We start from the raw sequence: 54,451 nt of genomic DNA, 5'->3' as shown, positions 1-54,451 counted from the left end.
TAATAAGTTGGCTTACGCTTCCCTTCGTACAAATACATGCGCGGCGGCAAATGTAGATTTGTTTTTCGTCTGGCTATCATAAACTTGAGAAATCTGGCTCAGTCTTGTTGAACTGCTTATCATCTACCGGCATACCAAAACGCATTTTTACATAATCGCGTAACACAAGCACTTTACCGCCAGCGGTAACATCGTATTTATAACCACGGTTAATTAACCACTCTATTTGCTTAGATGGTATCTGACGTTCAGTCATTTCGAAAAGCTCTTCTTTTGTCAGAAATATGCTCATAATCAATTAAGCGTTTGTTTACAATACTACGATAGGTATATTCTAAAATGGGATATCATCATCCATATCATCAAACCCGCCAGCATTCCCCGCGCCTGCGCGAGCTGCTGATGGGGTGGTTTTGTTCTGCTGCTCTGATTCATCAGTATTTCCGGACTGTCTGTTGCCCAGCATCTTCATATCATTTGCAATGATGTCTGTGGTGTAGCGTTCCACGCCATCTTTATCAGTCCATTTCCTAGTTTCAAGTCTCCCCTCAATATATACCGGTCTGCCTTTCTTTAGGTATTCACCGGCAATTTCCGCTAGCTTGCGATAAAAAGTTACGCGATGCCATTCTGTCTTTTCCTGTTTCTCGCCATTCTTGTCTTTCCAGGTGTCCGTTGTAGCCAAAGTGATGTTGGTTACAGCATCGCCGTTTGACATGTAACGGGTTTCCGGGTCTTTCCCCAAGTTGCCTATGAGTATTACTTTATTAACTGATGCCATTATTTGCCATCCTCGTCACAAAAGACATGATGTTCATGCGGATATCCTGTTGTGTAAGAAACATCGCATTCTGGGTTATTAAACATGGATAGTGCAAATGGTGCTGCCAATGCGAACAAATCTAGCCTTGTATACTCCCCGCTCTTTGCTCCGGCAGAAATTAATCCGTCCTCAATTGTCGATGCGAGGCAAAGGAGTACATCGTCAAGGCATTTTTGATCTGTACTCATATACGGTGTTATTAATTTCTTTGTCATCGTCTTGTTATTTCAATGACTCAATGATTTTCCCGAGCTTCCCGGTGTCGTTCAGCTCTGACAGCTTGTTTAAAGCGATACTTGCTCGTTCCAAAAGAGCGACATACCGTTCCAGTTTTTCGAAATCAGCTTGCTTCTGCAGTTTAATTATTGCCTCATTCAATTTGTTCGCTGAGTCTCTAGTGTTCGAGGATGCTTTTTTTGCTGTTAGTGACAACAAATCGGCTTTTTCGCACATTCTGGCAATGGAATGATCTAGCATATCGACTGACTCGTTAACTGATTGTCTGGCTTCGTCTATATCTTTTTTGTGCATCGAAAGTTTCCTCCTGAAGTATGTTCCTGCTTGTATGTCGGCTGCGATTGAGAGTGCGACGTCATGTGATGAAAACATCGGCGCGCCACACTTGTATGAATGCACCTCGACGCCAGCAATAATTACTTTTCCCATTCTTTTCCCTTCTTTAAAGCTGCCCGGGAAGACGTCCGGGCAGCTACTCATTTAATGTGTGCTAGATTGATTCTGGTTTGCGTTTACATGATGGCCTCCGTTTGGTTTGGTTGATCAACAGTGAGAGATTCAGTTACCCGCCGTGCTGGCCGGTTGTGCGGTTGCTTTGAGTACGATGTGCAGGATTTCATCCATGGCGCGGTTGGCTTTGATGATTGCTTCACGCATGGCCATGTATTCGTCGTAGGGTGCGTGGACGTTGTGGCCGTCCATTTTCAGTTCAAGCAGCAGGTTTAGCAGCGTTGATGAGAATTCTTTCTCATTGCCGAGCATGGATATGCTGAGCTTGGCTGACCGGGTTGGTGAGGTGAAATATTCTTGTTCGAGCAGGTGGCGCGGGTAGTGGTAGCGTTTCTTTTCCAGGTTGGGTAGTGCTTTGGCTTGCTGCTTTTCTTTCAGTTGCTTTTCGCATTCGATGAAATAGCGGCGGGCTTCGCGTCCTTTCTCGGTACGTTCGACCATCGCCAGTTCTTTGGCCATGTCGAGAGTTACATAATATTTGTTGCGAGGTTTCCCGGCTTTGCCGTCAGACCTATCGCTCAAATTTGAGCAATAGCTTTCTCCTTCCACAAAACCGTATTCAGAGACGCGCCGATTGAACCAAGTATCGAACCTGGTAGTTATACTCAAAAATGAGTATAAGTTTTCTGCGTCTACTGCTGGGGTTGGTTTGCCTTGGAAAATGCGGGATACAACGGGGATGATGTTCGTCATGATGTGCTCGCTTTCGTTTAGTTGGTTTAACCGAACACCTGCTGTCAAACAGGTGGGCGGAACTAGACGGGTTGACAGACCGGGAAAGCGAACCGGCGAACCTTGCGGTTCCCCGTCCAGACCACCCATAAAGGGCGACACTAGACGTAAAAAAACCGCATTGCTTGAAACATTGCGGCTATTCGCCGCTTTCTCTGGGCTGTCAAACCCGGCCACTGATTTTGCAGTGACGGGGAAAGAATAATCCCGAACAAGCTGAAATGTCAATACATTATTTGAATTAGGGTGGGCAGTACTAGTCTGGTTGTTAGGCCGGTCAAGTGAATCGGCTAGCCTTTCGGCTCCCAAAATGTACCGCCCAAAAATAAAAAAACCAGTGCGCGAAGAAAGGGGAAGGAAACGCGCACTGGTGAGAGAGAATCTTCCAGCCCTCCGGCTAGATGAGGTGAGGCATCCGGGCTGGTGCGGGCTATTCCTAACAAGCGAAAAGGGAATGTTATGAATAGACTTTGGAATAATTATCGGTACATTTCCTATTCTTTTCCGTGCGGTATCGAACATAGCTGGAAACATTATTGCGCCTCAATTCCGGTAGTTTTCTGCATGATTGGTTGTGTTGAGTTCAATGTTTTTCCACTTACTCTTTGAATGTGTTTACCAGCATTCTTAATGTGTCTGCACACTCTCTCTTTGTCTCTCTCGCACCTTTGTCACGAGCGTTTCTTAATTTCGCGTCTTCGCTACCATCTTGTATTTCAGGTGTTTCGGCCTGAGATGTCCAGATTTTTGCAAGCTCTATTAATATTGCGTTTTTCATATTTTGATCCTCTATATTTACATTTGAGTTGGCGGTGAGAGATGTGTTTGCCCCACTTGCCGGTTGTGAGCTTCTACGCTCCACCTTGCCGCCGCACTTACGTGCGAGCGCATCATCACTGCGCTATTCACCAACAAGAAAGAGCGATCCACAACCGTGCTAATGCTATGTCCGGCTTTCATATAACCCGCATTATGGGAAGTGCTTTTTTACTGGCAGCGCTCTTTCTTGTTGGTGCTCCATATAGTTGGAGTACCAACAGATGCCGCCTAAGCCTTGGCAAACTTCTTTCTGTTGCCGGAAATATGCACATAGCTTTCTCGTTCCGGGTTCGGCTGTGCCAGCAGCTCCTTCAGCTCCTCATCGATGAGTGGATCTTTGCTGGCTTTTTGCTTTATATTTTCCGGCGGCGTTTCATTAATCTGCGGTTTCGTCTCTGACTCGGCGATTTTTATTTTCAACACATCCAGGACTAATCTGCTTGCAGAATCGAGATCCTCTTGTTTTATATTGGATTTATCGCAGTCTTTTTGTTTTACATCAAAAACCCGCAATCCTCTGGCGATGGTGTCTTTCCTGCTGTTCTTTGCATTAGCCTTGCCATCGTCCACTTGTTTTACAAGTGACATTGATGCCGTCGACATGAGTTTGAAATTGAGTGTGCATAATGCTTTGTATTGCTGCATCACGTAGTCCGCATCACCGCCGCCCATGATTGTCGCGCACGCTGCCAATTTGATCGGAGCTGAGGAATAGAACGATCGTGCTGTGCCACAGAAATTAATAAGCGATTTTGCTGTGTCGTATAAACCTGAGTCAATAATTGGGCGCATCTGGTCAACTGATACCGTTCTTCTCGCATCAAAAACAATGGCTGCAGCAACATTCAGTATGTCTGTGACACGCTTATTCTCGTTCAGGAGATCTGATAAATTCCTTTTAATGCCGGTATCTATTACCTCGTATGAATTTAATGGTAAACCCATAACAACTACGCTCTTGATCGTCACTCCGGATTTGATTACTGCCATTAATCTATGATGCGCATCTCTCAGGCGGCCGTTTCTATCTATACCAATGCCTTGGCTGGTTACTCTCCATTCTCCCCTGGCCATTGAGTCGGCCAGGATGTCAACATGCCAGCGTCGTGTTTTTCTATTCCCAGGGCTTGTGCCCAGAAGCTGCTTGGCAACCTCTGGGTTGATGTCCATGATTACTGATTCCTCTTTCTCTCTCATGAAATCAAACATTTCAGATGACTCCTTATTAATTGGCTGCGCACTGACTGGATGCCACTTCCTGCACGCGCTTCACATGTGCTTCCCGGTCTCTTTCTCCCATATAGGCCAGCAGTATCACCAGCAGTACGATTGCGATCACTGAGTATCCCGATGTGCTGAATAGGTTGTGGCTGTGTGCACGGTAGTTTTTAGTATCGAAGGGGATCATGCTGCCTCCTTGCTTGGTTGCATCAACATAAGTACATCGTCAAACAGCTTATCGATATCGCCGTCATTGATGATGAATGAATCGCCTTCTTCCGGGATCAGCGGTATTTCGCTCTCGTGCCCGGCTTTGGTGGCGTTCGGGTTATTCGGCCGGCGGATGTGCCAGATGGATCCACCTTGTTCGCGCAGCCATTTGGCTTCACCGGGGAAGCGGATATCGCTAATCACTATTCCGCTGATGTAGGCGTTGCCGGTTTCTGCTAATCGTCTGATGTATTCCATCTTGCGCTCGGCAACTTTAAGCCAGATGTGTGGATCGATGCAGTTCCTGCCCCATTCTGTGCCAAGCGTTTGCATGGCCTGGCGTGGGGATTTGCCGCAGAGTTCAGCCATGGGGAGTTCTTTCAGTTCATGGTCAATCATATGGTCCCATGGGATTTCTAACATAGTTGAAATCCCTTGGCGGATTGGGTCTACCAGTGAGATGCGGCGGAATTCCTGCGTGTCGCACAGTATCTGCGCGACGGGGTCCTTGCCGCAGCCTGCCGGGCCTGCCAGGCCGATTAGTTTGAGTGGTTGGGTCATGGTTATATTCCGGTTAGTTAAGGGAAATGGGTTTTCGTTTCCTTATGGTCTGCCGAAGAAAAGTGGAACGCCTGTATCTGCCTTAATCTTGTCGATCATGGTCTTGGTGGCGTCTTCCATGACTTTGTCTTCACGTATTAGCTCGTACCAGAACTTCAAACCGCCATCCTTGGCGCGGTAACGCAGCCGAGCATCAATACGATAGGCTGCTCCACCCCAGAAAACAGGTATGCCGATTGATATTTTTTCAAACAGTTTCATGGTCTCGACGGTTTGCGCGTCATCGTCGTTAACAAACGTAAGGTTCATGCCGCCGCTTTGCGTGCGGATATTTGATTTGTAGCGCATGTCCATGGTCGCCTGGAACTTTGTTGCCATTTCAAGCAATTGCTGGGCGGTTGGCATGCCTTCGACTGCGGCGATGTCTTGGAGGTTGTCTTCCAAGAAGAGGGCGAATTCAAACTGGGAGAATGGTTCTTTGTTCTTTACATTCCAGCGGTCCCATTCGACGGATTTTCTTGGTTCATAAAATGCGACAAAGTCTTTCCAGTCTTGGGTTGGTGAGGTTCCTAAATATGCTTCATGATCGTTAATGATGCATTTAAAATGGACGGCGCCACTGACATAATTAGCAATTACATAAATAACCGTAGATTCAAGTGATTTGTGGCGATTAATGTATCCGATGTAACTATCAACATCGTCCAGATTGACGGTGCCTTTTTTGCGCATTGGTTGCGGCAGAAGTTTTTCGTCGTCTTTCTCTTCCAGTTTCCAGCCTGGTGGCAGCGCCACGCGCTTCATGTGGTCTTGACCTGCTATCTCAATAGGTGTGATCGATGATGCCAGATCAATAATCGCCTGCGTTTCGCTGGCTTTGGTTTCTAAACTTTCCATGATTAATTTGTTCCTTCAACGGTTTTAAGTGGTTGGGTGTCTTGCTTGACCACTTTCAGATCCAAGTCGTGCTGGTAGGGATTGTTCGGTGTCAGGCTGCCGTCTTCAGTGGCGAACAGCAGCGTTTCCATTGGTTCTTCCGCTGGCATGGTGGCCTTTACTTTGCCGGTGATGTGCATGGCGCCGCTTTTGGTTTGTTTCTTGACAGATATGGTCAGCTCGATTTTTCCGGCTTTGCCGGATTCGTTAACTTTCTGCACCAGTTCGGCCATTTTGTCGCTGGCGGTTGAGATAAAGAATCCGCCGCCGATGTGGTGCATCGTGTCTGTGATGGGTTTGGTCATGATTACTTCCTCTTGTGCCCAAAGAATGCCGGGCGAACCCGGCGCATTGGTTGGTTGACTGCTATTCAGATTGCTTGATGCAGGCTCCGGCTACCACAACAATCGATGTGGCTGCGTCCTGCTCAGGTCTTTGTGTCCCGTTGTCAGTGCTTACGTAAATAGCTTTTGATTTGGCTATTTCTTCAATTGCCTTGTCGCAATCATCCTTGTCAGCAAACTTCAGGCGATTATCCAGCGGCGCGGAATATGGCTCATTGACGATGCCTGGATAAACCGCCATTACACCGGTTGGAACATAAAATTCAGCAGCTTGAACAGATGCGGCGGCAAGCAGTAATACGGCTAGAAATAATTTTTTCATTTTGCGTCCTTTAAAGTGGTTTTTAAGATCAACTTTCCCTGCGCTTACGACTTATGGTTTTTGTTGATAGGTAAATATTAGGCATTACTTATCACCATGTCAATAGGCATTACTAATATTTGTGATATTATTTTCCTGTGGGTGGAATTCTTGTTGCTGCGTGTGTGGAGTTTGGGCAATAAAAAACCCGCCTGAGCGGGTTATTTAAATGTTAATTAAAGGAGATGGTTATGAATAAGCGTGAAGTGAAGGAATGGTTGTCTGGATTAAAATGGGATGGAGTGGAGAGGCTTAGTGCTTATGTTGGCCGCCACCATCCTCGTCGCGCCGATTGTTCCGGCATTGCGCCTCTAGGTATACGACTGCGTAGCTGGCTATTTCGATTGCGTTCTCAGGTATCTTGGGCCTGGTGCGCGCTTGATCTAGATTTGCGCGTAAGGAAATCAAAAGTTTCTCGGGCCCAATTTCTCTGGCGATACCTCCAACTATTAGTGCGAGTGCTACGCCTAAGTTTTCGGTGATCTCTTTGGTAATTTCTTGTTTGATGCGGTCTTTATCGTTCATTATTGATCCTATGGATTTGGTGGTTTTTGAATGATTTTATCAGTTTTAATTGGAGGGATAGTTTTATGGAAAGTAATATTTTGACGAAAGACCAGATCGGTAAACTAACCGGATTGAATACCGAAGCGATCAAGTTCTATTTGGTTCTGGCCAATCAACGACTGGAAGATACGCTGAGCATCAAGCGGGAGTTGGAGCAGAAGGCATTCATTTTGTTCGCCGGTTATATTGCTGCTGCATTCGCGTTATTTGGCTTGGCTGAGCGGTCAGATGGTCTTTCTTATTGGCTGATCGGGTCAGCTTTATTTTTTTGTGCTGGTGTTGTGATGTTGTTTGTGGTTATTAATATAGAAAAATATGGTGTTTTAGGCAGGAATCCTGAAGATTGGCTGGATAGGCAGGATTACCTGACTATTAAAGATAAACACATCGGGCATATGTATGCTTACGTGTTATATGATCTCATTGACGATATTGAAATGAGTAAGCGGAGTAATAGTAGCAAGGTTTTTTATCTAAGCGTGGCGATTGCGTTAGGCTTGTTATCGTTGTCTCCGTTAGTTATATGGGCTGTTTTTGCCTAGCTACTTGTGCTTCTTTTCCTCCCACTGATCTTTCTTCTTCGGTGGCGGTGGAGGAGGATCTGCTCTTGTGTGTTGGTTCATGTTATTCCTTAGGTATTCAGTTGCTGCGGTTTCTGTGTATTTGTTTGCGATCGCCGGGATGCTTGCCAATTTCTGCTTGCAGGCTCAAGATATGTATCCTCCGGCAAACGAGCCATTGAACCTATACAACGCGAAGAAGGCTGGGTTTCGATTTGTTTCCGCTTATATTTTTATCACAAAAACTTCATAAGTAGACTGATATAGTTATACAAGACTGATGCCACCACGTCTTGCCGCAGCAGTCTCCCAGTTATCGATCCCCTCTAAGTTTTGATAACTGGGTCATTATATTTCATCATTTCTAAAGCGCGTTTTCTTTCCTGTCTGAAAACGCGCTTCTTTATATCACCACTTGTATGCGCCCCACAAACCCACAAACCCAACAACCCCAGCACGGCCAGCAGCATGGCTTAGGTGGTGGGCTTTGATGCTGGTATATAATTTTCCTAATTCCCCGTCACTTCTCTAAAAACCAATAGTGGTGTTATGCCGAAATAATCAGAGGATCTTCCAAATGTTGGTCTAATCAAATTAGAGAAATTTGCGAGGGATAATTGGAATGGTGGCAAGAACGAAAAATCAGCGATGGTATCGTTGTCTGGTAGTGCATCTAAAATACCTAACACATTCCAGCTCCCCGCAATATTTGGGCCGTGTTTTAAATGAAGATCATCTGTTGATAGTGATAAACCCTCGGCTCTAAGTGTTGACCAGACAGAAAAACCATCTCCTATAATACGTGCTTGAATAGACCCTGGGAGTGATGCAAGAACTTCTAATACAGTTTCAACTTCGGCTTTGCTATTTTTATTGTTCTTATTTACTTCTGCTCCAGTGTAGCCACTTACAAACGCTTTCTTAAGCATCGTTCCTTGTGTTAATTTCTGCATAAATCCCATATCGAACATGAATAATTTGCCAGATACAAGAACAAATTGTCCTATATGTGATTGCATAATGTCCCTGCCTATCAAGTTTCTCTGCTCTAAGTAATCAAGCAATGCTATGGAGTTTTGCCATAAGGGATCGTAGGTCCTTGAGGAACCGTTATTGTTAACTTCGGCATTACCATGGCCAGTTGTTGTTTTTCCTTCAGCTATGGCAGGCAATTTCGCCGTAATGGATTTTTCTGATGAGGCACTTCTGCTTTGTGACAGGTAACTTGAGTTGATCGAACTTTGCAAATGTCCGTTAGGATCGAATTGCGAAAGAAATGAACCTATACGTTGAATGTCATGATAAAGAAAATCATAAACGGAATTTTTTTCCGGGAGGTCTGACCCCTCGTTCGATCTCTGCTCGTGTTCGTTCTGCATTTTTTTTAAACTCTTCTTGTTCTTTGATTATTTGAGCTTCATCTTTCTCAATAGAATCCTTCATCTTCTGAATATCAAGATAAGGTTTAGCTGTTTTTTTTGAGAATAGAAATTCGAACATTTTCATAACAAGTAGAGAGATATTTTTTATTATCGGCTAAATATTAAGATTGTTCAATTCATTCTCAGTTCATTAATTAATACCTGTTCCCATTTTCACATTTGCATGTGACGGTTTCGCACCAATTGGTAGTGATAGTTAACCTCACACTAAATCCGCTGATATGTAAGAAATATTCTAAAGCTTTCAGAATGCCTGCAGAAATATTTGCAGTATTACCTCCGTAATGCTTGTTCATCCAGGGGTGGTCATAGCACGGTCTCCTAGGCTTTTATTTGACCGAGCAGCCAATTAATTAGTTGATTGCTTTTCTCCATTCCCAAGGCGGTGTCGGTGAAGAGTGTTTCCATAGGCCTTTATGCTTCGACTGGGCAGAATTCTGTAGGCTGTACAAGCTTATATCAGTCACATACTTATCAAAAACCCACGCCATGCCGCGTCTAATCTGTTCGCTATTTGCATCGACTCCGGCGCAATTCACATAGGCTACCATGCGTCCGAATCGATCCTTTGTTCTTGGAGTAATCTCAGCGTTCTTATAGAGACACAGTTCCACCAGCGATTGCTTTGATTGAATGCCGAAATCCTGTCTTTTCTCCGGCGCGTCAATTGCCGCCAGTCTGACAATGATTTGATGATGATCACAATTAGCAACTACGGTATCGCCGTTAGTGACGAACAAAATGAAGCAAAGCAAGGTTTCTGATAACATTTAAGATTCATCCTATCCTGCATTTGCAGGGATCTTTCTCGCACCAATCGCTTAACTCTAAGATGTTATTAATCATCATGGTTTTGTGCTTTTTGTGTGGCGCTTGGATCATCAATAATCTTAATAATGCTTTTTACTCTTGCTTTGTTAGCTGGGTCTAGATTTTTGTAGATCGCCGCTATTTCCGCGAGGTCAAGATCATCTTGCGTGACCAATTTTGTTGGGTCGCTTGGGCGCATTTCGCCTTTCCCGGTAGCTAGCCAATCAGGATTCACTCGCAGAAATTTTGCGGCTGCCAAGAGGTTCGCGCCTTCCATGTTCTTTGTCCGGCCTGATAACCACTCGCTGACAGAGGGTGGCTGTATACCGCAGGCATCAGCCAGCGCTTTCTGTGTGACCTCAGGCGGCCCCTTCAACGCAATCTTTAATCTTTCGGCTAGTGTTTGCATATTAGTTAATCCTAACATTAATTAAATAAGTAATGCCTATTGACATAGTAATAAGTAATGCCTAACATATGATTTAAGTTATTACTGGATGATGCATATGAAAACAGCTATTGGTATTGGTCAAATTACAGCGGGTCAGATTATTGACATTCTCGGCGGCACATTCGCTGTTGCCAAGATTCTCAATATCAAACCTCCCTCTGTGAGTGATTGGCGATCAGCTGGCAATATTCCTGACGACAAGCTTGTCAGGCTTGCGGTGAAGATTGAAGAGGTGACTAATTCAGCCATAACACGCCAGATTTTATTTCCTGATGACTGGGAAACAATATGGCCTGAGCTGTCGGTTGACAGTCAAGTTACAGCCGAATGCGCATGCCAATCTTAACCAGACATTCTTAACCTTCTACTGCGCCGCGCCCATTCGGTTAAAAGTGGGATATCTGGGAGAACCCAGTGTACTGCTCCTTTACCTGCCGCCGTTCGCTCCTAACTCGGGCTGTGGCAGGGTTTCAAAGATTTTCATGAGGGAAATTCTATGAGATGCACTGTTAAAGATTTGCCACCATTAGACCCAAATTTAAGCCCTGATGAGCTACGCATGGAGTGGGACAGAATAGCCAAAGAAAACATGGAGTCTGTTGATCGGTTAATGGCAAGTAAGAGTCTTGTTGAGATTTGTAATGACCCAGTCCCAACTGACGGACTTATAGAAGGCATGCCAGTTAGGTGGGGCGATGAACATCATGTTGTTCCCATCTTTCCACACGGGGACAACGACACCTTTGAGTTTGGCATCATTGGCGCAGGCTTGAAGTGAGTTCTTTATTTTTATCTGATCATCCTGAGTTTTTTTCGCGAAATTACTATTTAGGGGAATGATGATCATGTGTTGGCCTTGTTCGTGGATATGTGCAACTTCGTATGTGCTCATTGTTTCTCCTTTGTTGATTTTAGGTGGGTGGAACTTCCTAGTTTATCAACATTGGGGAAACTCCCAGTTAAATTGAGAGATGATTTTTTGATGCATGCATAGTAAATGGCTGTGGCTTTGAATACCACGGCCAAAACAAGAGGAATTGACCAAATGAGCATTAATAACTTGATATTCAGGATAGCCAAGGAATACGGGATAACCTCTCTGGGTGAGGATCTTGGCATAAATCAAAACACATTCAAGAACAAGGTCAATCCGAACTTGGACACGCATCATGTTTACGCGCATGAGCTTGATCTGATTGCAACCATTGCGGATACGGATGAGATTGCAAAGTACTTTGCCGATCAGCGCGGTTTGATGTGCATAAAGAAGCCTGATTTTGAAGCGCTATCGGATAAGGAAATACTTGATTTGTTCTTGGATCTCCAGGCGCAGCAGGGCGAATGGGCAAGAGAGATCAGCAAGTCGATGGAAAGCGGTGATATCGACTGGGATGAGCTGGTTCGGATACGCGGAAAATATAACGAGTTTATTGCGGCATCGGCGGAGGTGATGAGCCGGTTGGAGTGCTTTATGGCCGTGAGTGAAGAAACAAAATCGAACAGGAAAAACAAATGAATAAGATTCGTCATGATGTCTCCTTTGATGAGCCCGCCGCAGCAGCCAGCGCACAATTCAGCGTGCGTAGCCGGATGGTTGCATTAATTGGGAGGATTTGAGATGAGAGCTATTGATGTGCTTGAAAATGATGCGGTTGATGAGATTGGTGGTATTCATAAGGCCAATCTGATCATGAAACTGTTTATCCGCCAGGCGGATGTTGAGCTGGCAGAGCAAAGACTTTGGATGGCGGTTTTGTGCAATGCGGTTATGGATTTGATGGTTGGTGAGCGTAAATCGTACCAAGATTCCATGCGCGTGAAACGTGCCCGGCATGCTGCGCAGAGTTTTTTCCAGCGGCGCCATCATGTGATTTTTTGTGATTGGCTTGGGCTGGATCCGGATTGGGTGCTTGAGGTGTTGCGGGATCATGCTGGGTTGGAGGTGTGATGGATGCTAATTTTATTGTTTTGCTGTCGACTGCTTTCTTGTTTCCTGGATGTATTTTTATTGGTTTGTCAGCCTTTTTGTTTATAAAAACCTTCTGTTCTCCAGAGGATGCGTCGTGCTCTCAGGTAGTCAATTCTGTAAGAGAACTAGATCTTAAGTGCGGTGATGTTGTTGTTTTTGAGACTGCGTCAAGTCTTACTGATAGGCAGCGGACGGATGTTCTTTGCAGTCTTGATTTGTGTCTGAACCCGAAATACAAATACGTATTGCTTGAGGGTGGCATTACTCTGAAGGGGATTGTGTCTCAGGTGCCTCCTGATTCAGAAGATAACACTCTTAATTTGGAGAAATGTGAGTCATCTGAGGTTAAGGAGGGATAAGCGATGAGTCCCCGCCGCCAGCCAATCGACTTTCAGTTAATCGCAGCGACTGCTTTGGCGAGTGCGCGCCATTTGCTGGCCGATTGGGTGCCGGGTGGCGAATGGTCCGGGGATGAATACAAGCCGCGCAATCCGACGCGCGATGATAAACACCCGGGATCATTCGTCATTAATGCCAAAACGGGCAAGTGGATCGATAACGCGACCGGTGATGCTGGTGGTGATTTGGTCAGTTTGTATGCGTACGTTCATTTCATTGATCAGGTGGAGGCGGCTAAGATTGTTGCTGATCTGGTTGGCGTGCATTTGTCTAAAGGAGAACGTAAACCAGAGCCGGGAGTAGTTAACAATCCGCCGCCTCAAGTATCTGACCATAGGAAGTCTCCGTGGGTTCCCATTATGCCGGCGCCTGATGATGCGCCTGTGCCGCCGGTTGCGCATTTTACGCGTGGCAAGCCGGATGTTGTTTATACCTATTATCAGGACTGTGCTGATGAGCGGGTAAATGGATATGTTTACCGGTTCACGACTTCGGATGGCGGCAAGGAGACGCTGCCGGTTTGTTTTTGCCGCAATCGTGATGATGGCAAGCAGGAATGGCGATGGATTGGATTTCCTGAGCCGCGGCCGTTGTATCCGGTACAGGCATTCTATCCTGATGATGATACGCCAATTCTTCTGGTTGAGGGCGAGAAGTGTGCAGATGCGGCAATTAGATATCTCAGCTTAGAGTTTGATGTTGTTACATGGCCTGGTGGAACCAAGGCGGTCAGAAAAGTTGATTGGTCTCCCCTGGTCGGAAGAAAAATTTACGCCTGGGCTGATTGTGATGCGCAGCGCCGCAAGCTGACCAAAGAAGAGCGTGAGGCCGGTGTTGATCCTAATTCCGTGCCTTTATTGCCAGAATCCGATCAGCCGGGCATGCGTGCAATGCGCGAGATTCATAAAATTCTACTTGAACTCAATCCGGACGTTTATTTTCAATTCGTGGATATTCCTAAGCCTGGTGATAAGCCTGGTGGTTGGGATATTGCGGATGCGATCACGGAAGGGATGGATGCTGAGGCGTTGGTTAAGTTCATCAAGAATGTTCGTAAGGCACCCTCAAAGATCAAAGAACGCGGCACGGTTAATCGGAATGATGGCGGCTTGTTGTTGAATAAAGACTACAAGATTGTTCCGTGTTTGGCGAATATCTACGACATTCTGCGCAGTGATAAACGATGGAATGGTGTGCTGGCGTTCAATGAGTTTGCCTACACCATCAATAAGCTTAAGGCACCGCCATTTGATCATGGTGCGGTTGGTGAGTGGGAGGCGAATGACGATGTGCAGGCTTCCATGTGGCTTACTCGTGAATATGGTTTTGCACCTACTCCCGCGCAAGTGGGGGAGGCCGTCGAAGCGCTGGCGCGGGCACATGGTTTCCATCCGGTGCGCAATTATTTGAAATCTCTTAAGTGGGATGGTGTGCAGCGCGGTGATTATTGGATTTCGGATTTTATTGGAGCGCCTCGGTCGCCTTATGTAATGCGTGTTTCCCGCTGGTTTCTGATGGGCATGGTGGCGCGAGTGATGGAGCCTGGCGTTAAGTTTGATTGCTGCCTGGTTCTGGAAGGCACTCAGGGTAGGCGTAAGTCGGCGATGTTGCGCGTCTTGGCTGGGGAGTGGTTCGGCGATACTGATCTTGATCTGAATAATAAAGATTCTATGGGTTCGATTCGCGGTAAGTGGTTGTATGAGTTCGCCGAGCTGGATTCGATAGCGCGCGCTGAGGCAACCAGGCAAAAGTCATTCCTATCACGCCAGATCGACGAATACCGCCCGCCGTATGGTCGCAGGGACATTCGCAGCCCGCGCCAGCTTGTCTTTGGGGGAAGCACCAATGTGAATTGGGGCTGGAACAAAGATGAGACTGGCGGGCGGCGTTTTTGGCCGATTGAGTGCGCTTATGACATCGATTGCGATGGATTGGCCGCTGTCAGGGATCAGTTGTTTGCCGAAGCCTACGAGCTGTACAAGCAGGGTAAACGCTTCTGGCCTACGTCTGAAGAGCAGAAGCGCATATTCGATCCTGAGCAGTTGAAGCGGCATCAATCGGATAGTTATGTCGAGCTTTTGGCTGGCTTCGTTAAGCAGCAGGTAAGCGATTTCCGGATGATCGACGCGGTTGATTTTATGAAGATCGATGCGGCAAGGTTGACGCGGGATATACAGACGCGCGTTGGGAAGTCGCTGATAATTTTAGGTTGTAAACGTATCGAAAAAAGGTCAAATCTGATTAGGTTCTGGTATCAGCCACCGGGCACTCCCGGCGGAACTGGGGACAGGGATGGTCAGATTGAAGGGGATAGCGATGGCATTTCCTTCTGAAAAGTTCCATACCTCGCTTGAGGTATGGAACAAGTATGGAACCCGGAAAGGCGCATGGATAGGACTTATTCCATACCTTCCATACCTTCCATACCTACCCCTTCCCGCGCACATACGTGCGGGTGTGCGTGCGTGCGCGCGCACGTGTATGCGTAGTGTGTTTATGGTATGGAAGGTATGGAAGGTATGGAAGAGTAGCATGAATAAAGGCTCTCCAACTTCCACACCTGATCCATACCTCAATGCAGGTATGGAACCCTGGCAATTTATCGGAGGTTTGAATGGATAATAGCGAGGTCAGACGGTTGTTTCCTTCGGTGATTGCTTTTGCTGATCATTGTCGGGCTGTGTTTGGCGATGGCGTGAAGCTGGTTTATGCCAAGGAGAATGGGCGGGAGATTGGCAAGGCTTCTGTGATTGATCCTGAGCGCCTGGTTAAGGCTAGCGAGATGTGCATTGATTCTGCTGCGTTCTGTGTTGATGATAAGGATAAGCGCCGTGCAAAGTAGCGCGCTGAGAAGTTTTATGTACGGCGACCCGGCTGATGTGGTAGAGCGCTTGGAGATGGATCAGCTTGGGTGCCGTGCTTGCAAGGCGCATAAGGTGGTGTTTGATCGGGTGTTGTGTGGTGATGTCAGGAATGAAACTCAGCAGGCTGGTGTGCCTAGGATTGGTCATCGGTGCAAATGGTTCGACGATAAATAACGGAGGGTGTGCGATGGATAGCTTGTATACGTTTGATAAGGGCACGGTTGTTTCAAGGTTGAATCGTTGGGGACGGTGGAAGATGGCTAGTGGTGTGGCAAATGGTTTTCCATCTCAATCAGCATTCATGAGGCTTGGCGGTGTTCCTCCTGGTGATGGATGGGAGGGCGCGGCGTTGGATTCGGAGTGTGTGCAAACAAATAAGGCTGTTAGTGATTTGCCTGGTGATGTTCACAAGTTGGTTTTGCGTATTGAGTACGTCGACTCGTACAAGGATTCTTCTGTCAAGGCTTATAGATTCGGGTGTTCGAAGCGTCAGTATTACAATTTCTTGGAGACAGCGCATAAGTTGGTTGCAAATAATTTGAATCTAAACTTGCAATCCGTGCACAGAAATGATATTAATATGTTAAGTTGTTTAGAAGTACGTACAGCATAACCACACACACAGAGTAAACAAGAAGCCAGCCATTGCGTGCTGGCTTTTTTTATGCCCATTTGAATTGGAGTATTCATTTACCAAAGCCAGATCAGTAAGGTTCTGGCTTTTTGTTTTTATATTTTGCTTATATCAGCTAAGAAACCATGCGCGCACCCAGGCTGCGATGTTCTTGTTCGTGGTGTTTCTAGGTGTGATAAGCACAGGTCGTGTGATAAGAAGCTGCAAGATCAGAACAGGGAGTCATCTTCTGGGCGTGGATACGGGCATAAATGGCGTCAAGCTCGGGAAGGATATTTAAAAAAACACCCGTTATGCGTTAGGTGTGATCTTGGAGGATTTGTAGAAATCGCTTCTATTGTTGATCATATAGTTCCGCACAGGCTTGGCGAAGCGATAGAGAGCGGAGATCATATTAAGATTGATATTGCATCTAAATTATTCTGGGATAGGAATAATTGGCAGTCTTTATGCAAGACCTGTCATGACAGAAAGACAGCTATAGAAGATGGTGGTTTCGGTAGGCGGGGGCGGGTTGAAAGTCTGTGACTTTTTGTTTATAGACCGTTCGCTTAATCAGATTTTTATGCGCGGGAGTTTTGGAGGGGGGGTATATCTTACCTCTCATATTTGGGGGTGAATTATGGGGCAAAGAGGACCGAAACCGCTCCCGGACAACGTTCATGCGTTACGGGGAAATCCGAGTAAGAAACCATTAGGTGAATTTCTTGGCGGTGTTAATCCTGTCGTTGAAATTCCTAGTTGCCCAGCGCATTTAAACGATGAGGCAAGAAAAGAATATAAGCGGATCACTGCAGAGTTAAAGATTCTAGGTTTAATTTCTAAAATTGACCGCGCAGCGATATCTGCGTACTGCTCAGCATGGGGTGAAGTCGTTTGTTGCGAGAAAAAAATTGCAGAGTTGAATGCTAAAGATCCTAAAGGGGAGGCCGGGCTTGTGGGCTTGACTCCGAATGGTTATCAACAAATGTCCGTTTGGGTGCAAATCCGTAATCGTGCTTACGAGCGGATGATGCGTTTTGCATCAGAATTCGGAATGTCTCCCAGTTCGAGGACGAAGGCAACTCCAAGCGAAAATCAACAGAGTCTACCGGGATTCGAAAAGCCAGACGCACCGAAAACAGGATGGAACGCCCTTTAGGTTATTACGTAGATGCTGCCCTAAGTTATGCACAATCTGTTTTAAGTGGTGAAACCACCGCGTGCAAGTGGACGAAGGCAGCATGCCGTCGACAGCTTGATGATTTAGAGAAACTCAGGAACTGTGATTCTTTCCTATTCAAATGGGATATTTCGAAGGCAGAACATATCTGTAGATTCATAGAGCTCCTCCCGCACGTAAAAGGGAGATGGGCTGGCGATAAGATAATACTTGAGCCGTGGCAGATATTCATCCTCACAACCGTGTTCGGATGGCTGAGAAAAGAAGACGGGTACCGAAGATTCAGGACCGTATACATTGAAGTCCCTAGGAAGAATGCAAAGAGCACTCTTACAAGCGGAGTATCTCTCTACATGCTTACGGCTGATGACGAGCCCGGATCGGAAGTTTACTCGTCAGCAACAACAAGGGATCAAGCCAAGATTGTATTTAATACATCCCGATCGATGGCTATCAAGGAAATTGGGTTCAGACGGAGATATGGTGTTGGTGTTTTAGAACATAGTATTTACGAAACAATCAATGGCGGGAAATATATTCCGCTGTCATCTGAAGGATCAACGCTAGACGGGCTGAACATTCACTTTGCCAGCGTTGATGAGCTACACGCTCATAAGACTAGGGATGTCTTTGACGTAATAGAGACCGGCACTGGGGCACGTAGCCAGCCGCTAGTATGGTGCATCACGACGGCCGGAGATGACACCAGCGGTATATGCTACGAGCAACGCACCTATGTGACGAGCATCCTGAATGCCACGCTAGCATTGCATGATGGACTTGGTTATCCGGTGAAGGGAAACCCGGCGCAAGATGATACGTACTTCGGGATCATATACACCATTGACGATGGTGATGACTGGAAGAACCCAGCCACCTGGAAGAAATGCAACCCTAATTTTAATGTATCGGTATACCCGGATGACATAAGTAGGCTTGCTGATAAGGCAATAAAACTCTCAACTGCGCGAAATAACTTTCTGACAAAGCGCATGAACGTCTGGGTTTCTGCAGCAGAAGCCTGGATGGACATGATCAAATGGGAATCATGCTGTGATCCGTCGTTAGATATAGCAGATTTCAATGGTGAGAAATGCTGGATTGGAATGGATCTTGCGGAGAAGAAAGACTTTGCCGCAACGGTGAAAGTATTCTGGCGTAATGGCACGCTGTATGTATTTCCGTTCCTATATTTGAATGATACCGCCATCGAAGAATCGGAAAACAGTCAGCTAATTGGCTGGCGTGATGATGGATACATTATCGGAAATGAGGGTGATGTAACAGATTTCGATCAAATAGCTGATGACCTGGTTAAGTCAGCAAAGATATTCGATCTTCAAGAAATACCGTTTGACCCTGCCTTATCAAGATATTTTGCGACAAAATTAATTAATGATCATTCTCTTCCTCTTGTTGAGATGAAGCAGAATGGATTGATGTTCACCTCCGCGGTAACTGAACTAGAGAATCTGGTATTGGAAGGTAAGTTAATCTTCCGTGATAACCCTGCATTTACTTGGATGACCGGTAATGTTGTGGTCAAAGAATCAAAATTTACGGGACTGAAACATCCAACAAAAGAGCGTGCATCAAACAAGATTGACGGTCCCATAGCGCTGCTCACAGCATTATCCAGAGCTATGACGCAAAAAGAACAAAACGAAGTCGGCATCTTTGTCCTGTAACCCCATAGGCTCCAATGAGTTCTAAAATTTCAACAGAAGTTCATGGATATCACAAGGGTTCCGACACAGGAATCCTGGTTCCTTGGAACAAGAAAAGTGCCTCTGCCACTCGAGATCTATACAAAGACCTGCTTGGAATTCAGCCGTCAAAGAGCGGCGTGTCGGTTGATTGGAAAACAGCAATACAAGTCAGCACGTTCTTTGCCTGCGCGCGGGTAATCTCTGAAGGCATCGCCCAGGTACCGTTCAAACTGCACAAAGAAAGGGTTGATGGAAGGGGATCTGATCCTGCAAAAGGTCACCCTCTGTACAGGCTGCTATCACTCAAGCCGAATGATTATCAAACCTCATTTGAATTGCGCGAACAGATCGGCCTTCACCTTGCGGTCAAATTCAACGCGTATATATTCATCAATCGCGGCGGTCTGCGTGGCGAAATCGTAGAACTGCTGCCGTTCGAGCCGGATCAAGTCCGCGTTGTGCGCGATGGATGGGAGAGAAAATACGAAGTTTATGTCGGCAAGGGAAGAGTGATTCCTGTTCCAGCCAAGGATATGTGGCATATCAGAGGGCCATCATGGAATGGCGTGGTTGGCATGGATGCCATCAAGCTTGCGCGTGAGGCGATCGGTCTGGCATTGGCAACGGAAGAGCATAGTTCTCGCATGTTCAGCAATGGTGCAAGGGTCGGAGGGGTGCTCTCGTCAGACACCACGCTGTCCAAAGAACAGCGCGAGGATCTTAAGACCGCATGGGAAGAAGCTTACGGTGGCAATGTCAATGCATACAAAACAGCCGTTTTGTACGGTGGATTGAAATATCAATCCATGGCGATGACAGGCATTGATGCCCAGCATTTAGAACAAAGACGTTTCCAAGTGGAAGAAATGTGCCGTGGCGCGCGCGTCATGCCGATCATGGTGGGACATGCCGACAAGGCCATGACATACGCCAGCTCAGAGCAAATGTTCCTGGCACACGTCGTGCACACGATGGTGCCGTGGTGCACAAGGATAGAGCAATCTGCGGCAGTCAACTTGCTGACAGACGCTGAGATTGATGCCGGATATTACCCAAAATTTAATGTAAACGGATTAATGCGCGGCTCAATGAAAGACCGTGCAGACTATTTCACAAAAATGTTTAACATCGGCTCGCTTAACCCGAATGAAATCAGGGCTTACGAAGAACTTAACCCGTACGACGGCGGCGATGAATACCGCGTACCAATGAATACCGAACAGCCTGGGTCAATTGCAGACAATGGCGCGGACAATGGCACAGATAACGTAGGAGGAACGCCGAATGCATAGAATCAATTGCAATCTTATGGAACTTAAGTTTGCGTCCAGTGATGATAAAAGCACCAATACAGGTGTTATGGAATTTTCCGGTTACGGCGCGGTGTTCGAAAATGTAGACAGCTACGGCGACATGATCAGAAAAGGCGCATTCATTGACACCTTGAAGGAAGCCAGAAAGACCGGCAACTGGCCATCGCTATTACTGCAGCATGGCGGATTCGGATTCGACGCGGATGACATGATGCCGATAGGAATCATTGACAGCATGGAAGAAGACAAGATCGGACTGAAGATCTATGCCGTTCTTGCAGACATCCAGCGCGCCCGCGATGCCTACGCGCTGATGAAGATGACGCCACGTCCTGCTATCAGCGGGTTGTCGATCGGGTATATCCCAGTCGCATTTGAAAACGGGACGGAACAAGGCGGACCAAGAAGAATATTAACCAAAATAAAGCTAATGGAAGTGTCGCTCGTGACCTTCCCGGCGAACGATAAAGCGCGCATCACTGACGTCAAGAGTGACGGCCATGGAGGTGTGCGCATAGCAGAACAAGCCCTGCGCGAGGCAGGGTTTTCCCGCAATGAAGCCAAGAGAATATTGGCTCATGGCTATAAATCCGTTGGTCAGTGCGACGCTGAGGAAATGGATGGGCTGGCAATGCAAATCAAGCGAAACATCGCTATTTTGTCCAACTAATAAAAAGGAACCGAAATGAATTTTCTGATCAAGTCCAGATTCAGGACATTACTATTTGTAGTCACCGTCATGTTTGTGCTGACCGCCTGCGACGTTGTTACAGCCGCAGATTTGATTTCACCGGAAATGTTTGGCGTAGCAGCAGCGCTGCCATTCATGATGTGTGACACAACAGATATGGGCGGAATTACCGAACTGCTTAAAAAACAGGGTGAAGCATGGGAAAAATACAAATCCGCGAATGACGACAGACTAAAGGCGATTGAGGAGAAAGGCTACGCTCCGGCGGATACCGTGGAGAAAGTAGCTAAGATCGATGCCGATCTTGTGCAGCTTAGCCGGGATATTCAGGAAGTTGCCAAAAAATCAAACCGCCCGCAGATGCATGAAACAAAAGGAATCCTCACGCCAGAGCACGCGGAATATAAAGCAGCATTCAGCACCTTCATCCGCAATGGCAAGGATGCAGGCCTGAAAGACCTTGAGAAGAAGGCATTTATGCGTGGGTCGGATGTAGATGGCGGTTACAACATCCATGCGGAAATGGAAGCATCAATCGACCGTGTCGCGTCCGTCGTATCCTCCATGCGCCAGCTGGCAGATGTAAGGGTAATCGGCAATGCATCAATCAAGATGCGCGTCAAGACATCCGGCGTTGCTGCCCGTTGGACGGGTGAAGGCGAAGCAGGTGGAGAGACACCCAATCCTAAATACGCGGAAATTGAAATCTATGCGGAAGAAATGGAAATCGAGCCGTGGCAATTCAACAGCGCGCTTGAAGATGCCGACTTCGATGTTGAGGCAGACATCATGGAAGAGGCCGGACTTGGGTTTGGTGAAGCAGAAGGCGATGCCTTCATCAACGGCACCGGCGTTAAAAAACCGCGCGGTATCCTGACCTATACCAATGTTGCAAACGCCAGCTACGCTTGGAACAAGATTGGATTCATCAAATCCGGCGCAAATGGTGCATTCGCCGCATCTAACCCCGCAGACAAAGTGATCGACCTGATTCATTCGCTAAAATCAACTTACCGCACTGATGCGGCCATGTTGATGGCCGATACCACACTCGCAGCGCTGCGCCAAATCAAGGACGGTTCAGGCAGTTATTACCTGTTTAATCCTGACCCACTGGGCAAGTTTGGCGGTCTGGTTCTGGGCGTTCCGGTTGTGATCGACGACAACATGCCGGTTCTTGCTACAGACTCCTACTCAATCGCATTTGGGAATTTCAAACGCGCCTACCGCATCGTTGACCGTAAGGGAATCGCCTTGATCCGTGACAACATCACAGCCAAAGGCACCACAAAATTCAACATGCGCAAACGAGTAGGCGGCGGCGTCAAAAACTTTGAAGCCATCAAGCTGATGAAATTCGCGGCTTAATCAAAAAGAACAACCCAGCCAGGCAATGCTTGGCTGTTCTTATTGAAACCATTTGATAAAGGATAAAATAATGCGTGATTTACACAACAATATTCACCCGCTGCGCTGCATAAGTCCAGTCTCAGAGGCTGGTACCACGGCGCTGGTTGGACAAATTATCGATAAACAAGGCTACAAATCGCTTGAATACGTGATCGCAACCGGCTCAATCGCCGATGCGGACGCAACATTCACCGTGCTGCTGGAAGAAAGCGACGATTCCGGAATGTCCGGCGCGGCCGCGGTTGCTGACGTGGATTTACTAGGTACTGAATTACTGGCCGGGTTTCAGTTCGACGATGACAACGAAACACGGAAATTAGGTTATATCGGGAAGAAACGCTATACACGATTAACCATTACGCCGGTCGCCAATGCATCTGCTGCCCTGATATGCGCCATGGCTATTCTAGGCGATCCAGCAAGCGCGCCAACAGTCAACCCGCCAGTTTAATGTGCCACCCGTTCGCACAGTCTCTGCGCGAACGGGTAGTAGAATTCAGGATATTTTACTTTTGGGGTGGAAAATGAAAATAACGATTAACGGAAAGAAGTTTGAACTTGGTAAGGCGCTTAACTGCACAGAATGCAAAATCAGTTACGAAAGAGCGGTGGACATGGCCGGAATTTCTGACAAGGACGGTGCAGCGGTTAGTTTCAAGCACAAATCCGGATTATCCGGCACGCTCTCAGCCGGACAGAAATGTGTTGCGCCAGATGGCATAGCGTTCCTTGTCGAATAAATTGGATATAACAATGACCGGCAAAAAATCACAACCAGCAAAATATCAGCAAGCACGCGTACTCGGCGGCTTCACGCTCGATGGCGTGAATTATCAATCCGATGACATCATCGAAGCGCATCCGGATATCATCAAATCGCTCGGTACCGCTATCGATCCGGGCCCTGCAGCAGTAGATCATTGCCTGAATAAACAAGATGCAGTGATCAAACGCCACGAATGGAACAAGCCGGAACCGGCTACGGAAGTGGCGCAAGAATCAACAGAAACAGCAACAGAAAACCAATAAAACTTAAATGATGCAACAATCTATCCATGCTGATACAAATCAGTTGGAGGAATCCCCGTGCCTGTAAAACTGATCACAGCGCCAAGCAGCGAGCCGATAACGCTGACGGAGGCTAAAGCGCAAGCGCGTTTCACGTCATCCGCTGAGGATACGTTTATCACCGACCTGATCGGGCAGGCGCGCGAATTGTGCGAATCAGACACCGGGCTATCGTTGATGCCGCAAACGTGGGAACTGTCGCTGGATAATTTCGCCGATGAAATGTGGCTGCAACACCCGCCGGTTACCAGCATCACCAGTATTAAATATACGGACACCAATGGCGTAGAGCAAACGCTGGCCAGCACTGAATACGTGCTGGATGCAGCAAGCGACATGAAAGCAAGGGTCGTTCTCGCTGTCGACAAATCCTGGCCGGATGTTTACACCGGCGTGAACAACGTGCGCATTCTCTACGTGGCCGGTTATGCCAGCGCAGCTGCAGTGCCGAAACAATTGAAACGCTGGATGCTGATCCATATAAACGACTGGTTTAAGAACCGTGAACCGATTGTGATCGGAACAATTAGCAGCCGGATAGATCATTTCGATCACCTGCTGGACCGCTACCGGATATGGGGCGCATAGATGCCAGCACCAGGCGCAGGACAACTTAACCAGCAAATCACCATCCAGCAGCGCACCCAATCCAAGGATGCGGAAGGCGGCATGGTGGATTCGTGGACAGATTTTGCCGCGAACGTGTGGGCCAAGGTCAACAACCTGTCCGGCAATGAGCGATCTGCCACCGCAAAGGGTGGGGAAAAGCAGGAAGCCAGAACGGAATTCACGATTTATTACGTTGCGGGCGTGACCAATTTGATGCGCATCAGCTGTGGCGGCCGGTATCACAACATCCGCCATGTGAATAATTTCATGGAAGGTAATGAATTTCTGATCATCACCTGCGACACAGGGGGCAAAGATGGCCGGTAATACGCAAATATTAGGAATTCAAGGATTGCAAGCCAAGTTCCTGGAATTGCGCCAGGATATGACGATCAAGACGGCGCGGCGGATGGTGGCATCGGCCGGCAGTGTATTGAGGACAGAAGCCCGGGCGATCGCACAATCGCATGGCTTGAAGAAATCCGGCGCATTGCTCCGCAACATTGCCATCAAGCGCGAGCGCAGAGCGCCAGCCGGTACCGAACAATACAACCTGGGTGTGCGTCACGGCCGTGACCTTGGCAACGGTAAGAAAGTAATCAAATACCTTGAAGTTGGCAAAAGTGGCAGAGTAGTTACGCGCAGGCAGAACGACCCGTTTTACTGGAAGTTCCTGGAATTCAATACCAAATACCGGAACGCAACGCCATTCATTCAAACGGCATTAGAAAACAAATCAGAACAAGCCGTCACCGCAATGCAAGACCGGCTTGATAAAGATCTGGCCAAGTACAAATAATCCGCAAATAACCCATGACCATTGGAACCACGATCACCACAGCATTAACCGCTGTGGTGAGTAACTCGTGGGCGGACACATTGCCACCGGAACCCACATTTCCGGCGCTGGTGTTTGAGATCGACAGTACGCCCGAGTCAGACTGGGTGCTCGGTGGCGGCTATACGCAGCACGTGATCACTGTCACCACATTTTCGTACACCAAGACCGAGCTGGCAACGCTCAGCCAATCGATCCAGTCAGCCATTGAAGTCATCACCGGGTTCATCACCGAAGAAGAAAGCGGATCCGCGCAGTTTGAAGAATTGCCCGGCGTGTATGCGCATTTCCAGAATTTTAGAATCAGAACACAATCTTAAGGAGGTTTGAGCATGGCAAAGTTAATGCGAAACGTGGTGCTGACGTGCAAAGAAGAAACCACGTCCGGCACGGATATTGTGCCGACATCCCTGGCAAACTCGATATTGGCCAGAGTATCCGACGCGCAACCGATATCTGCGGAGTTCGCGGACCGCAACAACGTCCGGCCTTATCTGGGATCATCCGGCAAAGTCGCCGTATCGAACCATTCCGAGATCACAGTCGAATTCGAGCTGGCAGGAACCGCAGCAGCCGGTGACGTTCCCGGCTGGGGACCGTTGCTGAAAGCCTGCGGTTACGGCGAAACCGTTGTGGCTGTGACCAGCGTCACGTACAAACCAATTTCTGCGTCTTTCAAAACAGTCACCATCTATTATTATCTGGATGGCCTGCTGCATAAAATGGTTGGTTGCGCTGGCAGCCCGTCATTTAGCCTGAACTCGCGCGGCATCCCGATGGTGACAATCAAATTCACCGGGCTGTATTCCACCACCACGGACGTAGCTTTGCCGACAGATTCGGTCTACACCGCATTCCTGGCACCGCAAGCAGTCAACAAAGTAAACACCACGGCATTCACCCTGCATGGTGTTAGCACACCGTTTGACACCTTGTCGATTGATGGCGGCAATACGGTGGTGTACCGCAACATGCCAACGCTGGAAGAAGTGATCATATCCGATCGCAAAGTCAGCGGCAGCATATCCATTCCGATGACCTCGGTGGCGACAAAAGCCTGGCACGACACCGCCCTGGCAGGAACGCTTGCGGCATTATCAATGACCCACGGCGCAGTCGCCGGAAAAATCTTCACCATCAGCGGGCCCAAGGTGCAGCTAATCAATCCCCAATACGCAGACAAAGACGGCGTAGTCATGCTGAACATGGGCCTCGACTTCCAGCCCAGTTCTGGCAACGACGAATTGTCGATCGCAATTACATAACCGAGCAGCTGCTCTGGTTTGTAACTGTCTATATTAAATAAATAAAGGAATAAAAATGGCATTAAAAATCGCAAAGAAACCGACATTTTCCGCAACTGCAGAAGTCTTTACGCCGAATGACCGCTGCGGTCATGACCGCTCTACGCTGACAGTAAAATTCTTTCGCGCAACTCGCGAGGAGCTTGATGAGCTAAGAGGACTCACTCATCTTGATGTACTCAGACGGAAGATAGCTGGCTGGGATGATTTTCAGGATCAAGAAGGAAATAGTCTGGAATTCACCCCTGAGAATCTTGAGGTGCTGTTAAACATACCAGAAGCAGTGTATGCAATCGTTTTGGTATTCTGGGGCTCCGTCGTCAAGGCGAAAGAAAAAAACTAGAAGCGGTCGCCCGCTACTTGGCGGGTGACCCGCAAACAAATGGCTTAGGGATCGATCAGAATGTCATTGATGGCCTCATCGCAAGCGGCGCGCCGCCTGAGATTATTGCGTCAGCAACGGCAAGTTTCTCTGGGCAGACGGAGAACGATTGCGATGTCTGGCCAGATAACTGGCGATCAGTATTATTGTTCCGGTCAGTCGGAACACAATGGCAAATTGCGCCATCCGGCAAGCGGATCGGGATTAATTATCAATCGGTCGAATCGCTCATGAATATGCAGAACATCCGCAAACATCGCCGGGGTTCGCTGATGAATGACATTCGTTTCATGGAAGAAATAGCGCTCAGCGTTTTTAGGGAAAAAGAATAGTGTCTGCACTGGGATCTTTAGTAGTCAAACTGGCATTAGACCACGCGGAATACACGCAAGGTTTAGACAGAAGCAGCCAGGAAGCGCTCAAGTTCGCCCAAAATTCGCAGAAAAGTTTTGACCAGGCCGAGCAAAGCGCCAAGGAATTTTTTGGTAATGTCGCCGCCGGTGCGGTTGGTGTGGTTACATCAATCGTCGGTATCGATGCTGTCATTACCAGAACCAAACAAAACATTGACATCCTGGCCAGTCTCGACGATGCCGCGCAGAAAACCGGATCTTCCGTTGAAGATCTTTCGCGCATCCAGAAGACGGCCAAGAATTTCGGTGATGACTTTGGCGCGATCGAACAAAGTATTTCCCGTCTGGCCAAAGGTCTTGGCAGCTTCGATGATGAGGGTAACCAGGCCATGCGCGCGCTGGATGCCATCGGAGTCAGCGCGCGTGACAGCAACGGCGAACTCAGAACGGCAGCGGATGTTTATATTGATGTTGCCAGATCGCTGCAGGAATATAAGGACAATACCCAAAAAACAGCCGTCGCTCAAGCGCTTTTCGGCAAAAGCGGCGCGGATCAATTGCCGATCCTGAACAACCTGGCGCGTGGGATTGATGATGTCACCGCATCCTCCGCCGGTTCAGCGCAGCAGGCGGATGAATTTAATGATGCGTTGGCGCGTTCCAATGCTGCTGTGGATAGCATATTCGAGCAGTTGGCGCAGAATCTCCTGCCTACATTATTGGACATTGCCGCAGCCACGAACCTGTCCTCCGGATCATTCGGGGAATTCAGCACAACCAGCTCTGTCGTCGCCACCATTCTAAAAGGTATCGCCATTGCCGGACGCGCTACGGTTGATGTTATTAATGAGGTGGGCCGCCAGATAGGCGGAACCGCTGCACAGCTTGTGGCTCTGGCTAATCTGGATTTCAAGGGCGCTTTCTTCATTGGCGAAGAAAGGGGGAAGGATCTTGTTCGTGCGACTGATGATTTCAATCAGTTCGTTGATACCGTTTTAAACGGCGATAAGAAACTTGCAGCAGCCACAACCGACGGCGGGCTGAAAAAAACCATCGATTTCGCACTAAACATGCCAGCCGCGCAGAGAGAAGCCACGCAATCCACCCGTCAAGCCATTGATGCGAGCCAGGCATTCATGGACAAATTGCAGCAGGAAGCCGATCAGCTTGGTAAGACCAGCGTTGAAATCAGGAAAATGCAAGCCGCCAAGCTTGGGCTGTCGGACGCAGCTGACCCGCTAATCGATCAGATCGAATCCGAGACGACGGCCGCCAAGCTGTTGGAGTCTCAGTTGTCTCGCGTGAAATCGATCACAGAACAAAACATGACTGCGGATGAACGTTTTGCGCAGACGGTTGACGAGCTGAATACGCTGTTAAACCTTCCGGTTGGTGGCTTGGGAATAGACAGCTATAACCGCGCTTTGAAGAAAGCTCAGGAAGAATTGGGTAACACCGGTCAATCTGCGCAGAAAATGGCTGATGACACGAACCAGTATGCCGTTCAGGCCGCGCGGAACATCCAAACATCAATGGCCAATTTCCTCTTCGATCCGTTCGACGATGGTCTGAAAGGCATGATATCCGGCGTGGCGAATGCCGTGCGCAGGATGGGTGCAGAATTCGCAGCCATGAAGATTGCCAATGCGTTGGGGCTGAGCCAGATATTCGGCGGAGTCGGCGGCACGGGGGCTTTACTTAGTGCTCCTGCCGCGGCATCCGGCGGATCAAGCCTATTAAGCAATGTTGGCTCTGGTGCCGGAATAATGAGCCTTTTGAAGGGTGGCGCGAGCGGAATCACTAGCGGTATCAGCGGCATGATGAGTGGCGGTGGACTGGGCGCATTTGCGCTGCCTATGCTTGGCGCTTTTGCACTCAATACAATGAGCAATGCTTTTGCCGGTGACAAAACCCTGGGCAATGGCTTCACTGATTTTATGCAGAAAATTCCAATCCTTGGAGCTGGCTGGGATATTGTGGCCGGTCTGTTCGGCCGCGGCCCAATGAAGCAACAGGGCACGTCTCTGACCGGAGAAATCGGGGCGAGTGGTTTTGAATCAGGCTCGTTGAGCACAAGATTCAAGGCCAAGGGCGGCTTATTCCGTTCGGACAAAATAGACTTCGCGAATATTGACGCAGTTACCGGCGCTGTTTCAACCGACAATGGGAAGTTGGCTGGTTTCGCGAACGACTTGGCGAAAGTGGCGAAAGACACCTTCAGCTTAATCAACGAGACCACACAGCAAACATCCAGCAGCCTGCGGCAGGTTGCCGATGATCTCGGCATCAGCTCTGACAGCATAGATAATTTCTCTTATTCTATCAGCATCTTATCCGATAAAGGCAAGATGCTCACTGATGAGCAGATTGCCGGGGAAATAACGAAAATTTCCGATTCCCTGGCGCGCGGTCTTGTCCCGCAGGTTGACGATCTGGCCAAGCGTGGGGAATCTGCGCTGCAAACTGTTACTCGCCTTGGAACAGAATTCAACGCGCTGTCCGATGCTGCCACGATCCTTGGCAAATCCGTGGCAGAATCCCGCGCCTTCATATCCGGGGCCAGCTTCGAAGGCCGCACTGGCTTTGTCGATGCAGCCGGTGGGATAGATGCGCTAAACCAAAAAGCAGCTTTCTTTGCGCAAAATTTCCTGACCGATGCTGAGCGTCTTGCGCCAGTTCAGGAAAAATTGAACGATGAATTGCATAAACTAAATTTATCGGCCGATTTGACCAGAGACCAATTCAAAGGCCTGGTGCAATCGTTCGGAAAAGTCAATGGTGTGTCCGAGGAAACCTTGCAATCATTGCTATCTCTGGCTCCTGCATTCATTGAGGTTAGAAATGCGCAAGACCAACTTGCGCAATCTTCAGAATCGGCCGCTCAGGCAGCAATCAATGCGTCGCGCGAGATTGTTGCGCGGAATGCGGATGATACCGAATACGGCCAGCGTCTGAACAAAAGCATCCAGGAAACGACGAGCGCGATCAGCGAACTTGACAACATAGCCAATCAGCTTCTCGGCACTGTCAACTCAATCAACTTGATGTCCGTTGACACGGCGCGCCGTATTGTCTCAAATGGTGACCCGTATGATCCTAATTTGCAAGCCGCGCTATCAGTATTAAGCGGCATGGGGACCGGCGGCTTTTCGACATCACTGGATTATCAGCGTGCAAAAGGCGCGAATGTAGCCGCGATTACTGATTTACAGAACGTAATAGCCGCCGATATCTACGCGAAGAACAGCGAACTTGATCAGTTCAACTTTGAAAAAGCGATGCTGCAAACCGGGCTTGCTAATGCATCCAGTTTGTACTCGGCATCGATCCCGCGTTTTGCTACCGGCGCGTCGTTCGTTCCCAAGACTGGGTTGTCGATCGTGGAGCGTGGCGAGCGGATATTTAACACCGAACAGAATCAGGATCTAATCGGCGCGATTAAGCAGTTGGTCAGGGAGGTTGAGAAAGGAACTGTTTCGAGCGATAGCTTACGCAGCTTGCTCAGAGACGCGATGGAAGAAACAGATAGCGGACTGGCAATGCGTCAGAAGGCTGTTGCGGCATGATAACCGGCCGCCCGATCAACATCCGCGGCGCGATGGTCACGGCGTCAACGGTGCCTTATCCGGACACCGGCGAAACCGCCTGGGCGGACGCTACGGTTTACGCGGTCGGTGATACCCGGTCTTATTTGATCGGCGATCTGTATCACAAGTTCGAATGCAAGCTGGCACACACCAGCGATACGGCAACCGGCAAGATCCCGGAAGCCTATCCGGATGATGAGAATAACGCATATTGGATCGATCTTGGCGCGGTCAATAAGTATGCGCCGTTTCAATCGGATCGAAACACCCAGAACAGCGCGGATTCTCCGTATATCGTCAGTGTAGATCCGGCCGCAAGGGTTGGCGCAATTGCGATCGGCAACATCATTGCGGACTCGGTGACGCTGGATGTGTTGAATGGCGCAACAATCGTTCACACAGAAACAAAAAATCTTTTGGCCAGAGATGTTTACGACTGGTACACATGGACTTACGCGCCTTTCCGGCAAATAGCCAAAACCCTTTTCAGTGGGCTGCCGCTAAATGCAAATTACACGTTCAGGCTGACTTTCGTTAAAGCAGTCGGAAAGGTTCGGGTTGGGCAGATTATAGCGGCTGTCGCTTTCGATATCGGAAAAGCGCAGTTCAAGGGCAAGGTTACGCGCGAGAATTTCTCCACTTTTACCAGGACGTTCGACGGTGAAGCGAAAATCAAAAAACGGCGTAATGTGCCCGCGAATCAATTGCAATTGATACAAGCAAAGGCACAGGTCAACGGAATAAAAAACATTATTGATGACCTGAATGGTGAGGTGACATTCTGGGCCGGAGTGGTCTTAACGACAGACGGTTATTTTGAAAGTCTTTTCACCATCGGGTTGTACAAACAGTATTCGTACTCGGTTGAAAACGCAATCGAATCTATCGCAGACATTGAAATTCAGGAACTATAAAAAATGGTAGCAACAATCGACCCGATCACAGCAGATCCCAATAGTGGCGATCCGCAAACCTTTGAAGCGCAAGCCGACCTGGCTTGGGATCAACTGCGCACGCGCATCGAACAAATGAATGCGCAGGCGGAAGATATCGCAGCCTTGGCCGCCGATGTCGAGGCGGATGCGGCCTCTGCCGCTGCAGCAAAATGGGTTTCCGGGAGTTACACCGAAGGCGATATCGCCTGGTCTCCAACTGACTATTGTAATTACCGTTGCAAAACTACCGGAAGCCGGACTATTGATCCCGCGAGCGACCCCACAAACTGGCGCTTGTTGACCAAAACAGGACCAGGCGGGGCGGATGTTACCAGCAGCGCGGTGGACATCACGATGAGCGCAACCAGCGGACGGCTGCAAAACATCGCAATGACAGCATCCGGAAAGAAAACCACGCTGCCAAGCGCAACAACAATCGACGAAGGCTCGCCGGTTTTCGTGTTTGTCAACACCGGACAATATCGTTATGCGGTGCACAGATATGGCGGCGCATTCCTGTTTTATGTAAATCCTGGGCAAACCGTCGCGGCGATGTGTTCCGACAACAGCACAGGCGCAGGCACCTGGCACGTGAGCGGGCAAGGTGTCGATCAGGTTTATTCCGGCAATTCGGCGGAAGTGATCAACGCAAACGACTCACGCTACATTGCCGTGGCAATGCTGACCAGCACAAAAGCGATTTGTTGCTTCAGGAATACTGGCGTATCAAGTTATTTATACGCGGTCATCATTAATTACGGGTCGGCATCCGGTACTCAGACCGCCATCAATGCAGAGGCTTCGTCGGACATCAGCGTTGCGGCTCAGGCGAGCAATCAAGCCACTGTGGTTTACAAAATATCGACCGGCGCAACCAAAGGTTATGTGTTGGATATTTCCGGCAACAACATTACTCCCGGCGCAGTCGCAACCATTGACACGGCAACCGGCGGAAGCGGAACTGCACTGACCGCGCTATCCTCAACGCAACTATTGTGCCTGTACCAAGGATCAAGCGCAAACACTCCGAAAGAGAGGGTACTAGATATTTCAGGCAGCGCGATCACCGCAAGTGCTGAAGTAGCTGCTGATGCGACAAACTGCGCTGGGGGATACATGAGGGTCGGGAAGGTCAGCAGCACGAAAGCGCTGGTTTGTTTCCGCAACAACACCGGCAACAAAATTCAAGCGCGGCTGCAATCTGTCAGCGTGTCAACACCGGCACCTACCGGGTCAGTCCGTGATTTCTCCTTGATGCCTGGAACCTCTCCAGTATTGTCGTTCGGCCTGGCTATTTTAAGCGCCACCCGTGCGCTGGTAGTGACCGGCATCGATCGCACTTACGGCGACATTATGGCCGTGCTGTTGGACATCTCCGGAACGTCCCCGGTTATCTTGCGATACCAAGCGCTGCGCGTCGGAGGCGTGACATCGATCGAACTGAATGTGGTTAAGCTTAACGATAACACAGCTTATGTGTCGTGGCTTGGCGGGGGCAGCCTCGGTGCGGATGGGCTGATGCTGAGGATTACCAGTGATGACAATATCGTCCCGCTGCCGATTGCTGACAAACTGGAATCAAGCGTCGAAGTGTCGAACGGATACCTTGACATTGTCGCGCTCGACAGTACACATATTATGCAAGTCTGCCGTAACAGCTCGACGTACTTAAGCGCCAAAACGATCGAGCTTGCTGCCTAAAATGAAAATCATCAAGCGTCAATCTGACAACGTCGTGATCTTCGCCGGGAATGACCTGGTGCTGGATGGCGATGGATGCCGTGGCGCCGGGTGGCAGTTTCGCAATATAGACCCAAACGATCTGACGCTGGAAACCGTTGACAGCATCCCAGGCCAATTCGTGGGCGGCGGGTGGAGTTACATCGACGGTGTTTGGACAGGCAACGCAATCGCCGACCAAGTCATCCTGCCTGCAAAACGCGCCGAAAAAATAGCGCAGTTCACCGCGCTTGCAACGGCCGCGAATTTTGCGGCTATCGAATACCTGGGCCACACCTGGCGCGCCGACTCTGCCAGCCAGGGACTGCTTGCCCAAGTGTTGGCAATTGGCAGCGTTCCAGAGAACATGTATTGGCGGGATTCGTCGGATACGCCACATGCAATGACTTATGCAGATTTACAGGGACTCGGTGCTGCGATCCTGGCGCGAGGGCTTGCCGCAGACAACAACCTAATGACAAAGACAGCAGCGGTGAATGAAGCAACCACGGCGGAGGGTATTGACGCTATCGCCTGGTGACCGGTAATTTTAAACACTAACACGAGCCGCCTAACCAGCGGCTCTTTTATTTGGAGAGTCAGCATGGAAAAGATACAAGTAATCAAAGAACAACTCGCAGCAGATCTCAAAAAGATTGAGGATGCACTTAGTTACAGCAGCCTATCGAATCTGCGCAAGGATCTTGCCAAAATGGTTGCTGATACAAAGCAGAATGCTGAAAAGCATTTTAGTGCGCTGGAAACTGCGAACGACAAGGCCGACCAGATCATCGACCCATTGATAGAGAAAGCGCAAAGCAGCCGATACACGCCGCTGTATGTTGCTTTCCTGTTCTTATCCGGCTTTGCTGCCGGGGTTTCTGTCGGCATCTACTTGTAAATAGGACATGAGACCTATGCCGATCAAAGATCCGACCACATGGTCGCTGGCGACCTGGGCGCTTGCCATGGGAATGGCCGTGGCCGGTGGTTTTGTCAACTGGTATTCAAAAGTTAAGCAGGGCCACACGAGAGTGTTCAACTTTGTTGAACTAATCGGGGAGATATGCACTAGCGGGCTTGTCGGCGTTGGCGTTTTCATGATCCTTGCCTCCTATGACCAGCCGCTTGGCGTATGCGCGGCGGCATCCGGCGTGGGCGGACACATGGGAACCAGGCTTTTGTTCCTGATCGAGCAAGCCTTTTCAAAACGAGTCAATACGCTTTCGGATAAAGAATGACCGAAGACGAGTGGGTAAAAGACTATTACGGGTGCTGATATGCCTTTATCTTTAATCAAATATTTGCCCGACATCATTTGCGGCCTGCTGGTAATTGGCGCGTGCTGGTTCGTCGTGCACGAGATCCATCAAAACGGCCGCACAGTAGAGCGCGCAGAGTGGCTGGAAAAAGAAAAAGCGCAGACCGATGCGATAGCCAAAGCGATGGGTGAGGCCATGCAGCGCGTAGCGGAACAGAACGAGAAAAACCAAAAGAACACAATGGAGGTGCTCAATGCAAAAGACCAGGCGATTAACAATCTTGAGAATGATATGCGCGCTCAGCGTGCTACTAATCGCGGGCTGTGGATCACCGCCGAAGCCTGTGATGATAACGGCGCCATGCCCGGAAAAACCAAGAATACCAGCCAGCCTGGTGACCCCGAACAAATACGACTTCCCGGGGATGTTGAACGACGCCTTCGAGACCTCGCAGAAACCGCGCAAAGATTAGCGATCGATCACAACGCCTGTGTCGCCGAACTCGCGCCGCTGGTTGATGTAATTGCTGATCACTAATAACAGATTCGCCCAACAACAAAGCCGCTTATGCGGCTTTAATTTTTTTCCGGGAGGGAAAATGTCTGATGCTATGTATATAAAAGACCGGTCCGGGTTCGAACCACTCACTGCGACAATTGTTGCCGGAAGCATAGGGCCGATTGTGGAAAGTGGCAGATATCAAGTGAGCTGTACCGGAAGCACTGTTTATTTGCGCGCAAGATCTACGCAGGTAGATGCCGAGACGGTAACCCCGCCCAGCGGAAGCGTGCGCGGTATAGAGCTGTTCGGCGGCAATGCAACTGACATTCTGCTGGATACAGGAAGCTACCTTGGCGCAATAACGGCCAGCGGAACCGCTGAGATAAACCTTCACTGGGTGGGGAGTAATTAAGCATGCCAAGTCAATATTCCTTGCCGTCAAGTGCGATTTCTTTTGATCCAGCAACCGGGCTATTGGTTGCCAATGGCATTCCTACACAGTGGCAGCCTCCTAACTGGTACAACGTCAAAACCGCCGGGGCTACAGGACTTGGACTTGTCTCTGATTCAACCGCTATAGCAACACGCCTGGATGATATCCCCCTTAATATACAATACGCTAATGGACGGTACTCCGAAGGTGGGATACTGTACTTTCCAACAGGTAGATATCGTATGGATACAGGTCTTGATCTGGCCTCTGGACAAACGTCATCTGGACGACGGATGAACGTAACTTTACAGGGAGACGGGGTTGGGGCTACAGTTCTATTTACTGACCTACTGACAAATTTAATACTCGCCAACACAGCGGTTGATAACGTAACTTTTCGTGACCTAACTATCTATTGCGGCACTCAGTTTACGGGGCTGGGTACGCTGGAAAAATTAATTGACTTATTCGGCTGCACTAACGTTGAATTTCAAAACGTGCGTATAAGTGCATCCAAATCAGTGGCGCGTAATACTGATTGCGTGCTGCTAAATATGGATCAGTGCTGGTCTCCGCTGCTTATAAATCTTTTTACTTACACTAACCTTAACACGTCAACCGAGTACCACAATGTCGATAAATCGGCAAACACAGGTATTATGGGCGGCACACACATACGCAACCGTGATGCCAATTCGTTGCAGATGTATGGATGTCGGCAGGATAACGCCTACAGATATCTCCACTCTATCAATGACGATGGATTTGTCATTGATGGGATGCATTTTGGCGCTGCCGTACAAGGGTTTCTGATCGACGGTGGCGAGTGCAATACTATTCGCGATGTAAGGTTTGAGGTACATCCTGAGTCAGCGGAGTTTGGACAGTATGATGGTCCGGAAGAGCATTATTTAGTAATGTTTGATGAAACATCCAGATACAACAAAGTTATTGGCGGCGAAAGTTGGAAACTTAAATCTAAGTTCCCGAACTTTGGTTTGATTGATAAAAACGGAACGAACCTATTTGAAACGGGTAATATAGTTACTAAGAATAAGGGTCGCCCGATGACCCGAAACGGTGACTTTGCTATGGGGCCTTATACTGATGGAGCAACAGTTAAGATACCAGGCTGGAATGTTCTAGGCGCTGCTGTGTTAACAGAAGAACTGTCAGATTTGCCGGCAGAACATGGCATAACAAGGGTTATCAGAGTAGCTACTACAGCCAATGGTCGCGGTATTAAGACCGATCCGTTTACTATAGATCCGCAAAAGGTATCAGTGATTCTCTGGAAGTTTTGGATGAAGCGTGCGTCAGGCGATCATATCTTAAAATTCGTTCTAACAAGCACCGTCAGCGGTAACCCGATAACTGCGGACAGGCTGGTTACAGCGAGAGGTGCACCGGCTCTTTCAGATAATCTAAGTGGTTTTGCAATAACTGGAACTCCGACCTGGAGCGGAGGGTCTCTAACAATCCCATCTAGGACTAAGCACTTTCTAAAGGTTAACCAGACGTGCGTGCTGTCAGGCTTTACGTCATCTGGCACAGACCCTGACGGATCACATCTGGTTACAAGCCTCATAGATGATTACACATTCGTCATAACGTGCGCCGATCCCGGCACAATATCAGTGGTCGGAACTTATGCAAGAACAGGGCACGAGGACATTACTGATACTGATAACTGGGTTGAGTATGAAGGGTCGATAGAAATTAGGCGGTTTATAACCGGCTGGCAGACTTCAGGAGCTAACGTAATATTCACGGTAGATTATGGGCACTTGATCGAGAACTCTGCGGCCGCTTTTGTTAAACTCTGGGGACTTGCTGATCCGCTATGGAATACTACTCATGCAATTGTAAGCACCGGTGGGGTGGGTAGCACGACAATTACAGTAGCCAGACCTGTAGGGGCTGCTGATCCTGTAGATGTGTCAAGTGGAGACTCCTCTCTTAGAGTGGACGGTTCTACTTGGACAGGCACAGCGTTTTACGGATGGGCTGGAATGGTAGGCAGTGTTGTTGCTGAGTTTAGATCCGTTTTCACTACCGGTGTTAACACAGCAGCAGAGAATCTTATCGGTGGTTTTGTGCTAGAACCATTCGCGGGCAAGTTCGAAGTAGGCGATCGGTACTTGCCAGGCGTTGAGACATTTGTCGGACAAAAAACTTATGACTGGCCAGACTGTGTCGCAGGTGGGACACAGAGTACAACAGTTACAGTACCAGGTGCTGAGGTTGGCGATAGCGTTACTTTTGGACTGTCTATTGATGACGCTGGCCTGCAGAAGAGTGCAGCGGTATTTTCAACCGGAGTTGCCACGTGCGTAATCAGAAACCCAACAGGAGCAGGTATCAATTTGGCAGCAGGTTGCGTTATAACTGCCACAGTGACGCACGTTTACTAAGTAATACAATCAGCCCAAAGCATCGGGCTGGTTCATTTTGGATCAGCCGAACATTCTTCAGCGAGTGTCACCAGAAAGTGTTCTTTAACGTTCATACTTCCTCCTTAAACTCAGTGAATGAATACTCGAACGCATCTGGATGCGCAAATGGTGGCATAAATTCGTGACATAACCCTGTACCACCACCTTCGATACTTCTCCACCAAACCGGCTGACCTGTCCTTGCTTGCTGGCAGATCATGTCAGATAGTTGGTGCGGGTTGCATATCAATATTTCTTTGCATTCACAGGTAGATAAATAATTTCTTAAATGTCCGTCGCTTACGAAGTCGCATCCTCTTTTGACTAAGTTACATTGCTCTCCATTAACATCTCTAAAAATAAAACCAGATCGCATCTCAGCGATCTGATCATCGCTCCCGGTGTATCCTTTCCACTCAGTTTTAGTTTCCATGCTTATATTCAATCCTCATTTACAATGATAGAAGTATTATTTGTGATCTTTGAGTATTAATCCAATTTTTTGGCCATTTCTTCTGAGGTGACGACCTACTCAAAATAGATCCATCTTACAAAAAACTGACTATTGACTTACAAAATTACACAATAAATATTGTAATCTATTGATAATTATAGAGTAACAATGTCGCGCAATATGCTTGCGCGCAGACTTCTGATCAGCGCGCAGTGTTGGTAACCAACATGATGACGGTACTGCTGTCGGAATCAGGCGCTCAACCGGTAATCCAAATGGCGCAATCAACCCAGTAACAGCTTTAGCAGGCTTTTGAAACGTATTCGAGGCAGCCGATGCAAGGCAAAAACAGGCGAGAAAGCGCAGTTTTATATTTCCTTTGATACCATCGAACCAGTGCCTAATGGTGAATTTTCCGGGGATGTGCTGTACAGTGCTTTCGGCACAGATGTTCAGGCGGGAGGTGCCATTTTGCGGGAATTTAAATGTATCAAGAATTGGAGCGTTCTCCACGATGCAGGAAGATCTGGAGAAGGAACGTAAAGCGATTATGAAACAATGGGCGAAGCGCGAGGAGCAGATTGAGCGCACGATGGGGGTGACAGTGGGTATGTATGGGGATTTGCTGGGGATTGCGGGGAAATCGTTGCAGGAGATTGAGGGTTTAGGATTTTCTGCGTTTGAGGATAATAGTGTTTAAATGAATACATAAAGTGTAACAGTCAGATATCGCCCGATTCGCATTGGGTGGTGCATACGCTCTGGTGATTTTGAAGCTATGCGTGAAGCTCTAAGGCTAACATTTACTATGTGGGGCGGTCGCTACAACCCATTAATTCCAGTAGATGATTTTGATTTTGCGAGTTCACTTGTTCGTTTGTTTCGTGTTGATGTCTTATGGCCAGTTTCCAAGGACGATGACGTCAAGAAGTTTATTGATCGATTTCCCTATCTCCCTAATCCTTTTTTCCATGAAGAATTGTTTGTTTCAGATGGAAACGGTAATCGCGACCCACGAATAGTAGATATTTATCATCCAATTCGCCGTCTTTACGAAGAACATTTCAAGAATAATCTATCTTCTGATACTACAGTTACGATTTTCGAATGGAAAGCAGAAGATCCACTTGCTGACGTTTTGCTTGCTACTTTAGGTGCATTTCCAACTGCTGATGCGACTGGTACGGACTATATTTCCTTGTTAAGACGTGATCTATCAGCGAAAACCGTTGTAATAAATCCAGATGAACCCTTGCCTCAATTCTCAGGAGAAGTTTGGCCGGTGTCTGCTTTCTCACGCGGATTTATTCAGCAGCACTATCAAATCCAAAATTATTGGGGGCACCCAGGAGTATATGTAGGGCGTGTTGATAACTTTGAAGATCAGATTACCTTCTGGAATCTACGTGCAACGAACACATCCCTGATGTTCTATGATCCATCCTATGCTTCAAGATTCGAGCCTAGCTTGATGATGTGGCTTGAAGATCTTCGTTCGCGACCAAGTGGCCGATTTGAATCGGAGAATTCAATTACTATTTGGCTAGGGGATCAGATGGCTGGATCAGATATTAGTATATTTGGGCAAGGGATAAGTCTGAACGATGTATGTAAAGAGACTTGGAACGGATTCAATATTAAAGTACCGTATATGTATTTCTCCGAAGCTTCAGTGCTTGCGGTAATCGGTGAAAGCACTGGTGGTTTTCCAAGAATGTCATTTCAACTTCCACCAAAACCATTTTTTGAAGATGAAAAGCTGTACGTTCAATGCATGATTGTCTCTGTTGATTCCAGGACTCGGTCTTTGGCAATGAACAAACTACATTTCAGATCCCTTTTGTACCTGAACTAAATGGGTATTACGGACGACAGTGCTGTTACCAAGTTAATGGAGCGCGTGCGGAACCAAATGGTTTAGGGATTGTTAGCTCGGCAAGTGGATCGAGTATGTTTTTAGATTCACTCAATATTATGGAGCTTGTAAAACAGCTTTTCTTGATCTCTGGTATTGACGCTAAACCAAGTCACCTGGATTAATCGCAACTCGATTAGTTCAGCAAATGGGTGGACTCCAAGGGTGCCGTGTATTTAAGATTGGAGGTGTCAGAGAGCTGATTGAGAGATATAAACCTGATAGATCTTTTACTCGAAGTGGTGCTCTTCAAATTATCAGGGCAGATTCAGTCACAGGAAAGTCATTTGACGAATACAAAGATCTTTTTATTGAGCAACGATCTCGTGGGATAGATTTGAAACCAGAATCTGTGCTGGCTTATCTACTTAAACGAGGTGTATTTCGAGCTGGTTTGGTTTTTGACTGTCCAAGTTGCACGTTAGATTTCTGGATCTCGCTTGATGATGTTGGCAGTGAAGTGTCCTGTGAATACTGTGGTCATGCATTTAACGCGACACCGCTTCTCAAAGATCGCGATTGGCGATTTAGGCGATCTGGTCTTTTTGGTCGTGATAATAATCAAGAGGGTGCAATACCTGTGATTTTGACTTTGCAGCAGCTTGATACGTTTTATACGGGAGAAATCCTTTTTGCAACAGCAATGAAACTTAAATCAAATAATGCGAATGTTTTAAATTGCGAGACAGACTTTGTGGCAATTATTCAGCGTCCTAGTGATGGAAAAATAGATATCGCAATTGGAGAGTGTAAAACCAGACAAGAAATCTCAGATGATGATATAAATAATCTCCAAGCCGTGGCCGAGTCATTTTCTCGTGACAAATTCAATGTTTTCATTATATTTTCAAAGCTGAATCCTTTCTCGCCTGAAGAGCTAACACGGGTTCGTAGGCTGAACAGTGAACATAATCAGCGTGTCATATTATTCACAGATCGGGAACTGGAGCCTTATTTTTTATATGAAGAAACTACCAAGGAATTTAAAATTGATCGTCACGCCACTAGTTTTGCGGGCATGGCAGACATCACTGAGAAAGTTTTTTTAGTAAGTCGGAAAGTCAATAGTGTGTGAAGAGCTGCAAACAAAGAAACTGGACAGGTAAGAGAGCCAATCGAACCAAGTTGGAGCTGGCTACTACATCAGTCGAATTACGGAATAAGCTTCAACTCATCCAGCCATACCCGTGCTTCTGCATCGGATGGCGCCCGCCAGTCGCCGCGTGGCGACAGTGATCCGCCAGATCCCATTTTCGGGGCATTGGGAATGCATGAACGTTTGAATTGGCTGGTCTGGAAAAATCGGAAAAGAAAAACGCCGAGCCAGTGCTTGATTGTTGCGAGATCGTATTCGTTTTGTAACTGCTCGTGAATTCCACTCGGCCAGTGGCCTGACGACCGGTTACTCCAGGCGTGCAGCGCGAGAAATGCGATTTTTGCCGGGCGGAAGCCGAAGCGCGTGGTGTAGTAGAGGTTAAAGTCTTGCAGCTCGTAGGGGCCGATGATTTGCTGGGTGCTTTGCAGCGGGTCGTCCGGGGATTGGCTCGGGATCAGTTCCGGCGATATTTCCGTATTCAGGATGGATGACAGTGCTTCACTGGTGGCATCACTGAACTGCTGAGTGTGGATGGTCCAGCGGATCAGGTGCTGGATCAGCGTTTTCGGAACGGAAGCATTTACACTGTAATGCGACATGTGGTCACCGACGCCATAAGTGCACCAGCCGAGTGCAAGTTCGCTAAGATCACCAGTTCCCAGCACAATCGCGTTGTGCAAATTGGCGAGACGGAACAGATGCGAGGTTCGCTCGCCCGCCTGTACGTTCTCGAAAGTCACATCGTATACCGGTTTGCCATTCGTAAAAGGATGTGCGATGTCTTTCAGCATCTGCAGGCACGACGGGCGAATGTCGATTTCCTGACTTGAAACGCCGAGTGCCCCCATTAACTTCATTGCGTTGGATTTTGTCGCGTCGCTGGTTGCAAAGCCCGGCATCGTGTAGGCCAGAATGTTGGCGCGCGGAAGATTCAGTCGATCCATCGTGTGCGCGGCTACGATCAGTGCGTGAGCAGAATCAAGCCCGCCCGAGACGCCGATGACGATTCGCTGCATTTTGGTAAACGACAAGCGCTTCATCAGGCCGTGCACCTGGATATGGTATGCCTCATAGCAGTGGTCATCGCGCTGAGCCGAATCACTGGGGACATACGGAAAGCGCTCGACGGAGCGGAGCAACGGAGTGTTTCCGTCCGGAATGGTAAATTCAAATTCGACCGGACGAATTGTGCGTACCTGATCGAGGTGCGCTTGCACGGAATCATTGAAACTGGTCATGCGCATACGATCCTGCACGAGCCGCTCGAGATCGATGTCTGTCGTGATGATCTGCGCTTCATCTGAGAATCTTTTGGATTCAGCAAGACGCTGGTTATTCTCATAAATCATGGCGTGACCGTCCCAGGCGAGGTCAGTGGTCGATTCTCCGGGACCGGCGGCCGTGTAGAGATAGGCCGCGATGCACTTGCTGGATTGTAATGCGCACAAACTGCGCCGGTAATCCGCTTTGCCAATCGTGATATTGCTTGCGGATAGATTGGCAAGGATAGTCGCTCCGGCCATGGCGGCGTAAGTGCTGGGCGGGATGGGTGTCCATAGATCTTCGCAAATCTCAGCATGCAGTGAGAAATTGTCCACGTTGATCGCATTGAAGATGAGATCGTTGCCAAACGGAACAATCTGGCCGAGAAATCTGACTTCCTGCGCAATGGCCGTGCAGGCGGATGTGAATTGGCGTTTCTCGTAGAATTCGCGATAGTTCGGCAAGTATGTCTTGGGCACGATGCCAAGGACACGGCCGCGGTAAATGACGACTGCGCAGTTGAAAAGTTTTCCCTCAAACCGGAGCGGCGCACCAATCAGGAGGATTGGCGTGAGTTCACGGCTAGCTTCAACAATATGTTCGACCCCATTGATCACGGCATCGAGCAGGGCTTGCTGGTGAAAAAGGTCGTCGGCCGTGTAGGAAGAAAGGCCCAATTCGGGAAACAGCGCAATCGATGCTTTGGCTTCCGATGCGCGGCGTGCGAGTTCAAGGGTTTGCTCGACATTGAATACCGGATCCGCCACCTTGAGTGAGGGGATGCATGCGGATACGCGAATAAAGTTGTGCGAGTAGATCGAGTAGAAGTTTTTCACTGGTTTCCCCGAAGTGAAGCTAATTTTCTATTGTACACAGTCGCACAGCTATGGCTATTTTACAAGAAACGTAAAAGGCTCTGTGGATAGCGCCATTTTAGTGAACGGTAAATACGGCAGATTGGATAGAGAATGATTAGCACCAGCAAGGTGATCCAATAAGTCTGCTCAAGGCCGCCGCGGTCCAACACAAGACGTAGTGCTGCCAAAACACCGAAGTGCGCAAGATAAAAGAATAACGCGGTCTGGCCAAAGACGAGGATGGGTCCATTATTATTGATCACGGCTTTGACGGATTCCAGGCGTATCAGCAGCGCAAAAATAATGGCCATTAAACCCAGTTCCAGCATAGTGTAAGCTAAGCTCGGCGGATATTTGCTGATATGTAGCCAGTGCACGACGGTGTTGCCGTCAAGGTGCATAAAAAGGTTGCCATAGCCGTCGATACTGCGAATAAGCACAAATAAAACCAATGCGGATAGGCCGCTGACCATCAGCAAACGCTCTAACGACCACAAGCCCGGTTGCCGGGACATTAATCGTTCGCCAAACACCCAGCCCAGCATCATGATCGCCAGCCAGGGTAATGCAGGGTATAGTACGGTATAAGTTTCACCGAATACCGGCGCGAAGGTCAGTGCCAGCCACAGTGGTACTTCACCACCGGGTTGCCACAGAGCCATCAGCAATAGCTCACTTCCCGCAAGGATGGGTACTGCCAAGAAAAAAACCACACGGGTACCCAGGCGTTGTAAAGGAACCATGAGCATCATGCTGATGCCGATGGCATAGAGCACTTGAAAAATAAATTTTTCAGAAGCCAGTGAGAATACGCACAGATCCAGCAAGGCAATAAAAGCGCCACGGAGCAGCAATTCACGGTCAATGACAGAATTACTTATGCCCTGTTCGCGCCGTTGGATATTGCTGATTGCAATCGATGTTCCTGCCAGGAAAACAAAAGTCGGGGCGCAGATATGGGTGATCCAACGTGTGAGGAATTGATCGGCGGCAAACAGATCGCCGGTTTCATACAATAATACCGAGTCAGCGAAAATCCGGTTCGTATTGAAGAACCATGACGTATGATCAAGCGCCATCAGGATCATCACAATTCCGCGCAGCCAGTCGATGGCAGCGATACGTTGCGCGCTTTTATCCAATTGAATCACCCGTTCTTTTAGGCAAAATCAAACAAATAGTACAACAGCGCATTGCATATTTTCTTAATTTACAACTAAAGCAAGACCAGATTATTTCTGTGAATGAGTTCCGGTTCATCAACATAACCCAGTATGGCTTCGATTTCATTGCTGGCCTGTTTTAGGATTTTTTGTGTTTCAACAGCGCTATAGTTAATCAAACCGCGGGCTATCTCTCTGCCTGCTTCATCGCGGCAAGATACGGCTTCTCCACGCTCAAATTCACCGTCGACGCTGATAACGCCAATGGGGAGCAGGCTTTTGCCATCTGCTGAAAGCGCCTTCACAGCGCCTTGATCCAGTATCACAGACCCGCGTACTTGTAAATAGTCAGCAAGCCATTGCTTACGTGCTGCCAATACCGGTATTTTGGCCAGGAAACGGGTGCCGATAGCCTCGTCCTGGTTAAGGCGGACTAGCACGTTGTCTTCATGGCCTGATGCGACGATGGTATCCGCGCCACTACGTGCCGCACGCTTGGCGGCGATTACTTTAGTTTGCATTCCGCCACGACTGATACCGCTGCCAACGCCACCGGCCATTTTCTCAAGTGCGGGGTCACCAGCATTTACTTCGCTTAATAATTTCGCATCCGGATTCTTGCGAGGGTCACTGGTAAATAAACCGGCCTGATCAGTCAGAATAATCAGCACATCGGCTTCAACCAGATTAGTGACCAGCGCCGCCAGAGTGTCATTGTCGCCAAAACGAATTTCATCAATCGCAACGGTATCATTCTCATTGATGATTGGAATAATGTTTAGTTTTAATAATGTTGTTAGGGTTGAGCGCGCGTTCAGATAACGTTTCCGGTTCGACAAGTCTTCATGGGTCAGAAGCACTTGGGCGGTTTGCAAACCATACTCAGAAAAGCTGGATGCATAGGCCTGCGCCAGACCCATTTGTCCAACGGCGGCTGCAGCCTGCAATTCATATAATGCAGTGGGGCGGCTTTCCCAATTTAATCGCTGCATGCCTTCGGCGATTGCACCCGAAGAGACCAGGATGATTTCCTTGCCCATTTGTTTAAGGTTTGCAATTTGTGCTGCCCAACAGGCCAGTGCAGCGTGGTCGAGCCCCTTGCCTTGATTGGTGACCAGGCTGCTACCTACTTTAATGACAATACGGCGTGCTTGCTTTATCATGGATCAACGAACTCGCCTTCTGGAATCTGACTTTCAGGCTGTGGCGGTAAATTTTGTTCCAGGTAATCCATGATGGCATAGGTTAGGGACTTGCAGCCCTCACCGGTTAATGCGGAAATAATAAAATATTTGTCTTTCCATCCTAATTTCTCAACAAATTGACGGCATAACTCGGCACGATTTTCGGCTGGCATCATATCGGTTTTGTTCAATACCAGCCAGCGCGGTTTTTGATAAAGGGATTCATCGTATTTCTGTAATTCTTTGACCAATGCCCGGGCTTCATGAACAAGATCCGTGTCTTCATTCGGAGGCATCATATCGACGACATGAAGCAATAGCCGGGTGCGTGATAAATGTTTTAAGAAGTGATGCCCTAATCCAACGCCTTCAGCGGCACCCTCAATCAATCCAGGGATATCAGCCATGACGAAACTGCGGTTTTGATCAATCCGTACCATGCCCAGGTTAGGCTGTAAGGTAGTGAATGGATAATCGGCTACCTTGGGGCGAGCGGCAGATACGGCGCGTATGAGTGTGGATTTTCCAGCGTTCGGCATACCCAGTAAACCTACATCGGCAAGCATCTTGAGTTCCAATTTCAGTTCAAATTCCTGCCCCGGTTCACCATAGGTAAACTGACGCGGTGCCCGGTTAGTACTGGATTTAAAGTGCAGATTACCAATTCCGCCTTCTCCGCCTTTGGCTAACAAGACCTTTTGCTGATCACGAACCAGATCAGCAATCGTTTCACCGGTAGTGCTATCTTTGATAAGTGTGCCTACAGGTACACGCAGTACAATATCTTCGGCGCTTTTTCCATAGCGGTCGGAGCCTTGACCATTCTGGCCATTTTTGGCCCGATGGATACGCGCAAAACGATAGTCAATCAATGTGTTGATATTACGATCCGCTATTGCGAATACGCTGCCGCCGCGCCCGCCATCACCACCATCAGGCCCGCCTTTAGGAATAAATTTCTCGCGCCGGAAACTTGCGACGCCATCGCCACCTTTACCGGCTAATACCTGAATAATCGCTTCATCAATAAACTTCATAAATCCTGGTTATCGTTACTTGTAATTCTTTTGTGATCCTGTAAACAAAAAAGCCCCATCAATTTAGACAGGGCTTTTTGAAAGAATTTGGTGCTTCTGTGCAGCTATGCTGGTATCACACTGACTATTTTTCGTTTTAGTACACCCTTGATACTAAAATTCACTTTCCCTGTAATTTTTGCAAATAAGGTATGATCCTTGCCAATACCTACATTTTCTCCAGGATGAACTTGGGTGCCGCGTTGTCTGATAATAATCGATCCGGCTGGGATCAATTCACCACCATAACGCTTGACTCCGAGCCGTTTTGAATGTGAATCACGTCCATTTCTGGAGCTTCCGCCTGCTTTCTTATGTGCCATCTAGTACTCCTTAAGCTGAAATACCGGTAATCTGTATTTCAGTGTAATTCTGCCGATGTCCCTGATGTTTCTGGTAGTGCTTGCGACGACGCATCTTGAAGATACGAATCTTGTCGTGACGGCCTTGACCCAGTACTGTTGCACTGACTTTGGCGCCATTGACGAGCGGTGTGCCCACGGATATTTTATCCCCATCCGCAATCATCAATACTTGATCAATAATAAGCTCGCTGCCACTTTCTACTTCAAGCTGTTCCACCTTCAGTGTTTCACCCACTTTAATCCGATACTGCTTACCGCCGGTTTTTATGACCGCATACATATATTGACTCCACGCTTCCCTTTTACAGAACCGCGAATTATACATAAATAACCTTTGATTGTGGTGGAAAATTTCGAGCAATTTATCTTTATGCTTGACACTTGGGTGTTGTCATTCCTAACATAGCGTTTTCTACAAGGTAATATTGTGTCAATCGAATATATTAGAAGCTTCATTGCTCAAGACATGGACATCGTAGACGATGTCATCCGAGAGAAATTACATTCTCATGTTCTGCTGATTCGCCAAGTCAGTGAATACATCATTAATAGTGGAGGGAAACGTTTACGTCCTGCATTGGTGATTTTATCCGCTGGTGCTTTCGGTTATTCAGGGAAATTTCATTACAACCTCGCAGCCATTGTTGAATTTATTCATACGGCAACTTTGCTCCACGATGACGTCGTGGATGAATCTGATCTACGTCGAAATAGAGAAACAGCCAATGCACTGTTTGGTAATGCGGCCAGTGTTCTGGTAGGAGATTTTCTTTATTCCAGAGCCTTTCAGATGATGGTGGATGTTGACAATATGCGCGTCATGCAAGTATTGGCCGATGCGACGAATACGATTGCTGAAGGCGAGGTTTTACAACTACTGAATTGCCGCGATCCGCTTGTGACAGAAGAAAACTATTTGCAAGTCATTCGTTTTAAAACAGCCAAATTATTTGAAGCAGCCAGCCGATTGGGCGCGATTCTGGGCAATGCCACACCGGAAGAGGAAGACGCGATGTCAATTTATGGCATTCACTTGGGCACCGCATTTCAGCTTATTGACGATATGCTGGACTATTCGGGTAATAATCAGGATACCGGTAAGAATTTAGGCGACGATCTGGCTGAAGGAAAACCTACACTGCCTTTGATCTATGCGATGAAAGTGGGAACGCCCGAGCAAGCAAATATTATCCGCAAAGCGATTGAGGATGGCGGAAAAGATGGTTTTCAACCTGTTCTGGATGTGATTCGCCAAACAGCGGCCTTAGACTACGCTAAACAATGCGCTGCGGCTGAGATTGCAACAGCAATTGAAGCAATAGCTTTTTTACCGGAATCAGAATATAAAAAATGTCTCCTGCAATTAGCGAACTTTTCTGTGACACGCAATTATTGATTTTAGAAAGTTTTCGGGCTGACTAACAGTTTGCGAATAGCATCGATTTAACAGGCCGTTGAAAAACTATCTGCGTTGCCCTGCGGTGTTAAAAACAGACTCAAAATGTTCATTTATTAAGCATAAACTGCGCTTTTTCGCCTGTTTTTGCCTTGCATCGGCTGCCTCGAAAACGTTTTTCAGCGGCCTGTTAAATGGGATGACTCTTCTTGTGATGCAGAGGAGTCTTCTTCAAATAAATATTGTCCAATTTGCAATACGCTAAGTTTTTGCAACTCCAAGCCTGGGTTTTATCAGGTATCTCGTTGAAATCTTTTACATTTGATTAAGTAACTATTTAATCTTTTATTGATAGGCACTAAAACCATGATTAATCCACAATTTGCCAAAACAAAGAAACTGTTAAGATTAATGTATAACGATGGCAAATTAAATCCAGATTGATGTCATACGATAAGAGAGCAATTGAAATTGATATGGGCAAATTAATTTTTTACATACTGATAGCGGTATTGATTTACTGGATACTCAAAATCCGTCAACCCAAACAGAAAGAGACTGAAGTACTTCCGGAATCTGCCGAAGATATGGTGAACTGCGCGTACTGTGGCGTTTATTTACCTAAAACTGAAGCTGTTGGTAATCATAATAAATATTTTTGTTGTAACGAGCATAGTCATTTGTATATAAATTCTTCATCCTGATTCGACTATAGTGTCTACTTATTTGTCACAAACAAAACATTCAATACTCTGGCCATTTAATTCCGGAACAACAGAGACTGAATATGCTGATCAATACTGGCGTTCCCTCTATTATTTCAACATCTACCGGCTACTGCTTGGCAGTGGGCTGTTGATTGTTACGTGGAAATTTGAATTTGCAAATTTTGGCTCATATCACTATGCGCTGTTTATTTATGCGGGTTTAGGCCATGTTCTTTGTAGCTGCGTGTCGATGCTGCTTATTAAATTGCGCGCTCCTGATTTTAATTCGCAACTAACCATACAAGTCGTTATTGATATTGTTTTCATTTCTATTATGCTCTATGCCAGCGGAGGCCTGCAAAGCGGCTTGGGCGTTTTGCTATTGGTATCGCTTGCGGCAGCGGGACTAATCAGCCGTGGTCGTTTAGCGCTATTCTTTGCCGCGATTGCGACCATTAGTTTACTGTTGCAAGAAACTTATTCCTTATTCGCGGCTGATTTCTATTCTGCACAATACTCTCAAGCCGGTCTATTGAGCATGGCGTACTTTGCAGTTGCTTGGCTGGCGTATCAGCTGGCTAAACATACTTTGGCCAGTGAACAGCTTGCGGAAGAACGTGGAATCGATCTAGTTAACATGGCGCAAGTCAATCAATTAGTAATTCAGGATATACAGGAAGGTGTGCTTGTCGTGGATAGAGTTGGAAACATCCGGCAACGTAATACCTACGCTGAGAAGCTGCTTGGTATGAATCCATCAGCCGGTAAAACTGAATTGCTCAGATTATCGGATTATGTGCCTGAAATAACCGAAAGGCTTACAAGCTGGCAGGGGGATAGCAACATTAGTTTTGATTTGTTACGGTTGGCACATAGTAATGCATTGGTTCGAACACGTTTTCTTCCGATTCAGGCGGATTTTCGTAATGGTGTTGTAATTTTCCTCGAAGATATGGGGCGTATACAGGCGCAACTACAGCAACTAAAACTTGCAGCACTGGGCCGTTTGACGGCGAATATCGCACATGAAATTCGTAACCCGCTTTCGGCGATCAATCATGCTGCCGAACTTCTGGAAGAAGAGCAGCTTGAAAATAATACGAATCCTCGTCTCGTGCGCATCATTTGTGATAATACGCAGCGTCTAAACAAGATAGTGCAGGATGTTTTACAACTGAACCGGCGTAATATTCCAAAATTAGAAGTTATTGAGATACATGAATTTATTCAGAAATTTCTTGAAGAATTTTGTCATACTGAGAAAATCAATACGAATGTATTTATAGTAGATGGCTCGAAGAATTATTTGATTAGTTTTGATCGTGATCATTTAAACCAGATACTGTGGAATTTATGCCGGAATGCATGGAGACATTGCCGTAAACAAACCAGCAGTATTCACATCGAGTTGTCTAAAGGAGCAAATGAAAATAATGTTTGTTTGAATATAATTGATGATGGTCAAGGTGTCGACTTGAAACAAGTTAAACAGATTTTTGAGCCTTTTTTCACTACTGCAACTGGCGGTACAGGTCTGGGTTTATACATCGCACGTGAATTGTGTGAAACCAATCATGCATCACTTGACTATGTTGAGGATTCTCCGGGCGGGCATTTCAGGATAATCTGCAAAAGCAGTCAACCATGTCTATAGATATCGGATCAATTGTTAATCCACATAGAAAAACTACCGTTCCCAATATACTGATTGTGGACGATGAGCCGGATATTATCGAGTTGCTCGAACTGACATTAGCACGTATGGGCATGGAAGTTTTCAGTGCAAAGTGTATCAGTGACGCCAAGCTATTATTGCAATCACGTCAATTTCAGTTATGCCTCACGGACATGCGTTTACCTGATGGAGAAGGGTTAGATCTGGTTAAATATATTGGGCAGCATTGCGCAGATTTGCCTGTTGCCGTGATAACAGCTTATGGTACTGCAGAAAATGCCGTCGCTGCGCTTAAAGCCGGGGCTTTTGATTATTTACCGAAACCGGTTTCATTAAAGCAGTTGCGGGATTTAGTTAAATCAGCCCTAAGCCTGCCGCCGATACAAACCGAATTGGCATCACAAACCCAATCGAATCAGCGCGTACTGTTGGGTGAATCCCAACCCATGCGTCAGCTACGTGCAACCATAGACAAACTTTCCCGCAGTCAGGCTTCTGTTTATATCAGTGGTGAATCGGGAAGTGGAAAGGAACTGGCAGCCAGAATGATTCATGAAAGAAGCGCTCGCCATAAACAAGCGTTTGTTGCTGTCAACTGTGGTGCTATCCCTGAAAATTTGATGGAAAGTGAATTTTTTGGTTATAAAAAAGGTGCTTTCACCGGTGCAGAAAAAGAGCATGATGGATTTTTCCTGACAGCAAATGGCGGTACGTTGTTTCTTGATGAAGTCGCTGATTTGCCATTGGCCATGCAAGTTAAGTTGCTTAGGGTAATCCAGGAAAAACAAGTGAGAAGAATCGGTGATACGCAAGAAAAAAATATCGATGTGCGTATCATCAGCGCCACACACAAGAAGCTTAGTGACTGTGTTGAGACCGGGCAATTCCGGCAGGATTTGTACTATCGTCTGAATGTAATCGAATTGAACATACCTGCATTGCGTGAGATGCGCGAAGATATTCCGCTCATAGCAGAAGCAATTCTGGCAAAAATCTGCCGGGAATCCGCACGGCCCGTTTGTAATCTTAAGAAAGATGCCCTGGCATTGCTGATGAACTATGGTTATCCCGGAAATGTACGTGAGCTTGAAAACATACTTGAACGGACATTGGCACTTTGCCCCGATACGCAGATTGGTAAAGAAGAGCTGCAATTACCCAATAAAGCCAGAGAAATTCCACAAAATGCCGATAATTTGCCCATAATCAGTGCGGATCCAGGATTGCCGTTGCAGGATTTTCTTGATCAGCTTGAAAGGGACTCTATTGTAAAAGCATTGGATCAGAGTCGATACAACCGAACAAAAGCAGCTAAAATATTGGGTATCACAGTCAGGTCGTTGCGCTATCGGATGGAACGATTGGGATTAAATGAAAAATCTTAAGGCATCGGATAGTTGTTTGCGCAATTAAATTGCTAGTCCCAGCCCCATCTCATTATAAGTGTGCGGTTTAATAAGATGGAGCTGCAAGCACTAGCGTAAACGATGACTAACCCATAATGCTGCTGCAAAGAGCAATACTGCACCGCCTTGATGTGAAGCTGCTAACGGAATAGGCACTACATGCAATAAAGTTGCTATACCCAGACTAATCTGGATCACCAGCATCAGCAGAAAAAGATTGCAGGCAATACGAGTCGTGCCGGAGAGTTTTACTTTGCGCGATTTAAACCAGAAAAGCGATACTAAAAAAGCCAATATCCAGGCAATCAGCCGATGATCGAATTGTACGGTTGCCATGTTATCGAAGAAATTGCGATACCACGGTTCCAGCATAAAGATTTCCGGTGGTATCAGATGCCCGTTCATGAGCGGGAAAGTATTGTAGGCTAAGCCTGCACGAATGCCTGCGACAAAACCGCCTGATAAAACCATGATAAAAATGAGTGAAGTCAGGCCAAAGGAGAATCGCCGTAAGCTTTGCATCGCTTCATTGGATTTAAGATTTTCGTTTTTTGGCGATAGCAATCCTAAGGCAACCCAGAACATGGCGGCAAAAATGACAAATGCCAATCCGAGGTGTGCGGTAAGGCGATACTGACTCACATGGGGATCGCTAACCAGTCCGCTCTTGACCATATACCAGCCCATAAATCCTTGTAGTCCGCCTAATATAAATATTCCAGCTAGCCTGATACCTAATGGTCGATCTATCTGCTTTTTCACCAGGAAATAAACAAATGGAATAAAAAATACCAAGCCAATAAGACGGCCTAAAAGGCGATGAAAGTATTCCCACCAGAAAATACTCTTGAATTCATCGACACTCATACCTTTATTAACTTTTTGGTATTGCGGGGTTGCGCGGTATTTTTCCAATAACTCATCCCAATCTCCCTGCGTGATTGGGGGTAATGTGCCGACAATCGGCTGCCACTCAACAATTGAAAGTCCTGAGTTAGTCAGCCGTGTAACACCACCGACCACTACCATGGCAAATACCATGGCGCAACAAATTAATAACCAGATAGCAATAGATTTTTGCATAGTCGTAAAGAATAAAAATTATTTCTGAAGTTTGATTTTGATCAATTATTTTGGATTGTTTTATTTGTCTCGCAGCATACGTTGCTTGGTGCGTTCCCATTCCTTTTCTTTTTCGGATTCGCGCTTGTCATGCTGCTTCTTGCCTTTAGCCAAGCCGATTTCCAGTTTAATCCTACCCGTTTTATAATGCATATCCAGCGGAACCAGAGTATATCCGGCGCGTTCAACTTTACCAATAAGCCGCCTGATCTGCTCGGCATGCAACAACAATTTGCGAGTTCTTGTAGGATCAGGGTTGATGTGTGTTGAAGCTGTCTTGAGCGGACTGATGTGACAGCCAATGAGGTATAATGCTTCGTTACGGATAATAACATAGGCTTCTTTTAATTGAACTCGACCGTCACGAATGGCTTTGACTTCCCAACCTTCTAGTACCATGCCTGTTTCGTACTTTTCCTCGATAAAATAATCGTGAAAGGCTTTTTTATTTTGTACTATACTCATACAGGATTGGAATAGGTGGAAATTACTAAAATTTCGTGTATTTTATCAGTTTTTCAGTATTACCTCATTGATGCTGGGTGATTTACTTTTATGGCAGAAATAGAAAAATCAGTTTTGGTCGAATATTCAGCAAGCCAAATGTTTGC

The 54,451-nt window shown here is 47.4% G+C and carries 71 protein-coding genes (2 of these 71 only partly in view); 44 read left to right on the top strand and 27 right to left on the bottom strand.

From position 1 onward, the window contains the following. The 14 genes from NIT79A3_RS12050 to NIT79A3_RS11985 all read right to left on the bottom strand — a co-directional run. Positions 1–38: the 5' portion of a tyrosine-type recombinase/integrase gene (locus NIT79A3_RS12050; protein ID WP_198009358.1), read on the bottom strand. The gene continues 928 nt to the left of window position 1, outside the view; the window shows 38 of its 966 coding nt (coding positions 1–38); the start codon lies at positions 36–38; its stop codon lies beyond the left edge, outside the window. Positions 39–76: 38 nt separating this feature from the next. Next, positions 77–292: a DUF4224 domain-containing protein gene (locus tag NIT79A3_RS12045; protein ID WP_013966465.1), complete on the bottom strand. Its 216-nt coding sequence runs from the start codon at positions 290–292 to the stop codon at positions 77–79. A 42-nt stretch (positions 293–334) separates the two neighbouring features. Further along, a complete protein-coding gene (gene ssb / locus NIT79A3_RS12040; RefSeq protein WP_013966464.1) occupies positions 335–781 on the bottom strand; it encodes a single-stranded DNA-binding protein in 447 nt (148 codons plus the stop codon). Next, on the bottom strand, positions 781–1,038 hold the full coding sequence (locus tag NIT79A3_RS12035; RefSeq protein ID WP_013966463.1) for a hypothetical protein: 258 nt from the start codon (positions 1,036–1,038) through the stop codon (positions 781–783). The genes ssb and NIT79A3_RS12035 overlap by 1 nt, the downstream gene beginning before the upstream one ends. Before the next feature lie 7 nt (positions 1,039–1,045). Continuing rightward, positions 1,046–1,540 (bottom strand): hypothetical protein, encoded by a 495-nt coding sequence (locus tag NIT79A3_RS12030; protein WP_041360340.1) that lies wholly within the window; start codon positions 1,538–1,540, stop codon positions 1,046–1,048. Between the two features lie 78 nt (positions 1,541–1,618). Next, positions 1,619–2,611 (bottom strand): antA/AntB antirepressor family protein, encoded by a 993-nt coding sequence (locus tag NIT79A3_RS17930; protein WP_198009356.1) that lies wholly within the window; start codon positions 2,609–2,611, stop codon positions 1,619–1,621. Between the two features lie 289 nt (positions 2,612–2,900). Then, complete coding sequence (locus NIT79A3_RS12020; protein ID WP_013966460.1) at positions 2,901–3,080, bottom strand: hypothetical protein; 180 nt, start codon at positions 3,078–3,080, stop codon at positions 2,901–2,903. Between the two features lie 269 nt (positions 3,081–3,349). Continuing rightward, complete coding sequence (locus tag NIT79A3_RS17925; RefSeq protein WP_013966459.1) at positions 3,350–4,330, bottom strand: hypothetical protein; 981 nt, start codon at positions 4,328–4,330, stop codon at positions 3,350–3,352. Between the two features lie 16 nt (positions 4,331–4,346). After that, the gene (locus NIT79A3_RS12010; RefSeq protein ID WP_013966458.1) at positions 4,347–4,529 is read right to left on the bottom strand and encodes a hypothetical protein; all 183 of its coding nucleotides are present in this window, start codon (positions 4,527–4,529) and stop codon (positions 4,347–4,349) included. Beyond that, positions 4,526–5,113 (bottom strand): hypothetical protein, encoded by a 588-nt coding sequence (locus NIT79A3_RS12005; protein WP_013966457.1) that lies wholly within the window; start codon positions 5,111–5,113, stop codon positions 4,526–4,528. Before NIT79A3_RS12005 ends, NIT79A3_RS12010 begins: the two co-directional genes overlap by 4 nt. 42 nt (positions 5,114–5,155) lie before the next feature. Then, positions 5,156–6,010 carry a DUF2303 family protein gene (locus NIT79A3_RS12000; RefSeq protein ID WP_013966456.1) on the bottom strand — a complete coding sequence of 285 codons (855 nt, stop codon included), beginning with the start codon at positions 6,008–6,010 and terminating at the stop codon, positions 5,156–5,158. A gap of 2 nt (positions 6,011–6,012) precedes the next feature. Beyond that, a complete protein-coding gene (locus NIT79A3_RS11995) occupies positions 6,013–6,354 on the bottom strand; it encodes a hypothetical protein (protein ID WP_013966455.1) in 342 nt (113 codons plus the stop codon). A 61-nt stretch (positions 6,355–6,415) separates the two neighbouring features. Next, the gene (locus NIT79A3_RS11990) at positions 6,416–6,715 is read right to left on the bottom strand and encodes a hypothetical protein (protein WP_013966454.1); all 300 of its coding nucleotides are present in this window, start codon (positions 6,713–6,715) and stop codon (positions 6,416–6,418) included. Positions 6,716–7,006: 291 nt separating this feature from the next. Continuing rightward, positions 7,007–7,279 carry a hypothetical protein gene (locus NIT79A3_RS11985; protein ID WP_013966453.1) on the bottom strand — a complete coding sequence of 91 codons (273 nt, stop codon included), beginning with the start codon at positions 7,277–7,279 and terminating at the stop codon, positions 7,007–7,009. Positions 7,280–7,344: 65 nt separating this feature from the next. Here NIT79A3_RS11985 and NIT79A3_RS11980 point away from each other — a divergent pair, with 65 nt between their 5' ends. Beyond that, positions 7,345–7,863 carry a hypothetical protein gene (locus tag NIT79A3_RS11980; protein WP_013966452.1) on the top strand — a complete coding sequence of 173 codons (519 nt, stop codon included), beginning with the start codon at positions 7,345–7,347 and terminating at the stop codon, positions 7,861–7,863. Positions 7,864–8,390: 527 nt separating this feature from the next. On the opposite strand, the gene NIT79A3_RS11970 is transcribed toward NIT79A3_RS11980, so the two are convergent. The 3 genes from NIT79A3_RS11970 to NIT79A3_RS17920 form a co-directional block, all read right to left on the bottom strand. Further along, the gene (locus NIT79A3_RS11970; RefSeq protein ID WP_013966451.1) at positions 8,391–9,260 is read right to left on the bottom strand and encodes a hypothetical protein; all 870 of its coding nucleotides are present in this window, start codon (positions 9,258–9,260) and stop codon (positions 8,391–8,393) included. 416 nt (positions 9,261–9,676) lie between these two features. Beyond that, entirely contained in the window at positions 9,677–10,093 is a 417-nt protein-coding gene (locus NIT79A3_RS11960) for a thermonuclease family protein (RefSeq protein WP_013966450.1), read from the bottom strand. A 68-nt stretch (positions 10,094–10,161) separates the two neighbouring features. After that, positions 10,162–10,542: a helix-turn-helix domain-containing protein gene (locus tag NIT79A3_RS17920; RefSeq protein ID WP_013966449.1), complete on the bottom strand. Its 381-nt coding sequence runs from the start codon at positions 10,540–10,542 to the stop codon at positions 10,162–10,164. A gap of 97 nt (positions 10,543–10,639) precedes the next feature. On the opposite strand from NIT79A3_RS17920, the gene NIT79A3_RS11950 reads away from it, so the two are divergent. The 33 genes from NIT79A3_RS11950 to NIT79A3_RS11780 all read left to right on the top strand — a co-directional run bounded on the left by NIT79A3_RS11950 (position 10,640) and on the right by NIT79A3_RS11780 (position 35,705). Further along, complete coding sequence (locus NIT79A3_RS11950; RefSeq protein ID WP_013966448.1) at positions 10,640–10,930, top strand: Cro/CI family transcriptional regulator; 291 nt, start codon at positions 10,640–10,642, stop codon at positions 10,928–10,930. A gap of 150 nt (positions 10,931–11,080) precedes the next feature. Continuing rightward, on the top strand, positions 11,081–11,362 hold the full coding sequence (locus tag NIT79A3_RS18810) for a hypothetical protein (RefSeq protein ID WP_156797077.1): 282 nt from the start codon (positions 11,081–11,083) through the stop codon (positions 11,360–11,362). A gap of 267 nt (positions 11,363–11,629) precedes the next feature. Beyond that, the gene (locus tag NIT79A3_RS11940; RefSeq protein WP_013966446.1) at positions 11,630–12,100 is read left to right on the top strand and encodes a phage regulatory CII family protein; all 471 of its coding nucleotides are present in this window, start codon (positions 11,630–11,632) and stop codon (positions 12,098–12,100) included. A 102-nt stretch (positions 12,101–12,202) separates the two neighbouring features. Next, a complete protein-coding gene (locus NIT79A3_RS11935; RefSeq protein ID WP_013966444.1) occupies positions 12,203–12,532 on the top strand; it encodes a hypothetical protein in 330 nt (109 codons plus the stop codon). Continuing rightward, the gene (locus NIT79A3_RS11930; protein ID WP_013966443.1) at positions 12,532–12,912 is read left to right on the top strand and encodes a hypothetical protein; all 381 of its coding nucleotides are present in this window, start codon (positions 12,532–12,534) and stop codon (positions 12,910–12,912) included. Before NIT79A3_RS11935 ends, NIT79A3_RS11930 begins: the two co-directional genes overlap by 1 nt. Positions 12,913–12,915: 3 nt before the next feature. Continuing rightward, positions 12,916–15,285 (top strand): VapE domain-containing protein, encoded by a 2,370-nt coding sequence (locus tag NIT79A3_RS17915; protein ID WP_013966442.1) that lies wholly within the window; start codon positions 12,916–12,918, stop codon positions 15,283–15,285. After that, a complete protein-coding gene (locus NIT79A3_RS11920; RefSeq protein ID WP_041360334.1) occupies positions 15,269–15,574 on the top strand; it encodes a hypothetical protein in 306 nt (101 codons plus the stop codon). The genes NIT79A3_RS17915 and NIT79A3_RS11920 overlap by 17 nt, the downstream gene beginning before the upstream one ends. Beyond that, entirely contained in the window at positions 15,567–15,794 is a 228-nt protein-coding gene (locus NIT79A3_RS11915; RefSeq protein ID WP_013966441.1) for a hypothetical protein, read from the top strand. Before NIT79A3_RS11920 ends, NIT79A3_RS11915 begins: the two co-directional genes overlap by 8 nt. Next, positions 15,784–15,990, top strand: a complete 207-nt coding sequence (locus NIT79A3_RS11910) for a hypothetical protein (protein WP_013966440.1) — start codon at positions 15,784–15,786, stop codon at positions 15,988–15,990. Before NIT79A3_RS11915 ends, NIT79A3_RS11910 begins: the two co-directional genes overlap by 11 nt. Then, positions 15,926–16,429: a hypothetical protein gene (locus NIT79A3_RS11905; protein ID WP_198009355.1), complete on the top strand. Its 504-nt coding sequence runs from the start codon at positions 15,926–15,928 to the stop codon at positions 16,427–16,429. Before NIT79A3_RS11910 ends, NIT79A3_RS11905 begins: the two co-directional genes overlap by 65 nt. A 643-nt stretch (positions 16,430–17,072) precedes the next feature. Continuing rightward, positions 17,073–17,591 (top strand): phage terminase small subunit P27 family, encoded by a 519-nt coding sequence (locus NIT79A3_RS11895; RefSeq protein ID WP_013966437.1) that lies wholly within the window; start codon positions 17,073–17,075, stop codon positions 17,589–17,591. After that, a complete protein-coding gene (locus NIT79A3_RS11890) occupies positions 17,576–19,300 on the top strand; it encodes a terminase TerL endonuclease subunit (RefSeq protein WP_013966436.1) in 1,725 nt (574 codons plus the stop codon). Before NIT79A3_RS11895 ends, NIT79A3_RS11890 begins: the two co-directional genes overlap by 16 nt. Positions 19,301–19,458: 158 nt before the next feature. Then, the gene (locus tag NIT79A3_RS11885) at positions 19,459–20,613 is read left to right on the top strand and encodes a phage portal protein (RefSeq protein ID WP_198009354.1); all 1,155 of its coding nucleotides are present in this window, start codon (positions 19,459–19,461) and stop codon (positions 20,611–20,613) included. Continuing rightward, positions 20,606–21,304, top strand: coding sequence for an HK97 family phage prohead protease (locus NIT79A3_RS11880; RefSeq protein WP_013966434.1), 699 nt, complete (start codon positions 20,606–20,608; stop codon positions 21,302–21,304). The genes NIT79A3_RS11885 and NIT79A3_RS11880 overlap by 8 nt, the downstream gene beginning before the upstream one ends. A 75-nt stretch (positions 21,305–21,379) precedes the next feature. Continuing rightward, positions 21,380–22,693 (top strand): phage major capsid protein, encoded by a 1,314-nt coding sequence (locus tag NIT79A3_RS11875; RefSeq protein ID WP_198009353.1) that lies wholly within the window; start codon positions 21,380–21,382, stop codon positions 22,691–22,693. A gap of 70 nt (positions 22,694–22,763) precedes the next feature. Continuing rightward, on the top strand, positions 22,764–23,186 hold the full coding sequence (locus NIT79A3_RS11870) for a hypothetical protein (protein WP_013966432.1): 423 nt from the start codon (positions 22,764–22,766) through the stop codon (positions 23,184–23,186). A gap of 73 nt (positions 23,187–23,259) precedes the next feature. Then, positions 23,260–23,475, top strand: a complete 216-nt coding sequence (locus tag NIT79A3_RS11865) for a hypothetical protein (protein WP_013966431.1) — start codon at positions 23,260–23,262, stop codon at positions 23,473–23,475. A 13-nt stretch (positions 23,476–23,488) separates the two neighbouring features. Further along, positions 23,489–23,764, top strand: a complete 276-nt coding sequence (locus NIT79A3_RS11860) for a hypothetical protein (RefSeq protein ID WP_013966430.1) — start codon at positions 23,489–23,491, stop codon at positions 23,762–23,764. 57 nt (positions 23,765–23,821) lie between these two features. Beyond that, positions 23,822–24,391 (top strand): phage head-tail connector protein, encoded by a 570-nt coding sequence (locus NIT79A3_RS11855; RefSeq protein ID WP_013966429.1) that lies wholly within the window; start codon positions 23,822–23,824, stop codon positions 24,389–24,391. After that, positions 24,392–24,739, top strand: coding sequence for a phage head closure protein (locus NIT79A3_RS11850; protein ID WP_013966428.1), 348 nt, complete (start codon positions 24,392–24,394; stop codon positions 24,737–24,739). It abuts the gene before it with no gap. Next, complete coding sequence (locus NIT79A3_RS17910) at positions 24,729–25,211, top strand: HK97-gp10 family putative phage morphogenesis protein (protein ID WP_013966427.1); 483 nt, start codon at positions 24,729–24,731, stop codon at positions 25,209–25,211. Before NIT79A3_RS11850 ends, NIT79A3_RS17910 begins: the two co-directional genes overlap by 11 nt. Before the next feature lie 14 nt (positions 25,212–25,225). After that, on the top strand, positions 25,226–25,570 hold the full coding sequence (locus NIT79A3_RS11835; RefSeq protein WP_013966426.1) for a hypothetical protein: 345 nt from the start codon (positions 25,226–25,228) through the stop codon (positions 25,568–25,570). A gap of 12 nt (positions 25,571–25,582) precedes the next feature. Beyond that, on the top strand, positions 25,583–26,515 hold the full coding sequence (locus NIT79A3_RS11830) for a phage tail tube protein (protein WP_013966425.1): 933 nt from the start codon (positions 25,583–25,585) through the stop codon (positions 26,513–26,515). Between the two features lie 55 nt (positions 26,516–26,570). Then, complete coding sequence (locus NIT79A3_RS11825) at positions 26,571–26,897, top strand: hypothetical protein (protein ID WP_013966424.1); 327 nt, start codon at positions 26,571–26,573, stop codon at positions 26,895–26,897. A gap of 17 nt (positions 26,898–26,914) precedes the next feature. Then, entirely contained in the window at positions 26,915–27,268 is a 354-nt protein-coding gene (locus NIT79A3_RS11820; RefSeq protein WP_013966423.1) for a DUF1799 domain-containing protein, read from the top strand. After that, on the top strand, positions 27,268–30,855 hold the full coding sequence (locus tag NIT79A3_RS11815) for a hypothetical protein (RefSeq protein ID WP_013966422.1): 3,588 nt from the start codon (positions 27,268–27,270) through the stop codon (positions 30,853–30,855). The genes NIT79A3_RS11820 and NIT79A3_RS11815 overlap by 1 nt, the downstream gene beginning before the upstream one ends. After that, the gene (locus NIT79A3_RS11810; RefSeq protein ID WP_013966421.1) at positions 30,852–31,790 is read left to right on the top strand and encodes a hypothetical protein; all 939 of its coding nucleotides are present in this window, start codon (positions 30,852–30,854) and stop codon (positions 31,788–31,790) included. Before NIT79A3_RS11815 ends, NIT79A3_RS11810 begins: the two co-directional genes overlap by 4 nt. Before the next feature lie 3 nt (positions 31,791–31,793). Further along, positions 31,794–33,512 (top strand): hypothetical protein, encoded by a 1,719-nt coding sequence (locus tag NIT79A3_RS11805; protein ID WP_013966420.1) that lies wholly within the window; start codon positions 31,794–31,796, stop codon positions 33,510–33,512. Between the two features lie 34 nt (positions 33,513–33,546). Then, positions 33,547–34,071 (top strand): DUF4376 domain-containing protein, encoded by a 525-nt coding sequence (locus tag NIT79A3_RS11800; RefSeq protein ID WP_198009352.1) that lies wholly within the window; start codon positions 33,547–33,549, stop codon positions 34,069–34,071. A gap of 63 nt (positions 34,072–34,134) precedes the next feature. Beyond that, the gene (locus NIT79A3_RS11795) at positions 34,135–34,431 is read left to right on the top strand and encodes a hypothetical protein (RefSeq protein WP_013966418.1); all 297 of its coding nucleotides are present in this window, start codon (positions 34,135–34,137) and stop codon (positions 34,429–34,431) included. Between the two features lie 16 nt (positions 34,432–34,447). Beyond that, positions 34,448–34,771 (top strand): phage holin family protein, encoded by a 324-nt coding sequence (locus tag NIT79A3_RS11790; RefSeq protein WP_013966417.1) that lies wholly within the window; start codon positions 34,448–34,450, stop codon positions 34,769–34,771. Positions 34,772–34,810: 39 nt separating this feature from the next. Further along, complete coding sequence (locus NIT79A3_RS11785; RefSeq protein ID WP_013966416.1) at positions 34,811–35,329, top strand: hypothetical protein; 519 nt, start codon at positions 34,811–34,813, stop codon at positions 35,327–35,329. A 61-nt stretch (positions 35,330–35,390) separates the two neighbouring features. Continuing rightward, positions 35,391–35,705 carry a hypothetical protein gene (locus NIT79A3_RS11780; protein WP_013966415.1) on the top strand — a complete coding sequence of 105 codons (315 nt, stop codon included), beginning with the start codon at positions 35,391–35,393 and terminating at the stop codon, positions 35,703–35,705. A 635-nt stretch (positions 35,706–36,340) separates the two neighbouring features. Here the strand turns inward: NIT79A3_RS11780 and NIT79A3_RS19545 are convergent. Beyond that, a complete protein-coding gene (locus NIT79A3_RS19545) occupies positions 36,341–36,589 on the bottom strand; it encodes a hypothetical protein (protein WP_348225615.1) in 249 nt (82 codons plus the stop codon). A 54-nt stretch (positions 36,590–36,643) separates the two neighbouring features. Here NIT79A3_RS19545 and NIT79A3_RS19540 point away from each other — a divergent pair, with 54 nt between their 5' ends. Beyond that, positions 36,644–38,140 carry a hypothetical protein gene (locus tag NIT79A3_RS19540; protein WP_348225614.1) on the top strand — a complete coding sequence of 499 codons (1,497 nt, stop codon included), beginning with the start codon at positions 36,644–36,646 and terminating at the stop codon, positions 38,138–38,140. A 91-nt stretch (positions 38,141–38,231) separates the two neighbouring features. Here NIT79A3_RS19540 and NIT79A3_RS11770 read toward each other — a convergent pair whose 3' ends face one another. Further along, positions 38,232–38,594, bottom strand: a complete 363-nt coding sequence (locus tag NIT79A3_RS11770) for a hypothetical protein (protein WP_013966413.1) — start codon at positions 38,592–38,594, stop codon at positions 38,232–38,234. A 333-nt stretch (positions 38,595–38,927) separates the two neighbouring features. On the opposite strand from NIT79A3_RS11770, the gene NIT79A3_RS19155 reads away from it, so the two are divergent. The 4 genes from NIT79A3_RS19155 (at position 38,928) to NIT79A3_RS11750 (ending at position 41,605) form a co-directional block, all read left to right on the top strand. Beyond that, the gene (locus NIT79A3_RS19155; RefSeq protein WP_198009446.1) at positions 38,928–39,158 is read left to right on the top strand and encodes a hypothetical protein; all 231 of its coding nucleotides are present in this window, start codon (positions 38,928–38,930) and stop codon (positions 39,156–39,158) included. Continuing rightward, a complete protein-coding gene (locus NIT79A3_RS11760; protein ID WP_013966412.1) occupies positions 39,130–39,315 on the top strand; it encodes a DUF2130 domain-containing protein in 186 nt (61 codons plus the stop codon). The genes NIT79A3_RS19155 and NIT79A3_RS11760 overlap by 29 nt, the downstream gene beginning before the upstream one ends. Before the next feature lie 78 nt (positions 39,316–39,393). Then, on the top strand, positions 39,394–40,470 hold the full coding sequence (locus NIT79A3_RS11755; RefSeq protein WP_156797075.1) for a hypothetical protein: 1,077 nt from the start codon (positions 39,394–39,396) through the stop codon (positions 40,468–40,470). Positions 40,471–40,678: 208 nt separating this feature from the next. Next, entirely contained in the window at positions 40,679–41,605 is a 927-nt protein-coding gene (locus tag NIT79A3_RS11750) for a hypothetical protein (protein WP_013966410.1), read from the top strand. Positions 41,606–41,682: 77 nt separating this feature from the next. On the opposite strand, the gene NIT79A3_RS11745 is transcribed toward NIT79A3_RS11750, so the two are convergent. The 6 genes from NIT79A3_RS11745 to rplU form a co-directional block, all read right to left on the bottom strand. Further along, positions 41,683–43,725 carry an NAD(+) synthase gene (locus tag NIT79A3_RS11745; protein WP_013966409.1) on the bottom strand — a complete coding sequence of 681 codons (2,043 nt, stop codon included), beginning with the start codon at positions 43,723–43,725 and terminating at the stop codon, positions 41,683–41,685. A gap of 59 nt (positions 43,726–43,784) precedes the next feature. Beyond that, positions 43,785–44,888: a heparan-alpha-glucosaminide N-acetyltransferase domain-containing protein gene (locus NIT79A3_RS11740; RefSeq protein ID WP_348225613.1), complete on the bottom strand. Its 1,104-nt coding sequence runs from the start codon at positions 44,886–44,888 to the stop codon at positions 43,785–43,787. Between the two features lie 74 nt (positions 44,889–44,962). After that, positions 44,963–46,072 (bottom strand): glutamate 5-kinase, encoded by a 1,110-nt coding sequence (proB, locus tag NIT79A3_RS11735; protein WP_013966407.1) that lies wholly within the window; start codon positions 46,070–46,072, stop codon positions 44,963–44,965. After that, on the bottom strand, positions 46,069–47,130 hold the full coding sequence (cgtA, locus tag NIT79A3_RS11730) for an Obg family GTPase CgtA (RefSeq protein WP_013966406.1): 1,062 nt from the start codon (positions 47,128–47,130) through the stop codon (positions 46,069–46,071). Before cgtA ends, proB begins: the two co-directional genes overlap by 4 nt. A 104-nt stretch (positions 47,131–47,234) precedes the next feature. After that, on the bottom strand, positions 47,235–47,492 hold the full coding sequence (gene rpmA, locus NIT79A3_RS11725; RefSeq protein ID WP_013966405.1) for a 50S ribosomal protein L27: 258 nt from the start codon (positions 47,490–47,492) through the stop codon (positions 47,235–47,237). A gap of 10 nt (positions 47,493–47,502) precedes the next feature. Continuing rightward, on the bottom strand, positions 47,503–47,814 hold the full coding sequence (gene rplU, locus NIT79A3_RS11720; protein WP_013966404.1) for a 50S ribosomal protein L21: 312 nt from the start codon (positions 47,812–47,814) through the stop codon (positions 47,503–47,505). Positions 47,815–47,961: 147 nt separating this feature from the next. On the opposite strand from rplU, the gene ispB reads away from it, so the two are divergent. The 4 genes from ispB (at position 47,962) to NIT79A3_RS11700 (ending at position 52,697) form a co-directional block, all read left to right on the top strand. Continuing rightward, the gene (gene ispB / locus NIT79A3_RS11715) at positions 47,962–48,930 is read left to right on the top strand and encodes an octaprenyl diphosphate synthase (protein WP_013966403.1); all 969 of its coding nucleotides are present in this window, start codon (positions 47,962–47,964) and stop codon (positions 48,928–48,930) included. Positions 48,931–49,373: 443 nt separating this feature from the next. Then, on the top strand, positions 49,374–49,634 hold the full coding sequence (locus NIT79A3_RS19535) for a PP0621 family protein (RefSeq protein WP_013966402.1): 261 nt from the start codon (positions 49,374–49,376) through the stop codon (positions 49,632–49,634). Between the two features lie 253 nt (positions 49,635–49,887). After that, positions 49,888–51,291, top strand: coding sequence for an ATP-binding protein (locus NIT79A3_RS11705; RefSeq protein ID WP_348225612.1), 1,404 nt, complete (start codon positions 49,888–49,890; stop codon positions 51,289–51,291). Further along, entirely contained in the window at positions 51,282–52,697 is a 1,416-nt protein-coding gene (locus NIT79A3_RS11700; RefSeq protein ID WP_013966400.1) for a sigma-54 dependent transcriptional regulator, read from the top strand. Before NIT79A3_RS11705 ends, NIT79A3_RS11700 begins: the two co-directional genes overlap by 10 nt. 90 nt (positions 52,698–52,787) lie before the next feature. Here NIT79A3_RS11700 and NIT79A3_RS11695 read toward each other — a convergent pair whose 3' ends face one another. Beyond that, a complete protein-coding gene (locus tag NIT79A3_RS11695) occupies positions 52,788–53,801 on the bottom strand; it encodes a COX15/CtaA family protein (protein ID WP_013966399.1) in 1,014 nt (337 codons plus the stop codon). Positions 53,802–53,861: 60 nt separating this feature from the next. Next, positions 53,862–54,305 (bottom strand): SsrA-binding protein SmpB, encoded by a 444-nt coding sequence (smpB, locus tag NIT79A3_RS11690; protein ID WP_013966398.1) that lies wholly within the window; start codon positions 54,303–54,305, stop codon positions 53,862–53,864. A gap of 90 nt (positions 54,306–54,395) precedes the next feature. Here smpB and NIT79A3_RS11685 point away from each other — a divergent pair, with 90 nt between their 5' ends. Further along, positions 54,396–54,451, top strand: partial view of a type II toxin-antitoxin system RatA family toxin gene (locus tag NIT79A3_RS11685; RefSeq protein ID WP_013966397.1) — the start only. 382 nt of this gene lie beyond the right edge of the window; 56 of the gene's 438 nt are visible here — the first part of the coding sequence; it begins with the start codon at positions 54,396–54,398; the stop codon falls past the right edge of the window.

The sequence above is a fragment of the Nitrosomonas sp. Is79A3 genome (assembly GCF_000219585.1).
GTDB lineage: Bacteria > Pseudomonadota > Gammaproteobacteria > Burkholderiales > Nitrosomonadaceae > Nitrosomonas.
This window is presented reverse-complemented; position numbering and strand designations above follow the sequence as displayed.

Excerpts from the sequence above, each read along its gene's own strand:
- NIT79A3_RS12045 (WP_013966465.1), bottom strand. The coding sequence starts at position 292 with ATGAGCATATTTCTGACAAAAGAAGAGCTTTTCGAAATGACTGAACGT.
- ssb (WP_013966464.1), bottom strand. The coding sequence starts at position 781 with ATGGCATCAGTTAATAAAGTAATACTCATAGGCAACTTGGGGAAAGAC.
- NIT79A3_RS12035 (WP_013966463.1), bottom strand. The coding sequence starts at position 1,038 with ATGACAAAGAAATTAATAACACCGTATATGAGTACAGATCAAAAATGC.
- NIT79A3_RS12030 (WP_041360340.1), bottom strand. The coding sequence starts at position 1,540 with ATGAGTAGCTGCCCGGACGTCTTCCCGGGCAGCTTTAAAGAAGGGAAA.
- NIT79A3_RS12020 (WP_013966460.1), bottom strand. The coding sequence starts at position 3,080 with ATGAAAAACGCAATATTAATAGAGCTTGCAAAAATCTGGACATCTCAG.
- NIT79A3_RS17925 (WP_013966459.1), bottom strand. The coding sequence starts at position 4,330 with ATGTTTGATTTCATGAGAGAGAAAGAGGAATCAGTAATCATGGACATC.
- NIT79A3_RS12010 (WP_013966458.1), bottom strand. The coding sequence starts at position 4,529 with ATGATCCCCTTCGATACTAAAAACTACCGTGCACACAGCCACAACCTA.
- NIT79A3_RS12005 (WP_013966457.1), bottom strand. The coding sequence starts at position 5,113 with ATGACCCAACCACTCAAACTAATCGGCCTGGCAGGCCCGGCAGGCTGC.
- NIT79A3_RS12000 (WP_013966456.1), bottom strand. The coding sequence starts at position 6,010 with ATGGAAAGTTTAGAAACCAAAGCCAGCGAAACGCAGGCGATTATTGAT.
- NIT79A3_RS11995 (WP_013966455.1), bottom strand. The coding sequence starts at position 6,354 with ATGACCAAACCCATCACAGACACGATGCACCACATCGGCGGCGGATTC.
- NIT79A3_RS11990 (WP_013966454.1), bottom strand. The coding sequence starts at position 6,715 with ATGAAAAAATTATTTCTAGCCGTATTACTGCTTGCCGCCGCATCTGTT.
- NIT79A3_RS11985 (WP_013966453.1), bottom strand. The coding sequence starts at position 7,279 with ATGAACGATAAAGACCGCATCAAACAAGAAATTACCAAAGAGATCACC.
- NIT79A3_RS11980 (WP_013966452.1), top strand. The coding sequence starts at position 7,345 with ATGGAAAGTAATATTTTGACGAAAGACCAGATCGGTAAACTAACCGGA.
- NIT79A3_RS11970 (WP_013966451.1), bottom strand. The coding sequence starts at position 9,260 with ATGCAGAACGAACACGAGCAGAGATCGAACGAGGGGTCAGACCTCCCG.
- NIT79A3_RS11960 (WP_013966450.1), bottom strand. The coding sequence starts at position 10,093 with ATGTTATCAGAAACCTTGCTTTGCTTCATTTTGTTCGTCACTAACGGC.
- NIT79A3_RS17920 (WP_013966449.1), bottom strand. The coding sequence starts at position 10,542 with ATGCAAACACTAGCCGAAAGATTAAAGATTGCGTTGAAGGGGCCGCCT.
- NIT79A3_RS11950 (WP_013966448.1), top strand. The coding sequence starts at position 10,640 with ATGAAAACAGCTATTGGTATTGGTCAAATTACAGCGGGTCAGATTATT.
- NIT79A3_RS18810 (WP_156797077.1), top strand. The coding sequence starts at position 11,081 with ATGAGATGCACTGTTAAAGATTTGCCACCATTAGACCCAAATTTAAGC.
- NIT79A3_RS11940 (WP_013966446.1), top strand. The coding sequence starts at position 11,630 with ATGAGCATTAATAACTTGATATTCAGGATAGCCAAGGAATACGGGATA.
- NIT79A3_RS11935 (WP_013966444.1), top strand. The coding sequence starts at position 12,203 with ATGAGAGCTATTGATGTGCTTGAAAATGATGCGGTTGATGAGATTGGT.
- NIT79A3_RS11930 (WP_013966443.1), top strand. The coding sequence starts at position 12,532 with ATGGATGCTAATTTTATTGTTTTGCTGTCGACTGCTTTCTTGTTTCCT.
- NIT79A3_RS17915 (WP_013966442.1), top strand. The coding sequence starts at position 12,916 with ATGAGTCCCCGCCGCCAGCCAATCGACTTTCAGTTAATCGCAGCGACT.
- NIT79A3_RS11920 (WP_041360334.1), top strand. The coding sequence starts at position 15,269 with ATGGCATTTCCTTCTGAAAAGTTCCATACCTCGCTTGAGGTATGGAAC.
- NIT79A3_RS11915 (WP_013966441.1), top strand. The coding sequence starts at position 15,567 with ATGGATAATAGCGAGGTCAGACGGTTGTTTCCTTCGGTGATTGCTTTT.
- NIT79A3_RS11905 (WP_198009355.1), top strand. The coding sequence starts at position 15,926 with ATGAAACTCAGCAGGCTGGTGTGCCTAGGATTGGTCATCGGTGCAAAT.
- NIT79A3_RS11895 (WP_013966437.1), top strand. The coding sequence starts at position 17,073 with ATGGGGCAAAGAGGACCGAAACCGCTCCCGGACAACGTTCATGCGTTA.
- NIT79A3_RS11890 (WP_013966436.1), top strand. The coding sequence starts at position 17,576 with ATGGAACGCCCTTTAGGTTATTACGTAGATGCTGCCCTAAGTTATGCA.
- NIT79A3_RS11880 (WP_013966434.1), top strand. The coding sequence starts at position 20,606 with ATGCATAGAATCAATTGCAATCTTATGGAACTTAAGTTTGCGTCCAGT.
- NIT79A3_RS11870 (WP_013966432.1), top strand. The coding sequence starts at position 22,764 with ATGCGTGATTTACACAACAATATTCACCCGCTGCGCTGCATAAGTCCA.
- NIT79A3_RS11865 (WP_013966431.1), top strand. The coding sequence starts at position 23,260 with ATGAAAATAACGATTAACGGAAAGAAGTTTGAACTTGGTAAGGCGCTT.
- NIT79A3_RS11860 (WP_013966430.1), top strand. The coding sequence starts at position 23,489 with ATGACCGGCAAAAAATCACAACCAGCAAAATATCAGCAAGCACGCGTA.
- NIT79A3_RS11850 (WP_013966428.1), top strand. The coding sequence starts at position 24,392 with ATGCCAGCACCAGGCGCAGGACAACTTAACCAGCAAATCACCATCCAG.
- NIT79A3_RS17910 (WP_013966427.1), top strand. The coding sequence starts at position 24,729 with ATGGCCGGTAATACGCAAATATTAGGAATTCAAGGATTGCAAGCCAAG.
- NIT79A3_RS11835 (WP_013966426.1), top strand. The coding sequence starts at position 25,226 with ATGACCATTGGAACCACGATCACCACAGCATTAACCGCTGTGGTGAGT.
- NIT79A3_RS11830 (WP_013966425.1), top strand. The coding sequence starts at position 25,583 with ATGGCAAAGTTAATGCGAAACGTGGTGCTGACGTGCAAAGAAGAAACC.
- NIT79A3_RS11825 (WP_013966424.1), top strand. The coding sequence starts at position 26,571 with ATGGCATTAAAAATCGCAAAGAAACCGACATTTTCCGCAACTGCAGAA.
- NIT79A3_RS11810 (WP_013966421.1), top strand. The coding sequence starts at position 30,852 with ATGATAACCGGCCGCCCGATCAACATCCGCGGCGCGATGGTCACGGCG.
- NIT79A3_RS11805 (WP_013966420.1), top strand. The coding sequence starts at position 31,794 with ATGGTAGCAACAATCGACCCGATCACAGCAGATCCCAATAGTGGCGAT.
- NIT79A3_RS11795 (WP_013966418.1), top strand. The coding sequence starts at position 34,135 with ATGGAAAAGATACAAGTAATCAAAGAACAACTCGCAGCAGATCTCAAA.
- NIT79A3_RS11790 (WP_013966417.1), top strand. The coding sequence starts at position 34,448 with ATGCCGATCAAAGATCCGACCACATGGTCGCTGGCGACCTGGGCGCTT.
- NIT79A3_RS11785 (WP_013966416.1), top strand. The coding sequence starts at position 34,811 with ATGCCTTTATCTTTAATCAAATATTTGCCCGACATCATTTGCGGCCTG.
- NIT79A3_RS11780 (WP_013966415.1), top strand. The coding sequence starts at position 35,391 with ATGTCTGATGCTATGTATATAAAAGACCGGTCCGGGTTCGAACCACTC.
- NIT79A3_RS19545 (WP_348225615.1), bottom strand. The coding sequence starts at position 36,589 with ATGTACCTCAAACCTTACATCGCGAATAGTATTGCACTCGCCACCGTC.
- NIT79A3_RS19540 (WP_348225614.1), top strand. The coding sequence starts at position 36,644 with ATGTTTGATGAAACATCCAGATACAACAAAGTTATTGGCGGCGAAAGT.
- NIT79A3_RS11770 (WP_013966413.1), bottom strand. The coding sequence starts at position 38,594 with ATGGAAACTAAAACTGAGTGGAAAGGATACACCGGGAGCGATGATCAG.
- NIT79A3_RS11760 (WP_013966412.1), top strand. The coding sequence starts at position 39,130 with ATGCAGGAAGATCTGGAGAAGGAACGTAAAGCGATTATGAAACAATGG.
- NIT79A3_RS11755 (WP_156797075.1), top strand. The coding sequence starts at position 39,394 with ATGCGTGAAGCTCTAAGGCTAACATTTACTATGTGGGGCGGTCGCTAC.
- NIT79A3_RS11750 (WP_013966410.1), top strand. The coding sequence starts at position 40,679 with ATGGGTGGACTCCAAGGGTGCCGTGTATTTAAGATTGGAGGTGTCAGA.
- proB (WP_013966407.1), bottom strand. The coding sequence starts at position 46,072 with ATGATAAAGCAAGCACGCCGTATTGTCATTAAAGTAGGTAGCAGCCTG.
- cgtA (WP_013966406.1), bottom strand. The coding sequence starts at position 47,130 with ATGAAGTTTATTGATGAAGCGATTATTCAGGTATTAGCCGGTAAAGGT.
- rpmA (WP_013966405.1), bottom strand. The coding sequence starts at position 47,492 with ATGGCACATAAGAAAGCAGGCGGAAGCTCCAGAAATGGACGTGATTCA.
- rplU (WP_013966404.1), bottom strand. The coding sequence starts at position 47,814 with ATGTATGCGGTCATAAAAACCGGCGGTAAGCAGTATCGGATTAAAGTG.
- NIT79A3_RS19535 (WP_013966402.1), top strand. The coding sequence starts at position 49,374 with ATGTCATACGATAAGAGAGCAATTGAAATTGATATGGGCAAATTAATT.
- NIT79A3_RS11705 (WP_348225612.1), top strand. The coding sequence starts at position 49,888 with ATGCTGCTTATTAAATTGCGCGCTCCTGATTTTAATTCGCAACTAACC.
- NIT79A3_RS11700 (WP_013966400.1), top strand. The coding sequence starts at position 51,282 with ATGTCTATAGATATCGGATCAATTGTTAATCCACATAGAAAAACTACC.
- NIT79A3_RS11695 (WP_013966399.1), bottom strand. The coding sequence starts at position 53,801 with ATGCAAAAATCTATTGCTATCTGGTTATTAATTTGTTGCGCCATGGTA.
- smpB (WP_013966398.1), bottom strand. The coding sequence starts at position 54,305 with ATGAGTATAGTACAAAATAAAAAAGCCTTTCACGATTATTTTATCGAG.